We start from the raw sequence: 55449 nt of genomic DNA, 5'->3' as shown, positions 1-55449 counted from the left end.
ATGGTGGCGCCGGGCGATTGTTCGCCGTCGCGCAGCGTGGTGTCAAAGATCACGACGCGGTTGTTGTCGGTCATTGGTTCGTCTTTCTTACGGGATGCGGTGGGGGTTCGGCCCGGGCGCTGACCTGGCTGAGCGGCGGCCCGGAAGACCCGCTCAGCGCAGCGTAAGAAGCAGCAGACCGCGGAGGTTCACGGCCAGGCACGCGCCGCGGGGCGCGGTCGGGGCGGCAGGAATATGATGCATCCGGGTCATGGGGTGGACTATGCCGCCCTTGATCCGACTTGAAAAGCCCCGATTGTCACGCAGCGTCACGAAGCCCCGGCGCGAGATCCCTGCGCGAATTCCCGGCAGGGCGAATGTATCGTCACATTTCCGCTGGTTCCCGTCCCGATCCCTGCCTATCCTTTCCGCACTCAATCAAGAAACGACAACCAACCAACACACAGAGGGAGGGCACGAATGCCACGCAAGATCGTCGTCGGCTTCGACGGCAGCGATGCCTCGATGCGGGCCTTGGACCTGGCCATCGCCAATGCGCGGGGCCAAGGCGATCACCTGCTGATCGCGCATGTCCTGGAATGGTCGCCCTACAGCTTCCTGACCCCGAGCGAGGTCGAGGAACGCCACCGCCGCCGGACCGAGGAACTGCAGCGCGCCGAGGCCGCCATCCTGACCCCCGTGGTCGCCCGGGTCGAGAAGGCCGGCATCGCCGTCTCGACCACGCTGCGCTACGGCCATATCGCCGAAACCCTGTGCCGCATCGCGCGGGACGAAAAGGCCGAGATGATCTTCATCGGCCGGATGGGCGATTCGGGCTTTGCCTCGCGCATCTTCGGATCGGTCGCGGCCACGCTGGCGCAGGTCGCGCCGGTGCCCGTGACCATCGTGCCGTGACCGGAAGGGACAGGACAATGACAATCAGACAGGCAACCCTGCGCGCCCTGCCCCTGGCGGCGCTGATGACGCTGCTGGCCACGCTGCCGGCGCGCGCCCAGGGGCTGGACACCGCGATCGACGGGTTCTTCGCCGCCACGACCGGCTGGTTCGTGTCGATCATCTTCTCGAACTTTCCGGGCACGAGCTTTCCGTGGATCGTCGCCTGGCTGGTGGTGGGGGCCACGGTCTTCACCATCTATTTCGGATTCATCCAGTTCCGCGCCTTCTTTCATTCCATCGCGCTGGTGCGGGGCGATTATTCCGACCCCAACGACGCGGGCGAGGTCAGCCATTTCCAGGCCCTGACCACCGCCCTGTCGGGCACGGTGGGCCTGGGCAACATCGCGGGCGTCGCGGTGGCCATCAGCATCGGCGGGCCGGGCGCGACCTTCTGGATGATCCTGGCGGGCCTGCTGGGCATGGCGTCCAAGTTCACCGAATGCACGCTCGGCGTCAAATACCGCAACGAATATGCGGATGGCACCGTCTCGGGCGGGCCGATGTATTACATGGTCAAGGGCTTCAAGGAACGCGGCCTGCCGGGCGGCAAGCTGCTGGCGGTGCTGTTCGCGATCTTCTGCATCCTGGGCAGCTTCGGCGGCGGCAACATGTTCCAGGCCAACCAGGCCCATGCCCAGATCACCAATGTCGTGGGCGCCTATCCGGGCTGGATCACCGGCGTGATCATGGCGGTCATCGTCTTCCTGGTCATCGTGGGCGGGCTGAAATCCATCGCCAGCGTGACCGAGAAGGTCGTGCCCTTCATGGCCGCGATCTATGTCGGCACGGCGCTGATCATCATCGTCATGAACTACACCATGATCGGCACGGCCTTCACCCAGATCTTCGTCGGCGCCTTCACCAATGACGGCGTGGTCGGCGGCATGATCGGTGCGCTGATCCAGGGCTTCCGCCGGGCCGCCTTCTCGAACGAGGCGGGGGTGGGGTCCGCCGCCATCGCCCACAGCGCGGTCCGCACCAAGGAGCCCACAACCGAAGGCTTCGTGTCCCTGCTGGAGCCCTTCATCGACACGGTCGTGATCTGCACCATGACCGCGCTGGTCATCATCATCACCGGCCAGCTGATCAGCGACCCGACCACCGGCCTCTTCGTGCTGAACGAGGCGGGCACCCATATCCAGACCGTGACCGGCAATACCGGCGTGGCGCTGACCTCGGATGCGTTCAGCAGCGCCTTCGGCTGGTTCGGCTATGTCCTGGTCCTGGCGGTCGTGCTCTTCGCCTTCTCGACCATGATCTCGTGGAGCTATTACGGGCTGAAGGCCTGGACCTTCCTCTTTGGCGAGGGCCAGACGAAGGAGCTGATCTTCAAGATCCTGTTCTGCGTCTTCGTGGTGATCGGGGCGGCATCGGGCTTTGATTCGGTCATCGACTTCTCGGATGCGGCGATCTTCGCGATGGCGGTGGTCAACATCATCGCGCTCTATCTGCTGATGCCGATCGTCAAGACCGAGATGAACGGCTATCTGGCGCGCCTGAAATCGGGCCAGATCCGCAAATACGACTGACGAACCCGGCGGGGGCGGCCGACGCCCCCGCCATTCCCGGTTTCCGCCCGCGCGCGCCTGTGCCAGAAGCCCGCACGACCCGCAGAAGAGGAAACCCATGACCAAGCCCCCCTTCGTCCATCCCGGCATGAGCCTGCCCTTCGCGCTGCTGGTGACCTGCTTTGCGGCCTGGGGGATCGCCGCGAACATGACCGACCCGCTGGTGCAGGTCTTCTCGCGCATCTTTTCGATGTCCACGCTGCAGGCCTCGCTGGTGCAATCGGCCTATTACGGGGCCTATTTCCTGCTGGCCCTGCCGGCGGCCTTCATCAACCGGCGCTGGTCCTACCGGACCGGGATGCTGACGGGGCTGGGCTGCGCGATCCTGGGGGCGTTCCTCTTCTATCCGGCGGCGCAGGCGATGACCTTCGGGTTCTTCCTGCTGGCGCTGTTCCTGCTGGCGGGGGGTCTGTCGATCCTGGAGACCTCGGCCAACCCCTTCGTCATGGCGATGGGGCCCGAGGCGAACGGTACGCGGCGGCTGAACCTGGCCCAGGCCTTCAACCCGGTGGGCACGAATATCGGGGTCTTTCTGGCCGCGACGCTGATCCTGCCGCAGCTGAACGTGGCCGGGGCCGCGGACCGCGCCGCAATGGCCCCCGACGCCCTGCGCGCCGTCCAGGCGGCCGAGCTGCAGGCGGTCATGACCCCCTATGTGGGCTTTGCCTTCGTGCTGGTTGCGATCTGGGTCGCGATCGCGCTGATCCCCATGCCCACCCGCGCCGAGCGCCAGGCCGAGACCGCGCCCATGGACTTCCGCGCCACGCTGCGCCGTCTGGCGGGCAACCGGCATTACGTCTTCGGCGTGACGGCGCAATTCTTCAACGTGGCCGCCCAGACCTGCGTCTGGACCTTCACCATCCCCTATGTCCTGGCCGCCTTGGGCGGGACCGAGGCGCAGGCGGGCTGGTATCTGCAGGCCAGCCTGATCCTGTTTCTGGTGGCGCGTTTCGCGATGGTGGGGGCGATGGTGGTGATCCGCCCGGCGCTGTTGCTGGCGGCGATGGCGGTCGCGGGGGCGGGGCTGGCGCTGTTCGCGGCGGGGGTGCCGGGGCTGGCCGGGGTCTGGGCGGTGGTCGCGCTGTCGGCCTGCCTGTCGCTGATGTTTCCCACCATCTACGGCATCGCGCTGCACGGCCTGGGCCAGGACACCAAGTTCGGCGCGGCGGGGCTGGTCATGGCGATCCTGGGGGGCGCGGTCATGCCGCTGGTCCAGGGCGCGGTGCTGGACGCCCATGGCGCGGCGCTGTCCTATGTCGTCCCGGCGCTGTGCTTTCTGGTGGTGGCGGGCTTCGGGATCTTCGATCTGCGCGCCGCCGCCCGCCGCTAGAGCGGCCGCCGCCGCTTGGGGCGCGGCAGCATCTGCTGCGCCGCCCCCGCGAAAAGCAGCCAGACCGAGGTCGCGACCAGGCCCCAGATCGCCCAGCTTTCGGGATGGAAATCGACCCAGGCCGCCCAGCCCGCGAACAGCACCCAAGCCAGCGCCACCGGCAGCGACACCGCCCGCCAGCGCTCGGTCCGGACCGGGTGGATGAACTTGATGTTGGTGAACTGCGCCGCGCTCAGCGCGATGACGATCAGCAGGATGACGGTCCAATGCGGCTCGACCGCGAACAGGACCAGGATCACCATGTTCCAGCAGCCCGGAAAGCCCGCAAAGGAATTGTCGCGCGTCTTCATGCGGGTATCGGCGAAATAGACGACGCTGGTAAAGACGATGACGATGATCGCGACCCAGCCCGTCCAGCCCGACAGCAGCCCCGACTGGAACAGCGCGAAGGCCGGGATGAAGACATAGGTCAGATAGTCGATGATCAGGTCCATCAGCACGCCGTCATAGGCGGGCCAGTTCTTCTTGACCTCGTAGCGGCGCGCCAAGGGGCCGTCGATGCCGTCCACAACGAAGGCTACCACCAGCCACAGGAACATCAGCGCCCATTCCCCCTCGACCGCGGCCAGCATGGCCAGCATGGACAGGACCGCACCCGATGCGGTCAGAAGATGGACGGCCAAGGCCTTGTGACGCAGGTTCATGGGGAATGTGTCGCAGTTTGACAAAGGCGGCGCAACCGCGCAGGGACCTCAGCGCAGGATGGGGGGGCCTTTGGGGGCGGGTGCGGGGTCGTCCTGCGGCAGCGACAGGTCGAAGAACAGGGCGCCGGGGGGCGGCGGGGTCTCGGCAAAGCTGATATCCACGCCGCCGCGCTGCGGGGGCAGGAAGGCCAGCGCCTCGGCCAAGGCCTTGGCGATGGCGGGCTGGCGATCGGCGGGGGCGCCCGCGATCAGCAGCAGATGCCCCTGATCCGGGCCGGTCCCCACCAGCGCCGCCCCCGCGATCAGCCCGCGCATGTCGGCCAGCCGTTCGGCCAGCGGATCGGACAGCGCCGTGACCACCTCCGGGCGGGGGGCGGACAGGCGCAGGCGGGCCTGCGCCTCCTCCGGGGTGGCGGCCAGGGCGCCGGTCAGCCAATCCAGCATCGCTGCATCCAGCAGCATCTGCGAGGGATGGCCCGGATTGACCAGCAGCCCCGCCCCTTCGCTGCGCAGCATCGCGGCCAGGACCCGGCCCGGCATCGCGGCATAGGGCGTGGGCTGGCCGAAGAACCCGGCCAGCCGATCCTCGGCGTCGCAGGCCAGCGCCGTGGGGGCACCCTCGATCTCGAAGATGCGCAGGGCCACGCGGTCGCCCTGCGGGTCGTCGCGCAGCGCGACCGACAGCTCCGTATCGGCCAGGCGCGACATCATGCGGGCACGCTGCGGGGCGTCGGCCTCGTGAAAGGGGATGGGGGCAAGATCGTCCAGGGCGCTCATGGCGGGGCCTTTCGCGGCGGGGTCGGTTCGCCCTGCCCTAATTGCCACACCGCGCGCACGCAAGCGTGATTGCCCCTGCGCGGCGCGACGCGGCATATTGTCTGCATGAAAAGACGCAGCCTCATCCTGACCGCCGCCGCCCTGCCCCTGCTGGCAGCACCGGCCCTGGCCCGCACCGGCCTGACCCCCCTGTTGAGCCAGGCCCGCGGCATGGAGCCCCTGCGCGCCATCGCCATCTGGCGCGATGACGGCGCCGAGGGGTCCGAGATCGCGGCCCAAGGCTATCATGGCTTTGGCCCCGACAGCCCGACGAACATCAAGTCGGCATCGAAATCGGTCATCTCGGCCTTGGCCGGCATCGCCATCGCGCGCGGCCTGCTGCAGGGCGCCGACCAGCCCATCGCGCCGCTGCTGCGATCCGACCTGCCGCCCGATCCCGATCCGCGGATGAACCGCATCACGCTTGGGCATCTGCTGTCCATGCAGGCGGGGCTGGAGCGTCAGTCGGGCAGCAATTACGGCCGGTGGGTCAGCAGCCGCAACTGGGTGCGCGCCGCCCTGGCCGCGCCCTTCACCCAGGATCCGGGCACGCGGATGCAGTATTCGACCGCATCGACCCATCTGGTCGCGGCGATCCTGACGCGGGTGACGGGGCGGCCCTTGATGCAGGTGGCGCGCGACTGGCTGGGTCCGATCCCGGGTTTCCGCATCACCGGATGGGACCGCGATCCGCAGGGCATCTATCTGGGCGGCAACCAGATGGCGATGAGCACCCGGTCCCTGCTGGCCTTCGGGGCGACCTATGCCCGGGACGGGCGCGCGGGCGGGCGGCAGGTCGTGCCGCAGGGCTGGATCCGCGACAGCTGGCAGCCGCGCACGGCCAGCATCTTCAGCGGCCAGGGATACGGCTATGGCTGGTTCATCGGCCAGCTGGGCGGGCGCCAGGTGCGCTATGGCTGGGGCTATGGCGGGCAGATGATCTATGTCTTTCCCGCCACCGGGCGCCAGCGCGCGACCGCCATCGCGATGACATCGGATCCCGACCTGCCATCGGGCCGGACCGGGCATCGCGACCAGCTGCACCGGCTGGCGGGCGAGCTGATCCGCGCGGTCTGAACCGCGCGGGCCCTATTCGATGAAGTCGCCGGCCTGGAAGTTGCCCAGGTTGCCCAGGATCTGGCGGACCAGGCTGATCTCGGTCACGCTGCCATCGGTGATGCGGCGCGACAGGGTGACCACCCGCCCGCGTTCCAGCCCGAAGCGTTCGACATTGCTGACCACCCCGTTCGGCGCGAAGGAGATCGCCACGACCTGGCGATCGATCTCGCGCGGGGCGGCGGCGCCAAGGCGGCTCCAGCGCGATCCGACGTAATACCAGCCCGACCCCGTCAGAAGCCCCTGCGCCGAGGGGCGGCCGATCAGGCCCGGCAGGTCGTCGACCGTCGTCTGGCCCGGCACCACCTGCGCCAGTTCCAGGTTCGACGGCACATAGCCGTGATTGCGTTCGATGGGCGAACAGGCGGCAAGCCCGAGGACGGCCAGAAACGCCAGTGTCATCAGGCTTCTGATGGCGGACATGGGCGGGTTCCCTCCTGCGGGCGGTTGACGCGGCCCGCCCTGCCTAGCAAACTCGGCCACCCTGCTCAAGTTGATCATCCGCCAGGCGCCGAGGCCCCCTCATGACATCCCCACCCGCCCATCCGCAGCGACTGCGCGTCGCCCATCTGAACCCCAACGCGCCGACGCCCTTTCACCTGCGCCCCGACGCCCCCCTGCGCGAGGCGCTGGCGGCCGAGCTGGGACTGACCGGCCTGCCCAAGCTGGATTTCCGGGGCGAGATCCGCGCCCAGGGCAGCGACGGCTGGCTGCTGACGGCCACGCTGACCGCCCGCGTCACCCAGCCTTGCGTGGTGACGCTGAAACCCGTGCGCAGCGATCTGTCGGAACCGGTGCGCATCCAGTTCTCGCCCCATCTGTCCCAGCCCGAGGGCGAGGAGGTCGAGATGCCGGACGAGACGCTGGAGCCCTTGGGCAACTTCATCGACCTGGACGCGATCATGGTCGAGGCGCTGTCGCTGGCCCTGCCCGAATATCCGCGCGCCGAGGGTGCCGCCCTGCCCGACGCCCCCGCGCCCGATGAGGCCCCGGCCGACACGCGCCGCCCCTTCGCCGATCTGGGCCGGCTGATGGGCCGCAAGGAAGACTGAGCCGCGCCGCCGGGGGGCGATTCCCCCGTCGTTGCAGCCGGGCCACAGGGGGCGGGGAAATCCGCGCCCGCGGGGCCGAAAGGGGGCGCATCCGGGCCCGATCCGGGGCAATCACGGGGGGAACGCGGCGGAATTGCGGTCGCCCTCGGGCCTTCGGGGCTTGCGGGACCGGTCGTCATGGCGTATTGGCGCGGTTCATTTACGAATTCAAATCTGCGGTGCCCGCCCCGGCGGCACCCCGACAACCGAGGTGGTGACATGGCTGTCCCTCAGAATCGCGTAACCCGGTCCAAGCGCAACATGCGCCGTGCGCATGATGCGCTGGTCGCGGGCAACCCGAACGAATGCTCGAACTGCGGCGAGCTGAAGCGCCCGCATCACGTCTGCCCGTCCTGCGGCCATTACGCGGATCGCGAAGTGATCGCGAAAGCGAACGAGATCGACCTGGACGACGACGCGGCCTGACCGCGGATCGCGGCGCCTGCTGATGACTGTCGAACACGCGACCAATCCGGCGCCGCGCGACCCCGATACCGGGGTCGGCGTGGTCATTTCGATCGACGCGATGGGCGGCGATCGCGGCCCTGCGGTCGTGGTTGCCGGCATGGCCGAGAGCGCCGAGAAGAACCCGGAGATCCGGTTCATCGTCCATGGCGACGAATCCGTGCTGTCCGGCCTGATCGCGCGGCGCAGGTCGCTGGCGGGCCGGTGCGACATCCGCCATGCGGCGGGCACGGTGACCATGGACGACAAGCCCAGCCAGGTGCTGCGCAAGGGCGAAGGCACCTCGATGTGGTCGGCGCTGGAATCCGTCAAGCAGGGCGAGGCGCAGGTCGCGGTCTCCTGCGGGAATACCGGCGCGCTGATGGCGCTGTCGATGATGCGGCTGCGCAAGCTGCCGGGCGTGAACCGGCCGGCCATCGCCTGCCTGTGGCCGTCGCGCAATCCCCAGGGGTTCAACATCATGCTGGACGTGGGCGCCGATATCCGCGCCGACGCGCATGACCTGCTGCAATATGCGCTGATGGGGGCATCCTATGCCCGCAACGGTCTAGGGCTGGAACGGCCGCGCGTCGGGCTGCTGAATGTCGGCACCGAGGAACACAAGGGCCGCGCCGAACTGAAGCAGGCCCATGAGATGATCGAGAAGGCCGCCAATGGCAGCTTCGACTATATCGGCTTTGTCGAGGGGGGCGATCTGCCCTCGGCGCGCGTCGATGTGATCGTGACGGACGGCTTTACCGGGAATGTCGCCTTGAAGACCGGCGAAGGCACGGCCAAGCTGGTCGGCGATTTCCTCAAGGACGCCTTCTCGAATTCCATCATGTCGAAATTTGCGGCCATCCTGGCCATGACCTCGTTGAAGCGCCTGCAAAAGCGCATCGATCCGCGCCGCGTGAACGGCGGCATCTTCCTGGGCCTGAACGGCACCGTGGTGAAATCCCACGGCTCGGCCGATGCGACCGGGGTATCGGCGGCGATCAAGCTGGCCTTCACCCTGGCGCAGTCGGGGTTCCAGGACCGGCTGGCCGCCCGCGTGGCCCAAGGCACCGCCGCCGCCACCGCCGAGGGCGGCGCATGACCCGTCGCGCCGTCATCCGGGGCACCGGACATTACCTGCCCGAACGCGTGGTCGAGAACAGCTGGTTCGAGGGCCGTCTGGACACGACCGACGAATGGATCCGCTCGCGCAGCGGGATCGAGCGTCGGCATTTCGCCGCCGAAGGCCAGATGACCAGCGATCTGGGCATCCGCGCCGCCCGCGCCGCGCTGGACCGCGCCGGGCTGACCCCCGCCGATATCGACGGGATCATCCTGGCGACCTCCACCCCCGATTTCACCTTTCCGGCCGTGGCCACGACGGTCCAGGCGGGCCTGGGCATCAAGCGCGGCTTCGCCTTCGACGTGCAGGCGGTCTGCGCGGGCTTCGTCTTTGCCTTGGCCAATGCCGATGCGATGATCCGCGCGGGCCAGGCCGACCGCATCCTGGTCATCGGGGCCGAGACCTTCTCGCGCATCATGGACTGGACCGACCGGTCCACCTGCGTGCTGTTCGGCGACGGCGCCGGCGCCGTGGTGCTGGAGGCGCAGGACGGCGCCGGCACCAGCGACGATCGCGGCATCCTGTCCAGCGACCTCAACAGCGACGGCAGCTATCGCGAACTGCTCTATGTGGACGGGGGCGTGTCCTCGACCGGCACGGCGGGGCAGCTGCGCATGCAGGGCAACCTGGTCTTCCGCCATGCGGTCGAAAAGCTGGCCCGCACCGCCCATACCGCGCTGGACCGGGCGGGGCTGACCCCCGATCAGGTCGATTGGCTGGTCCCGCATCAGGCCAACATGCGCATCATCACCGCCACCGCGCAGAAGATGGGCCTGCCCTTGGACAAGGTCGTGCTGACCGTGGCCGATCACGGCAACACATCCGCCGCGTCCATCCCGCTGGCCCTGTCGGTCGCGGATGGTCAGGGGCGGTTCACCCCCGGTCAGGTCGTCGTGACCGAGGCGATCGGCGGTGGCCTCAGCTGGGGCGCGGTCGTCCTGCGCTGGTAGGTCACTTCAGCAGCGCGTCCTTGCTGGCCCGGCGGTTCATGCCGCCCATGGGCCTGCGGGCGCGGTCCACCCCCGACTGACAGGCCAGGCACAGCTTGACGCCCGGCTGCGCCGCGCGGCGCGCCTCGGGGATCGGCTCGTCGCATTCCGCGCAGGTCAGCGCGCTGTCCCCCGCCCCCGCCCGCCGTGCCGCCGCGGCGCGCGCCCGCGCCACCGCCTCGGCCGTCGAGACCTCAATCTGGTCGTTCACCGCGTCGTCGCGCGCCCATCCGCCCGCCATGTCATGCCCTTTCTGTCGCCTTCCCGACATATGGGAAGGCTGTGTCAATGTTGCAAATCCAGTGGCTTGACAGAGGTTCCCCCCTGCTGAACACTGCCCCCCGATGCAGGTGCAGCATAAGCGCCCGCTGCTCTGGGGAGGGCTTCATATCTTGCCGATCGTCCGTCTGATCGACGGCATCAATGAGATCGTCGGCCGCATCCTGTCGGTCGTCGCGCTGATTTTTGCCGGTATCATCATCTATGACGTGTTCATGCGCTATGTCTTCGGGCAGCCGACGCGATGGGCCTTCGACGTCACCAAGCAGCTCTATGGGTTCTACTTCATCATGCTGGGCGGCTATGCGCTGCGCCATCAGGCGCATGTGCGGGTGGACCTGCTGACGGCGCGGCTGCGGCCCGCCATTCGGCGATGGGTGGACCTGGCGGGCTATGTGATCTTCTTCTTTCCCTTCGCCTGGATATTCGCCAACCGCAGCTGGACCTTCGCCATGACCTCCTGGCGGCAGGGCGAGGTGACCTATGGCGCCGTGGCCCTGCCCGTCTATCCGCTGAAGATGGCGATGTTCGTCGCCGCCTGCCTACTGCTGATCCAAGGGGTCTCCGAGGCGCTGAAGCTGGTCCTGAACCGCGAGGAGCCGCGCCATGTCGGGTGAAATGATCGCCCTGGTGATGTCGGGCCTGCTGCTGCTAGGCCTGTTCATGGGGCATCCGCTGGCCTTCGTGCTGGGCGGCACGGCGGTTCTGGGCGCCTTCATCGCCGACCGGCCCCAGGTCTTGGGCATCGTCATCAACCGCATCTTCGGCGACGTGCTGGACAATTACGTCCTGATCGCGATCCCGCTCTTCGTGCTGATGGCGCGGTTCCTGTCCGACAGCGGCGTGACCGACCGCATGTTCGAGGCGCTGCGCCACCTGATGAGCCGCGTCTCGGGCGGGCTGGGGCTGGCGGTGGTGTTCATCTCGATCCTGCTGGCGGCGACGACGGGGATCATCGGCGCGTCGATCACCGTGATGGGGATGATGGCGCTGCGCCCGATGCTGCAATACGGATATGACAAGCGGCTGGCCACGGGGCTGATCGGGGCCTCGGGGTGCCTGGGCATCCTGATCCCGCCCTCGATCATGCTGATCCTGATGGCCTCCTATGCGCCCGGCCTGTCGGTGGGACAGCTTTTCGCCGGGGCGATGATACCCGGCCTGCTGCTGGGGGTGATGTATGCGATCTATGTCGTCATCATCGCCTGGCTGAAGCCCGAATGGGCCCCGCGCATCGCGGAATCCGAACAGATCAGCCGCGGCGCCATGTGGAAGATGCTGATCGTCGAGGCCGTCCCGCCGCTGATCCTGATCCTGGGAATTCTGGGCTCGCTGCTGGCGGGCATCGCCACCGCGACCGAGGCCAGCGCGATCGGCGCGGCCCTGGCCCTGCTGATCGTGATCGCGCGCGGCCGGTTCCAGTGGCGGACCTTCTATTCCGCCCTGCTGGAGACGGGCCGCACCTCTGCCATGATCCTCTTCATCGTGGTGGGCGCCACGGCCTTCACCGGGGTCTTCAACATCACCGGGGGCCTGCGCGCCAGCCAGGACCTGATCCGCGGGCTGGCCGACGATCCCTATACGCTGATCGCGGTGATGCTGCTGGTGGTGTTCATCCTGGGGATGTTCCTGGACTGGACCGGGATCGTGCTGCTGTCCTTCCCGATCTTCCTGCCCTTGGTGAACGAGATGGGCGTGGACCCGCTGTGGTTCGTGATCCTGATGGCCGTGGTGCTGCAGACCAGCTTTCTGTCGCCGCCCTTCGGATACGCGCTCTTCTACATGCGGGCGATATCGCCGCCGCATGTGACCACGACCGACATCATCATCGGCGTGCTGCCCTTCATCGTCATGGTGCTGATGATGTGCGCGGCGATGATCCTGTTCCCGGCCTTGGTGACCTGGCTTCCCCTGGCACTCTACGGCTGACAATTCCAAACGGAGGAGACCCGATGAAACATCTGCTGACCACCGCCGCCCTTGCGATGGCCGCCGCCGGACCGGCCATGGCCGAGAACTGGACCATGACCTCGACCTGGCCCTCCAGCCTGGAGCTGATCGAGATCGACCGCTACTGGGTCGACATGGTCGGCAAGCTGGTCGATCCCGAGACGCTGTCCATCGAATTCTATGAAGGCGGCAGCCTGGTCCCCGCCGGCGAGGTCTTCGGCGCCGTGGAATCGGGCACGATCCAGGCCGGCGCCGACTGGCCGGGATACTGGGCGGGCCGCAACCCGGCCTTTTCGCCCCTGGCCACCACGGCCAGCCTGTTCAACGCCGTGGATTACGTGAACTGGATCCAGGAATGGGGCGGGGCCGACATCTATAACGAGATCTACGGCCAGTTCGGCATGGTCTATCTGCCCTATGGCGTGACCAACAACGAATCGGGCTTCCGCACCGTCAGCCAGCCGATCCGCACCACCGACGACCTGCAGGGCCTGCGCCTGCGCCTGTCGGGCCTGGAACAGGGCCGGTTGCTGGAGAAACTGGGCGGCAACCAGGTCAGCATGGCCGGGGGCGAGATCTATCAGTCGCTGGAACGCGGCGTGATCGACGGGGCGGAATTCTCGACCCCCAACGTGGATTACTCGGGCGGCTTCCACCAGGTGACGCAATACTGGGCGACGCCGGGCTGGCACCAGTCCTCGTCGGTCTTCGGGGTGATGATCAACAAGAACAGCTGGGACGCGCTGGACGAACAGACCCAGGAACGGCTGAAGATAGCCGCCGACGCCACCATGCTGTGGTCGCTGTCCTTCACCGAACGCCGCGCGAACGAGGCCTATCGCCAGTTCGAGGAAGCCGGGATCGAGATCACCCGCATGGATGACGAGACCTTGGCCCGCATCCAGGAACTGGCCAACGAGACCATCGTCGAGGTCGCCTGCGAAAATGCCGACAGCGCCCGCGTCTATGCCAGCATGATCGGCTATCTGGAGGATTATTCGACCTGGCGCAGCGCCTCGGCGCCCTTCGATCTGGGCCGCACGCCCGACAGTCCCGACCTGGCCGAGATCGAGGCCTGCGCGGGCTGACGCTCAAATCATCACGGACAAGTCACGGGCGGGGAACGATTTCCCCGCCCGATCCGTTGACAGGGCGACGAATCCGAACCATCCTTTTCCCATTCCAAGAGGATCGACCATGGGCGACAAGACCTTGACGCGGATGGACCTGGCCGAGGCGGTGTTCCGCGATGTCGGGCTGTCGCGTCACGAATCCGCGCAGCTCGTGGAAAGCGTGCTGGACCATATCTCGGACGCGCTGGTGCGCGGGGAACAGGTCAAGATCTCGTCCTTCGGGACGTTCTCGGTCCGGGACAAGAACGAACGCATCGGCCGCAACCCCAAGACCGGCGAGGAGGTGCCCATCACCCCGCGCCGCGTGCTGTCCTTCCGCCCCTCGCATCTGATGAAGGATCGCGTGGCCGCGGGAAACCGCAAGTAAGCGATGGCCAAGGGGGCCGAGGCATTCCGTTCCATCGGCGAAACCGCCAGGATGATCGGCGTCGCGCCCCATGTGCTGCGATATTGGGAAACCCAGTTCCTGGCGCTCAGCCCGATGAAGCGGCCCGACGGGCGCCGCTATTACCGCCCCGATGATGTCACGCTGGCCGCGGGCATCTGCGCCCTGCTGCGCGATGACGGCATGACGATCCGGGGCGCGCGCAAGATGATCGCCGCCGATCGCGGTGCCGCGGTGCGCGACCGGGGCGCGCGGCTGCTGTCGGGCGACCGCCCGGACCACGCGCCGCCGCCCGAGGCGCCGCCCTTTCCCGGCCCCGCCCCCGAATCGCTGCCCCAGCCCGCCGCGGCCGAGATATCGGCGCGCGACTGGCTGGGCCGTCTGACCGGTTTCGCGCGGCTGCTGCGCGGCACGCAGGGCGGTCCGGCCGCTCGTCCTGCCCTTCTGCGGCTGGCCCATGCGATGCTGGACCTGCCCTGACACCCCCTGTCGCGGCATCGTGCATTTTGCCAAAGATTTCCGCCTCTCGGCCCTTGTGCTCGGTCGCCGGATCGCACTATACGACGCGTGTCGGGCCGTGGCGCAGCCTGGTTAGCGCGTCCGTCTGGGGGGCGGAAGGCCGCGAGTTCGAATCTCGCCGGCCCGACCATTCCGAAAACGCCCATCCTTTTCCAAGGATGGGCGTTTCCCTTATCCGCCGACACAATCGGGGTTCATCATGACGAATGGCGTTCTGCCCGACAGCCGGATCAGGGACCTGATCGCGCGCGGCGTGATCCGATCCGACATCCCCGTGACCGAGGAACAGATCCAGCCCGCCAGCCTGGACCTGCGCTTGGGCGACACCGCCTATCGCCTGCGCGCCAGCTTTCTGGCCGGGCGGGGGCGGCGGATATCCGACCGGCTGGACGATTTCTGCATGCATCGCATGGCGCTGGATGGGGGCGCGGTCCTGGAACGGGGCTGCGTCTATCTGGTGCCCTTGGCCGAACGCATCGCGCTGCCGCCGGGGATGACGGCGGTGGCCAATGCCAAATCCTCGACCGGGCGCCTGGACCTGCTGACGCGGCTGGTCACCGATGACGGCACCGAATTCGACCGCCTGCCCGAGGGCTATGACGGCCCCCTCTACGCCGAGATCTGCCCGCGCAGCTTTTCCGTGCTGGTCCGCCCGGGCATGCGCCTGAACCAGCTGCGGCTGCGCCAAGGACAGGCAGTGCTGGACGATGCGGCGCTGCGGGCGCTGCATGACAGCCAGCCGCTGGTCGGCGGCGCGCCCGCGCTGATCGACCAAGGCCTGGGCTTTTCCGTCGATCTGCGCCCGCGGGATGGCGATCTGGTCGGCTATCGTGCCCGCCCCCATAGCGGGGTGATCGACCTGGACCGGATCGGCGCCTATGACGCGACCGAGTTCTGGGACGAGCTGCGCACCCGCGACGGCCGGCTGATCCTGGATCCCGGCGCCTTCTACATCCTGGTCAGCCGGGAATCGGTGGCCATCCCCGCCGATTATGCGGCCGAGATGGCCCCCTATCTGGCGATGGTGGGGGAATTCCGGGTCCATTACGCGGGATTCTTCGATCCGGGATTCGGGATCGGCGATCAGGGCCGCGGCGCGCGCGGCGTTCTGGAGGTCCGCTGTCACGAGGCGCCCTTTGTCCTGGAGCACGGCCAGACCGTGGGCCGGCTGGTCTATGAACGGATGGGCGCGCGGCCCGACCGGCTCTATGGCCAGGGGATCCGGTCGAACTATCAGGGTCAGGGCCTGAAGCTGGCCAAGCAGTTCCGCTAGAGCGGCGCGGTCTGCCACAGGCGGATCTTCAGCCCGCCATGCGCGACGATCGGCCCCGCGGGCAGCCATGGCAGGCCCGTCGCCTTGGCCAGCCCCCCGTCCGAGGTCACGATGCCGATCCGCCAGCCCGCGAAGCGGGTGCGGAAGACCTCGCCCATCTGCGCATAGAGGCCGAAAAGCGGCCCCTTGTTGCCGATCCGCGCGCCATAGGGCGGGTTCAGGATGACGATGCCCGGCGGCCCGTCGGGGCGTTCCAGCTGCTCGATCGGGCCAGGTTCAAAATCGGTGACGGCATCCACGCCCGCGCGGGCGGCATTGTCGCGCGACATGCGGATCGCGCCCGGGTCGCGGTCGCGGCCCAGAAAGCGGATGGCGGGCGCGGGCCGGGGCGCGTGGCGGCGCAGCGCCTCCAGCGCGGCGGCATCGTGATTGGCCAGCTGCTGGAAGGCGAAATCGCGGCTGCGGCCCGGCAGCAGGCCCAGGGCGATCTCGGCGGCCTCGATCACGAACGTGCCCGATCCGCACATCGGGTCCAGCACCGGCTGCGTCCCGTCAAAGCCCATCTGGCGCAGGAACATGGCGGCCATGGTCTCGCGCATGGGGGCCTTGGCGACGGCCTGCTTGTGGCCGCGCTTGTGCAGCGATTCCCCGGTCGTATCCAGGCTGAAGGTGACCAGGTCATCCTCGATCCGGGCCTTGACGGTCAGGGGCGCGTCATCGGCCAGGGGGGCGCCCAGCTCCTCGGTGATGGCGCGGGCGATGCGCTGCGTGGCCGCGCCCGCGTGATAGATGCGCGAGGCGCGGCAGACCGTGTCCACCCGCAGGGGCATATCGGGGCGCAGCAGATCGGCCCAGGGAAACTTGCGCGCCCGCTTGTCCAGCTGGGCCAGATGCATGGCGCGGAACCCGCCGATCCGCGCCAGCACCCGCGTGGCGCCGCGCAGCGACAGGTTCGCGCGCCACACGTCCGGCCAACCGCCGCGGATCGTGACGCCGCCCGGCTGGATCACCGGATCCCAGCCCAGCCCGCGCGCCTCGCAGGCCAGGGGCTGTTCGAGGCCGGGCGTGGCCACCAGAAAGATGTCGAATTGGGTCTGTTCCATCGCCACAGCCCCTAACGGGCCGCGGGCGGCAGGACAAGCCTCAGCGCCGGGTCAGGCGGCCCAGGGTGCGCATCTTGCGCGCCAGGTCCTGCCCCTGCTTGTTCTGGCGGTTGCCCCGCTTGGGCTGGCGCGTCGAGGGGGCGTCGGGATCGGCGGGCGGCGCGTTGCGGCGCGACAGCTGGTCCATCCCTTTGTTGATGCCCCAGTTCATCGCGCGCCGCGCGACCAGGCGGGTGAACATCGACATCAGTTGGTTCATGTTCATCGGGGCAGCCTTTCAGTCATCCTCGAACAGGTCCTCGGCGGGGCCCGTGGTTTCAATATCGTCCTCCGCCCCCTCGGCCGCAAGGGGCAGGCCCAGCCCCTGCCCCGCCGGGCGCGATTCCAGCAGGCCCGCCGCCCGCAATTCCGCCAGCCCCGGCAGGTCACGCGCCGATTCCAGGCCGAAATGGTCCAGAAAGGCCTCGGTCACGACATAGGTGGCTGGGCGCCCCGGGGTCATGCGGCGGCGGCCCATGCGGACCCAGCCCATCTCGATCAGCTGGTCCAGCGTCCCGCGGCTGAGCGCGACGCCGCGCACCTCCTCGATCTCGGTCCGGGTGACGGGCTGGTGATAGGCGATGATGGCCAAGGTCTCGATCGCGGCGCGCGACAGGCGGCGGCTTTCCACCACCTCGGCCTGCATCAGGAAGGACAGGTCGGGCGCGGTGCGGAAGGCATGGCCGTCGCCGATCCGTTCCAGCACGATGCCGCGGCCCTGATACTGGCGGCGCAGCAGGGCCAGCGCCTCGGCCGGGTCGCAGCCATGGGGCATGCGCGCCGCCAGATCGCGCAGCGTCACCGGCGCCGTGGCGGCAAAGAGGATCGCCTCGACCATGCGGGCCTGCTGGTCCAGGGGCGGAGGGGGAAAGTCAGTCGCGCTGGTCATCGGGTCGCTGGCGGTAATGGATGGGGGCAAAGCTGTCATCCTGGCGGATCTCCAACCGGCCCTGACGGGCCAGCTCCAGGGCGGCGGCAAAGGTGGCGGCGGTCGCGCTGCGGCGGCGCTGCGGATCGGCGGACCAGCCATCGGGCAGAAAGACCGCCAGATCGGTCCAGTCGCCCGCGAACCCGATCAGCGCGCGCATCCGATCCAGCGCCTGTTCCATTGTCCAGACGCCTTGGCGGTCGAAGGCGAAGGGCCGGAATTCGTCGCGCGTCTTCAGCCGGGCATAGGCGCGCATCAGGTCGATCAGCCCGGCCTGCCATTCGGTGCGGCGGCTGCGGATCACCGCATCGGGCGCGCCGCGAGCAAAGCGGCTCTGGCCCAAGCGGTCGCGGCCCATCAGCTGGGCCGCCGCATGGCGCATCGCGGCCAGACGCTCCAGCTGGAAGGCCAGGTGGTCGGCCATTTCCTCGGCGGACGGGCCTTCGGCCTCGGGGTCGGGGGGCAGCAGCAGGCGCGATTTCAGAAAGGCCAGCCAAGCGGCCATGACAAGGTAATCGGCCGCCAGCTCGATCCTGAGGGCGCGGGCCTTTTCGACGAAGGCCAGATACTGGTCGGCTAGGTCCTGCACGCGGATGCGCAGCAGGTCGACCTTCTGCGCGCGCGCCATGGTCAGCAGCAGGTCCAGCGGGCCCTCATAGCCGTCCACATCCACGATCAGCGCCTCGTCCGCGCGGCGCTGCGCGACGCTGGCCGGATCGGGCACGGGTTGCAGATAGGGCACGTCGGGCCGGGGCACGCGATCTCCTGGGCTGGGGCGAGGGGGCAGGCTTCGCGCCAACGCCCCCGCCTGTCAAGCCGCCAGCGCCGCCCATTCGCGGCGCAGCGCGTCCAGATCGGCGGGTTCCGGCGCCCGGCGCCAGCGCAGCGCGGCATCGGCGCGGCGCAGGGCCTCGCCCTCCAGCCGGCCGGCGGCGGCCACGACCGGGGCCATCTGCGCGATGTCGCCATTGCAGTGCAGCACCAGATCGCAGCCCGCCGCCAGGGCGCTGCGGGTGCGGTCGGCATGGCTGCCCGGCAAGGCGTTCATGGTGATGTCGTCGGTCATCAGCAGTCCGTCAAAGCCGATCCGGTCGCGGATCAGCCCGATCACCGCGGCCGAGGCCGTGGCGGGCGCGTCGTCCAGCGCCGTCATGCGGATATGCGCGGTCATCGCCATGGGCAGGTCGGCCAGCGCGCGGAAGGGGGCGAAATCCACCGCCTCCAGCGCCTGCAGGGGGGCGTCGATCACGGGCAGGTCGTGATGGCTGTCGGCGCGGGCGCGGCCATGGCCGGGCATGTGCTTGATCACCGGCAGCACCCCCGCCGCCAGCAGGCCATCCGCCGCCGCCCGGCCAAGCCGCGCGACCTGACCCGGGTCGGTGCCCAGGCAGCGATCGGCCAGAAAGCCGTGGGTTTCGGGATGGGCCACGTCCAGCGTCGGCGCGCAATCGCTGTCGATGCCCATGTCGCGCAGCTCCTGCCCGATCAGACGATGATGGATCCACATCGCCCGCAGGCCAGCCCGGGCCTGGTCGCGCGGCGCGGGCCAGTCGGTCCAATGCGGGCCGCGCAGACGCTGGACGCGCCCGCCCTCCTGGTCGACGGTGATGACGCAATCGCGCCCCACCGCCGCGCGCAGATCGCCCGTCAGGCGGCGCAGCTGGTCGGGGCTGTCGACATTGCGGCCAAAAAGGATGAAGCCCCAAGGATCGGCCTCGCGGAAGAAGGCCGCCTCGTCGGCGGTCAGCGCATGGCCCGCGATGCCGCCCAGGATGGTCCTGCCGGGGGCCATTCAGCCGCCGAGCGCCAGGCAGTCCGTCCCCGAGGATTGCAGCGCCGAGCAGAACTGGCGCGCCTCCGAGATCGAGCCGAAACCCGCGACGCGCAGCCGCCAGAAGGTCCGCCCGTTGGAATTATGTTCCTGGATCACCGGCGACTTGCCGGAAAAGAGCGACCCGTTGCGGCCCGCCAGACGCTGCCATTCGTTCTGGGCGATGGCGTTGCTGTCAAAGGCGCCGACCTGCACGACCGGCCCGCTGGCGCTGGATGCGGCCACCGGCGTCGGTGCGGGGGTCGGCGCGGGGGCGGGTGCCGCCTCGGCCGGGCGGGCGGCGGGTGCGGCCGCCGCTGCGGGCGCGGGGGCGGCGGCCACGCGGGTCACGCGGGGGCGCGGCGCGGGGCGGGCCGATGCGACCAGCACGCCGGGATTGGCCTCGGCCTGGGCCTGGGCCAGCGCCTCGGCGATGGCATCGGCCTGGGCGGGCAGGCCGTTCTCGTCGGTGACGACCTCGGTCACGGGGCCTTCGCTGGCGGGCGCGTCGATGATCGCGGCCTGGTTCACGGCGGCATCGGCCAGGGCGCGTTCGGCGGCGGCGGCGGCCTCGGCCTCGGCCAGGGCGCGGGCCTCGCTGTCGGACAGCGGCACGATCGGATCGCCCGCGAAGGTCAGCGGCGTCTCGGACGGGTTCGAGGGTTCGCGCGCCGTGGCGCCAAGCCGGCCCATCGCCACGTCGTCATCCGACAGGTCGATCGGCGCGGGCGCGATGGCCACCTGCTGGGCGGGGGATGCGGCCTCGCCGCCCGCGACGGTGTTCACGGCCAGGCCGGTATGGTTGGTCAGCTGGCCGCCGGGATTGTCCGGGGTGGTGCGGGCCTCGCCCTCGATCGCGCGGATGATGGGCACGCCCGACACGTCGCGCGACACCAGCTGCCAGCCCCAGGCCAGCAGCCCCACCATCAGCCCCACCGACGCGACCGCCCCCACGTAATGGGTCAGCCGGGCCAGCCTTGCGGTCAGCCCGTCGCCTTCGGGCAGCGCGCCGTTCCGGGGGTCCGTCTCGGGCTGGCCGTTCCAGCCCGCCTGATCATAGGAGAATTCGCGCTTCACCTTGTGACGCGAGAACACGTAGCCGCCTTCGCGGAAATCCATCACTGCCATATTCGCCTGCCTGCCGGTTGTTCCGGATTGCCTTTGCTCAAGCCTCGTCGGCAGCGATGCGTCTGCTTAGCGCATTTCTTCTGCCGGAGTGACGCCAAGAATACCCAAACCGCTTGAAATAACAACGCCAACGGCCCGGACCAGCGCAATTTTTCCCCGGCTGGTTTCGACATCGTTATCCTGCACGAAGCGCAGCGAGGTGTCGTCATTGCCGCGATTCCACAGCGAATGCAGCTCGGATGCCAGCTCATAGAGGTAGAAGGCCACGCGATGCGGCTCATGCGCGCGGGCGGCATGTTCGACCAGGCGCGGCCATTCGGCCAGCTTGGCGGCCAGCGCCAGTTCCGCAGGATGGGCCAGAACCGACAGATCGGCGCCCGACAGGTCCGAATCGTCCACGGCGATTCCCGCCTCGCGCGCGCGGCGCAGGATCGAATTCACCCGGGCGCTGGCATATTGCACATACCAGACCGGGTTGTCCTTGGACTGTTCCAGCACCTTGGCAAAGTCGAAATCCAGGCTGGCATCGTTCTTGCGCGTCAGCATGATGAAGCGGGTGACGTCGGCCCCCGCCTCCTCGACCACGTCGCGCAGCGTGACGAAGGTGCCCGCGCGCTTGGACATCTTGAACGGCTCGCCGTTCTTGTAGAGCTTGACCAGCTGCACCAGCTTGACGTCCAGCGGCACACGGCCGTTCGACAGCGCGCGCACCGCGGCGTTCATCCGCTTGACATAACCGCCGTGATCGGCGCCGAAGACGTCGATCAGCTGGTCGAAGCCGCGGTCGATCTTGTCCCAGTGATAGGCGATGTCGGGTGCGAAATAGGTCCAGGCCCCGTCCGATTTCTGGATCGGCCGGTCCACGTCGTCGCCATGGGCGGTGGACCGGAACAACAGCTGCTCGCGCGCCTCCCAATCCTCGGGCAGCTTGCCCTTGGGCGGCTCCAGCACACCGCGATAGATCAGGCCCTGCGCCTCCAGCCGCCCGATCGCGGCCTCGATCCGGCCGGTGCCGTAAAGCGCCTTCTCGCTGGAATAGACGTCCATCTGCACGCCCAGCAGGGCCAGATCCTCGCGGATCATCGCCATCATCCGGGTGGTGGCGAAGTCGCGGATGACCTCCAGCCAGTCCTCCTCGGGGCGGTCCAGCAGGCTGTCGCCGAATTCGTCCTTCAGCGCCTGGCCCACCGGGATCAGATAGTCGCCGGGATAGAGCCCCTCGCGGATCTCCGGGTCGCGGCCATGCGCCTCGCGATAGCGTTCATAGGCCGACCGCGCCAGCACGTCGACCTGCGCGCCGCCGTCGTTGATATAGTATTCCCGCGTCACGTCATGGCCCGAATAGGCCAGCAGCCGCGCCAGCGCGTCGCCGAAGACCGCGCCGCGGACATGGCCCACATGCATCGGCCCGGTGGGATTGGCGCTGACGAATTCCACATTGACCTTCTGGCCCGCGCCCATCTCGGAGCGGCCGTAATCGTCGCCCGAGGCCAGGGCCGCGCGGATCACGTCCTGCCAGACGGCGGACGACAGGCGCAGGTTCAGGAAGCCCGGCCCCGCCACCTCGGCCGAGGCGATGCGCGGATCGGTCAGCCGCGCGGCCAGCCGATCGGCGATGTCGCGCGGCTTCAGCCCGGCGGGCTTGGCCAGCACCATCGCGGCATTGGTCGCCATGTCGCCATGGGCCGCGTCGCGCGGCGGCTCCACCGTCACATTGGCAAGGTCGAGGCCGTGGGGCAGTTCGCCCGCCTCGGCCATCTTGGTCAGCGCCTCGATGACGACGGCGCGGATGTCGTTGAACAGGTTCATCGATGCCCCCGGATGCTTTCGACCGTCACCTAAACGACGCGCAGGCCGAAAGGTCAACCTTTGCCGCCCGCCGCGGGGAACCATCGGGGCCGTCGCGCGCTATGGGGCGCGATCCAGAACCCCACCAGACGCGGAGCGGCCATGACCGAAGCGACACCCCTTGCCCGCACTTCGCTCGACCAGTCGGGCGATGCCCGGCCCGAGCCCGATGACGACACCCCCCTGGCCGTGGCGGAACGTCGCCGCGCCGATCACAACCGCCACCGCGTCGCCATCCGCTTCGCCGCGCTGACGACGCCGGGCTATCTGTTCATGAACGCCATGGCGGCGGTGATCGCCAGCTACGGCCTGCTGGCCGACAGCCCGGCGGTGGTCATCGGGGCGATGATCGTGGCGCTGCTGCTGGGGCCGATCATGGGGGTGGCCTTGGCCATCACCGACGGGGACTGGCCGCTGTTCCGCAAATCCTTCCTGGCGCTGCTGGCGGGGGGCGTCGTGGTCTATGCGATCGCGGCGGCGGTGGGCTGGCTGCATCCCCTGGTCCCCATCACGGGCGAGATCCGGTCGCGCACGGCGCCCAACAGCTTTGATCTGTTCATCGCGCTGGCCGGGGGCGCGGCGGGCGCCTATGCGACCGTCTCGCCCCGGATCGCGGCGGGCTTCGTGGGCGTGGCCATCGCCACCGCGCTGGTGCCGCCGCTGGCCTCCTCGGCGATCCTGCTGACGCGGGGGGAATATGACGCATCGCTCGGGGCGGCGCTGCTGGCGCTGACGAATATCGTGGCGATCCAGTTCGCGGCCGCGGTGGTGCTGTGGGTGCGCGGCTATGCCCGCGACAATGACGGCGACGAGGTCAGCGTGCTGCAATTCCTGGGCCGCCATCTGGGCAGCATCGCGGTCCTGGCGCTGCTGGGCCTGTGGCTGGCCGCCAATCTGCGATCCACCGTCAACGACCGGCTCTATGAAAACCGCGTCCGCGCCACGCTGAGCGAGGCCTTGGTCGATCTGGAGGGCAGCCAGGTCGACAGCCTGCAGATCTTCGGGCTGGAGGACCGCATGGTGATTCGCGCCGAGATCCACGGCCCGATCGAGCCGACCGTGCCGCAGGTGGCGCGCATGGCCGACCTGATCCCCGCCCATCCCGACGGCCGCCCGGTCGATCTGCGCGTGCGCCATGTCGAGACCAGGATCATCACGCCGCGCGGCCTGACCGCCGACGGGATCGACCCGCCGCTCTCGGGCCCGCCCTTCGCCGAGCCGTGAGGCCAGCCCAAAGCGGCCTGTGGCGCAGATTTCTTGACCTGCGACCGGCTCTGGTCTAGGGACGGCTGACCCGCATCCGGCGGGCCAAGGCGGGGCGTTCGAACTTGCGTCCCTGACACACGTCGCGACGGTGCCATCCGGGCACCACCGGCAGGGAACGCGGCACCCGGATGGTGCCGAACCAGAGAAAGCCCCGAATGACCAAATTCTCCGACCTGAAGCTTGATCCCAAGGTCCTGCAGGCCATCGCCGAGGCCGGGTACGAAACCCCGACCCCGATCCAGCAGGGCGCCATCCCCCCGGCCCTCGAAGGCCGCGACGTGCTGGGGATCGCGCAGACCGGGACGGGCAAGACGGCCAGCTTCACCCTGCCCATGATCACGCTGCTGGGCCGCGGCAGGGCGCGGGCGCGCATGCCGCGTTCGCTGGTCCTGTGCCCGACGCGGGAACTGGCCGCCCAGGTCGCCGAGAATTTCGACATCTATGCCAAGCATACCCGCCTGACCAAGGCGCTGCTGATCGGCGGCGTCAGCTTCGGCGAACAGGACAAGCTGATCGATCGCGGCGTGGACGTGCTGATCGCCACCCCCGGCCGGCTGCTGGATCATTTCGAACGCGGCAAGCTCTTGCTGACCGGCGTGCAGATCATGGTGGTCGATGAGGCCGACCGCATGCTGGACATGGGCTTCATCCCCGATATCGAGCGCATCTTCCAGCTGACGCCCTTCACCCGCCAGACGCTGTTCTTCAGCGCCACCATGGCCCCCGAGATCGAGCGCATCACCAACACCTTCCTGCATTCGCCCGAACGCATCGAGGTCGCGCGCCAGGCCACGGCCAGCGAAACGATCACGCAGCGCCTGGTCGAACTGACCCCCACGCGCCGCGACATGGCCGCCAAGCAGAAACGCGACCTGCTGCGCGCGCTGATCGATGCCGAGGGCGAGGGGTTGACCAATGCCATCGTCTTCTGCAACCGCAAGACCGACGTGGACATCCTGGCCAAGTCGCTGGCCAAGCACGGCTATGACGCAGCCCCCATCCATGGCGACCTGGACCAGAGCCAGCGGACCCGCACGCTGGAGAGCTTCCGCGACGGCCGGCTGCGCCTGCTGATCGCATCCGACGTGGCGGCGCGGGGCCTCGACATCCCGGCGGTCAGCCATGTCTTCAACTACGACCTGCCCAGCCATGCCGAGGATTACGTCCACCGCATCGGCCGCACGGGCCGCGCCGGCCGTCTCGGCACCGCCGTCAGCATCTCGACCCCCTCGGACGAGAAATACCTGACCGCGATCGAGGACCTGCTGAAGAAATCCCTGCCCCGCGTCGACCAGCCCGCGGGCTTCGGCACGGGCGCGCCCGAGCGGCCCCGCGATGAGGACCGGGGCGCTGCGCGTTCCGACGAGCGTCGGGGCGGCACCCGCGAACGCAGCCGCCGCCGTCGCCGCGACGAAGACCGTCCCGAACCCGAAACCGAGGTCGCCGTGAAGCCCGAACCCCGCCCCGAGACCAAGGCCGAGCCCAAGCCCGAGCCCAAAGCCGAGCAGCGCCCGGAACCGGCCAAGCCCGAACCCCGGCCCGAGCCGCCGAAACCCGAGCCGCGCGAGCGTTCGGATGCGCCGCGGTCCGACCGCCGCCGTGACGGACGCCGCGCCTCGGGCGATGGCCGCGGCCAGCCGATCGTCGGCATGGGCGATCACGTCCCCCAGTTCATGCTGGTGGAACTGCGCACCACGACCACCGCGGACGAGGCCGAACAGCCCGCCGCCGCCGAGGCGCCCGAACCCGCCGAGGCCCCGGCCAAGACCGCGGAAAAGCCCAAGCGCCGCAGCCGCAGCCGCTCGCGCAAGCCCGCGGCGGATGCCGTGACCGAGGCCCCGGTCGAGGCCGCCGATCAGCCCGCCCCCGAGGCGCCCGCCGATCCCGCGCCCGAAGCCGCCCCGGAACCGACCCCGCAACAGACCCCGGAACCGGCGGCCGAAACCGCCGAGAAGCCCAAGCGCCGCAGCCGCAGCCGCACGCGCAAGACCGCGGATGACACGGCCGAGGGCCAGGCGGAGGTCCCTGCCGAGGCCCAGCCCGCAGCCGAGCCTGATGCGGTGGCCGAAAAGCCCAAGCGCACGCGTCGCAAGAAGGCCGAGACCGAGGCCCCCGTCGATGAGGCCGCCGAGGAGGCCGCGCCCGAGAAACCCAAGCGCACGCGCCGCAAGACGGCCGACGCCCCCGAGGCCGAAACCGTCAAGGCCGAGACCGCCGAGGCGTCTGAGAAGCCCAAGCGCACCCGCCGCAAGAAGGCCGATCCCGAGGCCGAGGCGGCCAAGGACGCCGACGCCCAGGCCTGAGATGCGCAGCGGGCTGCGACCGCCGCGCCTGACGCGCCGGGGGCGGCCCCCTCTGCGCAGCCTGGCCGTGGATGCGGGGCTGGGGCTGATCGCGGCCCTGGCCCTCGCGCCCTTCTGGGTCTGGGCGGCGGCGCCCCTGGCCTTTGCGGTCCTGATCTGGCGATGGGCGCGCAGCCCCGCGCGGGCGGTCTTCTGGCGTGCCTTGGCCGCCGGGGCGGGCTGGTTCGGGCTGTCGCTGTTCTGGATTACCGAACCCTTCATGGTGGATGTCGCCCGGCATGGCTGGATGGCGCCCTTCGCGCTGGTCCTGATGGCTGCGGGGGGCGCGCTGTTCTGGGCGGTTCCGGCGGGGCTGGCGGCGCGGCTGGCGCGCGGCTGGCGCGGCCAGGGCGCAGCCATCGCGGCAGCGCTGCTGCTGTCGGACTGGCTGCGCGGCTGGATCTTCACCGGATTTCCCTGGGCCCAGATCGGGCATGGCTGGATCGCCACCCCGGTGGCCCAGCTGGCCGCCCATGCCGGGGCCCTGGGCCTGGGGCTGGTCACGCTGAGCATGGCCTGCCTGCCCACGCTGCTGTGGCGGCCGGGCCGGGCGGGGCTGGCGCCGGGCATCGCGGCGGCGGTGGCGATCCTGGGAGCGGGCTGGGCCGCGGGGCTCGACCAGCTGTCGCGCCCCCTGCCCCAGGATCGCCCGGTCATGCTGCGCATCGTCCAGCCCGACGCGGCCCAGCACCTGAAATGGGACCCGGAATGGGCCTCGGTCTTCTTCGGCCGTCTGCTGGACCTGTCGGCCGAGCCGGGGCCGCGCGACCTGGTCATCTGGCCCGAGACGGCGGTGAACTTTCTGCTGAACGACGCCGACCCCGTCCTGCCCGCCATGGCCGAGGCCGCGGGCGCGCCGCTGATCATGGGCATCCAGCGGCGCGAGGGCAGCCGGTTCTTCAACAGCCTGGCCACGATCGCGCCGGACGGGTCGGTCACCGACATCTATGACAAGTTCCACCTGGTGCCCTTTGGCGAATACATCCCCTGGGGGGATGCCTTGGCGCGGGTGGGCATCACGGCCTTCGCGTCCCAGCAGGGCAACGGCTATTCCCCCGGTCCGGGGCCGCAGCTGATGGCCGCGCCGGGGGCGCCGGATTTCCAGCCGCTGATCTGCTACGAGGCGATCTTTCCCCAGCATCTGCGCGCCCTGCCCGAACGGCCCGGATGGATGCTGCAGGCGACGAACGACGCGTGGTTCGGGCGGTTCTCGGGGCCCTATCAGCATCTGGACCAGGCGCGGCTGCGCGCGATCGAGACGGGGCTGCCGATGGTGCGCGCGGCCAATACCGGGGTCAGCGCGGTGATCGACGCGCGGGGGCGCATCCGCGACAGCCTGGCGCTGAACACCGCGGGGCGGATCGACGCGCCCCTGCCCGGCGCGCTGCCGCCGACACTTTGGCTGGCCTGGGGCAACCTGCCGGTGCTGGCGCTGCTGGCCGTGGTGCTGGGGCTGGCCTGCGGCCTGCCCCGCAGGGCCGGGCGGCGGTTCAGTCGCGGATGAAGCGGCTGTCCTTGATCTGATCCCAGGCCCAGACAACCTCGGACAGGCGGTCCTCGTCGGATCGGTCGCCGCCGTTCATGTCCGGGTGCAGGTCCTTGACCAGCGACTTGTACTGCTTGCGGATCTCGGCGCGGGTCCAGTGGTCCTTGGCCTCCAGGATATCTAGCGCGCGGCGTTCGGTGGGGGGCAGCTTGCGGGCGCTGGACTGGGCGCGGGCCTCGGGGGCGGTGCCGTTCGCGCCCAGGATCTCCAACGGGTCGCTGACGCCGTGGCGGGCCCATTTATCCTCGGCCGTCGACCGGCCGAAGGGCTTGGTGGGGCGTTCCCAGACCGTCGCATTGTCGATGAACTGCTGGAACTCCTCCTCGGACTGGCCTTGGAAGTAGTTCCAGTTCGCGTTGTATTCGCGGACATGCTCCTTGCAGAACCAGAAATAGTCGTCGAGGTTGCGCGGGTTCTTGGGCGCGCGGTACTGGCCCGGCTCGTTGCAGCCCTCGCGTTCGCAGATGCGGGTCGAGGTCTCGAACGCCCCCGACATGCCGCGCCGCCCCTTGGTCTTGCGCTTCTTGTCCTTGGCGGCGGAAATGTCGAAACCGAACGGGTCGTTCTTGCTCATCCTGGGGCACCTTTGCGACTCAAGGCGGGCAGTTTAGGCTATCTGGCGGGACATGAAACCCCTTGACCGAAAGGAATGCCGATGATCGCGGACCAGATGACCCGGCGGCTGGAAACCCTGAACCCCACGGCCCTTCAGGTGATCGACGAAAGCGAAAGCCATCGCGGGCATGCGGGCTTTCGCGAGGGCGGCGAGAGCCATTTCCGCGTGGTCATGGACAGCCCGGCCTTTGCGGGCCTGTCGCGCATCCAGCGCCATCGGCTGGTCCATGCCACCTTGGGCGACATCGTGCCGCGCATCCATGCCTTGGCGCTGGAGCTGTCGGAAAGCCCCGCCCGTTAGCGCCGTCAGGCTTGCCGCCCCCCGGCCCGCCCCCTAGAAAGCCCGCGAACCCGCAGAGATAAAGGGATGAGGGACATGACCGCGCCGAAGGATTTCAACGACCGAATGCTGTCCCTGGGCCTGGCCCGCGTCAGCGAGGCGGCGGCCCATGCCTCGGCCCGGCTGATCGGGCGCGGCGACGAAAAGGCCGCCGACCAGGCCGCCGTCAACGCCATGCGCGACCAGCTGAACATGCTGGACATCAAGGGCGTCGTCGTCATCGGCGAGGGCGAGCGCGACGAGGCGCCCATGCTCTTCATCGGTGAGGAGGTCGGCACCGGCGACGGGCCGGAGGTGGACATCGCGCTGGACCCGCTGGAGGGCACCACCCTGACCGCCAAGGATATGCCCAACGCGCTGACCGTGATCGCCATGGCGCCGCGCGGCACGCTGCTGCACGCGCCCGACGTCTATATGGACAAGCTGGCCGTGGGGCCGGGCTATCCGACCGACGTGGTCAGCCTGGACATGCCCCCGGCCGAGCGTGTGCGCGCCCTGGCCGCCGCGCGGGGTTGCGAGGCCGCCGACATCACCGTCTGCATCCTGGAACGTCCTCGCCACGAGGAGATGATCGCCGAGGTCCGCCAGACCGGCGCCGCAATCCGCCTGATCACCGATGGCGACGTGGCGGGCGTCATCCACTGCGCCGAGGCCGAACTGACCGGCATCGACATGTATATGGGCTCCGGCGGTGCGCCCGAGGGCGTGCTGGCGGCTGCGGCGCTGAAATGCATGGGCGGGCAGATGTGGGGCCGGCTGATGTTTCGCAATGATGACGAACGCGGCCGCGCCCGCAAGGCCGGCATCACCGAACTGGACCGCATCTATGCCCGCGACGAGCTGGTGACCGATGACGTGATCTTTGCCGCGACCGGCGTCACCGACGGCTCGATCGTGGCGGGCGTCAAGCGCGAGCCGGGATACCTGACGACCGAGACGATCCTGATGCGGTCCAAGACCGGATCGGTGCGCCGCATGATCTATCGCAACCCGGTGAAGTGAGCTATGGGGGGCGCTTGGCCCCCGTCCCCGCCGGTCGGGGACCGCAGCCCGGGATGATTGGACAGGGACGAAAATGACGGCGTTTCTGGGCATCGACAGCTCGTTGACCGGGCGGCGTTGGGTCGGCCCGCCCGCCGATCTGGAACGCCGCGCCGAAGGCCTGGCCCAGCAGGCGGGCCTGCCCCTGCCCGTGGCCCGGGTCCTGGCCGAACGGGCCGTAGCCCCGGAGGAGGCGCCGGGTTTCCTGACGCCCCGCCTGCGCGACCTGCTGCCCGACCCCTTGGAGCTGCGCGACATGGAGATCGCCGCCGAGCGCCTGGTCGATGCGGCGCTGAGCGGGCGGCGCATCGCGATCTTTGCCGATTACGACGTGGATGGCGGGTCATCCGCCGCCCTGCTGATCGACTGGCTGGGCCAGCATGGGCGGCACGCCACGCTCTATATCCCCGACCGCATCGACGAGGGCTATGGCCCCAACGTCCCCGCCATGACCGCGCTGGCCGAAGGCCATGACCTGATCATCTGCGTCGATTGCGGCACCCTGTCGCACGAGGCTTTGGCCGCGGCGCGGGGCTGCGACGTGATCGTGCTGGACCACCATCTGGGCGGCGAGACGCTGCCCCCCGCCCTGGCCGTGGTGAACCCCAACCGCATGGACGAGGCATCCGGGCTGGGGCATCTCTGCGCGGCGGGGGTGGTGTTTCTGACGCTGGTGCAGGCGGGGCGCGTGCTGCGCGCCCGGGGCCTGCCGCAGCCGGACCTGATGGCGATGCTGGACCTGGTGGCGCTGGCCACGGTGGCCGATGTCGCGCCCCTGGTCGGCGTGAACCGGGCCTTCGTGCGCCAGGGGCTGGCGGTCATGGCGCGGCGCCAGCGGGCCGGGCTGGTCGCGCTGTCGGATGTCGCACGGCTGGACGGGGCGCCCAGTGCGTTCCATCTGGGATTTCTGCTGGGGCCGCGGATCAATGCCGGGGGTCGCGTGGGCCGCGCCGATCTGGGCGCGCGGCTGCTGGCCTGCCGCGACCCGCGCGAGGCCGAGGCCATGGCCCGCCAGCTGGACGACCTGAACCGCGACCGCCGCGCCATCGAGGCCGCCGTGCGCGAGGAGGCCCTGGCCCAGGTCGAGGCCCGGGCCGATGCGCGCCTGTCCTGGGCCGCGGGCGATGGCTGGCATCCGGGCGTCGTGGGTATCGTCGCGGCCCGCGTGAAGGAGGCCACCGACCTGCCCTCGGTCGTGATCGGGGTCGAGGGCGGCATCGGCAAGGGCAGCGCCCGGTCGGTCCCCGGCGTCGATCTGGGCCGCGCGATCCAGCGCCTGGCCCATGAGGGCCTGCTGCTGAAGGGCGGCGGGCACGAGATGGCCGCCGGCCTGACCGTCGAGGCCGCCCGCATCCCCGAGGCCATGACCCGCCTGGCCGACCTGATCGCGCGCGATCTGGCGGGGCGGACCGGATCGGGCGACCTGCGCCTGTCGGGCCTTCTGGAACCGTCGGGGGCGACCGCGCAGATGTATCGCCTGCTGGAGGATGCCGGCCCCTTCGGCCAGGCCGCCCCGGCGCCGCGTTTCGCCTTTGCCGATCAGCTGATCGACAGCGCCTCGACCATGGGCGACCGGCATCTGCGCCTGTCCTTCCGCAGCCCCGGCAGCCCCGCGATGGAGGCCGTGGCCTGGGGCGCGATGGACGGGCCGCTCGGGCCCGGGCTGATCGGCGCGCGCGGCCGCCGCTTTCACCTGGCCGGCAAGCTGGAGCTGTCGACCTGGGGCGGGCGCGAACGGCTGCGCCTGCGCCTGGACGACGCCGCGGCCGCGACTGGCGGCGCCTGATCGGGCAACCTTCCGGGGGTCCGGGGGGTTCTGGTCAGTCACCGGGGCGGGCGCTACCCTGCCGCGACAACGCTGAGGAGAATCCCATGAAACTGACCTGGCTTGGCCATTCGGGCTTCCGGCTGGAGATCGAGCAGGCCGTGATCCTGATCGACCCCTGGCTGACCGGCAACCCCGCCTTTCCCGACGACCGCCGCGATGAGGCGATCGCGGGCGCGACCCATATCCTGATCACCCACGGCCATGGCGACCATACCGGCGACGCCCTGACGCTGGCGCGCGAGCTGGACGTGCCGCTGGTCGGCATTTTCGACCTGATCAGCCATTGGGAAAAGACCGAAGGCATCACCGGCACCGGCTTCAACAAGGGCGGCACGGTCGATCTGGGCGGCGCCAAGGTGACCATGGTGAATGCCAGCCATTCCAGCTCGATCCAGGGTCCCGACGGGCCGGTCTATGCCGGGCGCGAATCGGGCTACATGATCGCGGGGGATGGGCATGTGATCTATGTGTCCGGCGACACGGACATCATGGCCGACATGGAATGGATGGGCGATCTGCACAAGCCCGATATCGGCATCCTCTGCGCGGGCGGGCATTTCACCATGGACATGGCGCGGGCGGCCTATGCGGCCAAGCGCTATTTCGACTTCAAGACGGTGATCCCCTGCCATTACAGGACCTTCGACGCGCTGGAGCAATCCGCGCAGGTGCTGATCGACGCCCTGCCCGGCACGCGCGTCATCGAACCCGTGGTGATGGAGGCGATCCGGCCGTGAGCTTTCAATCCTTCGACGATCCGGCGGGCGGCGGCGATCACGCCGCCCGCCTGGCCGCCCTGCGCGCCCATATGGCGGCCGAGGACCTGGCCGCCGTCATCGTGCCCCGCGCCGATGCCCATCAGGGCGAATACGTGGCCGATGCCGATGCGCGGCTGGCCTGGCTGACCGGCTTCACCGGCAGCGCGGGCTTTGCGATCATCACCATGGACCGGGCCGGGGTCTTCATCGACGGCCGCTACCGGGTGCAGGTGCGCGACCAGATCGACCTGCGCCACATGCAGCCCGTGCCATGGCCCGAAACCCGCCCCTCGGCCTGGCTGCGCGAGGTCCTGCCCCAAGGCGGCCGCGTGGGCTTCGACCCCTGGCTGCACACCCGGCGCGAGATCGAGGGCATGGAGGAGGCCTTGGCCGACAGCGCCATCGCCCTGCATGGCTTGGACCGCAACCCGGTCGACGCGGTCTGGCCTGACCGCCCCGCCCTGCCCGCGGGCGCCGCGCGTATCCATCCCGACGACCTGGCGGGCGAGACCGCGGCCCAGAAGCGCGCCCGCCTGGCGGCCGAGCTGAAGGCCGCGGGCCAGGCCGCGGCACTGCTGTCGCTGCCCGATTCGATCTCGTGGCTTCTGAACATTCGGGGCAGCGACCTGCCCAAGAACCCGGTGGTGCAATCCTTCGCGGTGCTGTCGGACCGGGGCACGCTGTCGCTTTTCGCGGATGCCTCCAAGTTCGACGCGGATCTGCGCGCGCATCTGGGTGACGATGTCACCATCCTGCCCGCCGACGCGCTTGCTGCCGCGCTGACCGATCTGGAGGGGCCGGTCCGCCTGGACCCCGCCACCGCCCCCGAGGCCGCCTTCCGCATCCTGGAGGCCGCCGGCACCGCCGTGGCCCGCGGGCCCGACCCCGCCATCCTGCCCAAGGCCCGCAAGAACGCGGCCGAGATGGCGGGGATGCGCGCGGCCCATCTGCGCGACGGCGTGGCGATGGTGCGGATGCTGTCCTGGCTGTCGCGCCAGACCCCGGAGGATCTGACCGAGATCGACCTGGTGCGCCGGCTGGAGGATTTCCGCCGCGAGGCCGGGGTCATCGACATCAGCTTCGACACGATCATGGGGGCGGGGCCGAACGGCGCCATCGTCCATTACCGCGTCTCGGAACTGACGAACCGCCGCCTGGCCGCCGGCGACGTGCTGCTGATCGATTCGGGTGGCCAGTATCCCGACGGGACGACCGACATCACCCGCACCCTGGCCATGGGCGATCCGCGCCCCGAGGCCGTCGCCCCCTATACCGCAGTGCTGCGCGGGATGATCGCGCTCAGCCAGGCGCTCTTTCCCCAAGGCGTGACGGGGGCCCATCTGGATGCCTTGGCCCGCCAGTTCCTGTGGCAGCAGGGCTGGGATTACGACCACGGCACCGGCCATGGCGTGGGCGCGGCCCTCTGCGTGCATGAAGGCCCCGCCCGGATCAGCCGCGCCAGCGACGTCGTGCTGGAGGCGGGGATGATCCTGTCGAACGAACCCGGCTATTACCGCGAGGGCAGCTTCGGCATCCGCATCGAGAATCTGGTCGCCGTGACCGAGGTCGATGCCGAACCCGGCCGCCGGATGCTGGGGTTCGAGACGCTGACCCTCTGCCCGATCGACCGGGCCCTCCTGAATGCCGATGCGCTGTCGGCGACCGAAACGGCCTGGCTCGACGCCTATCACCGCCGGGTCGAGGACGCCTTGGCGCCCCATCTGTCGGGCGACGACCGCGACTGGCTGGCCCGGGCCTGCCGTCCCCTGCGCCAAGGCTGACAGGGGCGCGGCGCCCGGGGGGTGCGGGGGGCGGGCAGCCCCCCGCCGTCGCGGGACGCAATCCCTACAGCATCGCCAGGATGCGCTGCGCCTCGTCCTTGCAGGGCGTCAGGGCCGCCCGGTCCTCGCCGGGAAAGAACCGCGCGCGGGTCGCGGTCGGCATGGGCGCGGGGCTGTCGATGACCACGCGCGGGCCGGTGCGCTCGGTCTCGGCCTGCCAGCTGCGGGCCAGGGCGATCTGCGCCGCCTTGGTCGCGCCATAGGCGCCAAAGAACTTCTGCCCCGCCCGCGCGTCGTCCAGAAACAGCGCCGTGCCCCCCGCCTGCCGCAGCAGCGGCTCCAGCAGGGCGATCAGCCCGCGCGTCACCTCGATGTTCAGCAGGACCGATTTGGACCAGTCCCGGCTCTCGATATGGGGGGCGGGTGCCATGGGCGCCGCATGGACGGCGCAATGCGCCCAGAGGTCGATCCCCCCCCACCGGCCCGACACCGCTTGGACCAGCTGCTTCATCGCCTCGGGCTCGGTCACGTCCATCGGCGCCAGCGTCGCCTGCCCGCCCGCCGCGCGGATGCGGTCGTCCAGCTCCTCCAGCGCGCCCACGGTCCGGGCCACTGCCAGCACGTGATATCCCCGCGCCGCCAGCCCCTCGGCCAGCGCCGCACCCAGGCCCCGCGAGGCCCCCGTCACAAGCGCCAGCCTGGGCGCATTCGCATCATGTCCGTTCATGGCCGTCCCCTTGCCACCGCCGCGCGCGGCGCGCAAGCCGCGCATGCAAAAGGGGCCCCGAAGGGCCCCCGACGCCGGGCCGCGCGATCAGCGCGCCCCGATATCCTCATAGTCGCGCTTGTCCGACCCGACATAGAGCTGTCGCGGACGCCCGATCTTGTTCTGCGGATCGCCGATCATCTCTTTCCACTGCGCGATCCAGCCCACCGTGCGCGACAGCGCGAAGATCGGCGTGAACATCGAGGTGGGGAAGCCCATCGCCTCCAGGATGATGCCCGAATAGAAGTCGACATTGGGATAGAGCTTCTTCTCGATGAAGTACTCGTCCTCCAGCGCGATGCGCTCCAATTCCTTGGCGACCTGCAGGACCGGGTTGTCCTTGACGCCCAGCAGATCCAGAACCTCGTCCGCCGATTCCTTCATGACCTTCGCCCGCGGGTCGAAGTTCTTGTAGACCCGGTGGCCGAAGCCCATCAGCTTGAAGGGATCGGACTTGTCCTTGGCCTTGGCGATGTATTCGGGGATCCGGTCCACGGTCCCGATCTCGCGCAGCATCTCCAGGCAGGCCTGGTTGGCGCCGCCATGGGCGGGCCCCCACAGGCAGGCGATGCCCGCCGCGATGCAGGCGAAGGGGTTCGCCCCCGACGACCCCGCCAGACGCACGGTCGAGGTGGATGCGTTCTGTTCGTGATCGGCATGCAGGGTGAAGATGCGGTCCATGGCGCGGGCCAGGGCCGGATCGACATTGTATTTCTCGGCCGGGACCGAGAAGCACATGTTCAGGAAGTTCGACGCGTAATCCAGGTCGTTCTGCGGATAGACGAAGGGCTGGCCGATCGAATACTTGTAGGCCATGGCCGCGATCGTGGGCAGCTTGGCGATCAGGCGGATCGCCGCGACCTCGCGCTGCCATTCGTCGTTCACATCGGTCGAATCGTGATAGAAGGCCGACATGGCCCCCACGACGCCGACCATCGTGGCCATCGGATGCGCATCCCGGCGGAAGCCGCGGAAGAAGTTGTGCATCTGCTCATGCACCATCGTATGGCGCGTGACGCGGTTGCGGAAATCCTCCATCTGGGTCGCGGTCGGCAGCTCACCGTAGAGCAGCAGATAGCAGACCTCCAGATAGCAGGATTTCGAGGCCAGCTGTTCGATCGGATAGCCGCGATACCACAGCTCGCCCTTGTCGCCATCGATGAAGGTGATGGTCGAATCGCAGCTGGCCGTCGAGGTGAAGCCCGGGTCATAGGTGAAGACATCCGCCTGGCCGTAAAGCTTGCGGATGTCCAGCACGTCCGGCCCCTTGGTGGGCGACAGGATCGGCAGGTCGTAATCCTGTCCGTTCAGATGCAGTCTGGCGGTCTTGTCAGCCATAAAAGGCGTCCTTTCCGGCTTGAGGCCGGGCGGTCCGCCGATCAGACGTCAGACAGCCCCGGCAAGTGAGGGCAGGGCTCAGCCTGCCAAATCGGTCTGGTCCTGAAGCCGGGCCAGAGTTTCCTCGCGGCCAAGCGCAGTCATCATGTCGAACACACTGGGGGTCGCACTGGTCCCGGCCAGCGCGGCGCGCAAGGGCCCCGCGATCTTGCCAAGTCCGACGCCGTTTTCCTCGGCGACCGCCTTGGCCGCCGCCTCCAGATCGTCTCGGCTCCAGCTAGCATTCTGCACTGCGGCAGTCAATGATTTCAGCATACCACGGGATACCGTATCCAGCGATTTGGAAGCTTTTTCCTCGACCGCGACCGGGCGTTCGATCAGGGCGAACCGCGCCTGGTCCAGCAATCCCGGCAGGGTGCGGGCCTTTTCCTTCAGCGCGGGCATGGCGGCGGCGATGCGCTGACGATGCGTCGCGGTCAGGGGGTCCGCGCCGGTCTCGGCCAGAAACCCGTCCAGTTCGTCCAGCACGGCCGCATCGGACATGGCGCCCAGGTGATGGCCGCTGACATGTTCCAGCTTCTTGAAATCCAGCCGCGCCGGCGCGCGCCCGATGCCCTCCAGCCCGAACCAGTCGCGGGCCTGGGCGTCGTCGAACAGCTCGTCATCGCCATGGCTCCAGCCGAGCCGCGCCAGATAGTTGCGCATCGCCGCAGCCGGATAGCCGAGCGCCGCGAATTCATGCAGGCCGACCGCGCCATGGCGCTTGGACAGCTTCTTGCCATCCTCGCCATGGATCAGCGGGATATGGGCATAGGTCGGGCGGTCCCAGCCCATCGCGTCATAGATCTGGATCTGGCGGGCGGTGTTGGTCAGGTGGTCGTCGCCGCGGATGACATGGGTCACGCCCATGTCGTGATCGTCCACCACCACGGCCAGCATATAGGTGGGCGTGCCGTCGCTGCGCAGCAGCACCATGTCGTCCAGCTGGTCATTGGCCACGCGCACCTGGCCCTGGACCTGGTCGTCGATCACCGTCTCGCCGTCGCGCGGGGCCTTCAGGCGGATCGCATGGGGCGCGTCGGGCAGGTCGGTCGCGTCGCGCCAAGGGCTGAGGAAGGGCTGGCGCGGGTTCGCCTCGCGCCAGGCGGCGATCTCGTCGGTGGTCGAGAAACACCGATAGGCCGTCCCGTTCTCCAGCATCTGGCGGGCGACCTCGGCATGGCGGTCCCTGCGTTCGAACTGGCTGACGGGTTCGCCATCCCAGTCCAGCCCCAGCCAGCGCAGGCCCTTGAGGATCGCCTCGGTCGCCTCGGGGGTGGACCGGGCGCGGTCGGTATCCTCGATCCGCAGCAGGAACTTGCCGCCCCTGCCCCGCGCGAACAGCCAGTTGAACAGCGCCGTCCGGGCGCCGCCGACATGCAGATAGCCGGTGGGGGACGGGGCAAAGCGGGTAACGGGGGCGGTCGGGGTCATGGGGGCCTGCTTGCGGTTATGCCCCGGGGCGCGGATCGGGCGGGGCCTGTGGTTGCCGGGCGGGCGTTAACGCTTTGGTAAGCAACGCCGTGCCATTCTTGCGCCAAGTGATAGTCAACGCCCCCGGAAAGGACAAGGCGATGGACCAGACGGGCGCGGCCACCGCTCCCCTGCAGGACCGCGCCCGGCCCGCCCTGCGGCCGCGCCCGCCCGCCGCCCTGCGCGCGGGGCTGTTTCCATGGGTGCCGGTCTGCCTGGCGGCGGGGATCGGGCTGTGGCTGGCCGACCCCTTCCTGCCGCGCGCGGCGCATTGGGCGGTGATCGCGACGCTGGCGGCGGCCTGCCTGGCCTTGGCCCGCGCCGCGCCGCGATGGGGGGAACGCGGCGCGATCGGCTGGCCCCTGGCCGACGGGCTGCATCTGGCGGCGCTGGCGGGATGCGTGCTGGTGACGGGCTTCGGGCTGGCGGCCGCGCGGGGCGCGATCACGGCCGCGCCGGTGATGGAATGGCGCTATTACGGCCCGGTCGAGGGGCGGGTCGTCCAGATCGACCGGTCCGGGCGCGACCGGCTGCGGCTGACGCTGGACCGAGTGGTGCTGCGCGACACGGGGCCGGAGCGGACCCCGCGCCGCGTCCGCCTGTCCCTGATGGCCGAGGATGACCTGCCCCCCTTGGGCCAGCGGGTGATGCTGACCGGGCATCTGGGCCCGCCGCCCCCGCCCGCATCGCCGGGCAGCTTCGATTTCCGCCTGCATGCCTGGTTCGACGGGCTGGGGGCGGTGGGCTATACCCGCACGCCGATCATGGCCGTCGCCGCACCCGAGGGCGGGCTGTGGTGGATGCACCGCGCCCGCATGTCGATCAGCGCCGCGATCCGCGACCGCATCGGCGGCCAGGCGGGCGCGGTCGCGGCGGCGCTGATGACCGGCGACCGGTCGGGCATCGCGGAATCCACGAATGAGGCGATGCGGGCCTCGAACCTCTACCACATCATCTCGATCTCGGGGCTGCATATGGGGATGCTGGCGGGCTTCGTCTATGCGGGGGCGCGGCTGGTCCTGGTGGGCGTGCAGGGCAGCGGGCGGGGGCTGGGCCGGCCCATGCACAAATGGGCTGCGGGGATCGCGCTGGCGGCGGCGGCGGCCTATCTGTGGCTGTCGGGCGGCGGGGTCGCGACCGAACGCGCCTTCATCATGGTCGCGGTGATGCTGGGCGCGATCATGGCCGACCGGCGGGCCATATCGCTGCGCACCGTGGCGCTGGCCGCGACGGTGATCCTGATCTACAGCCCCGAGGCCGTGGCCAGCGCCGGCTTCCAGATGAGCTTCGGCGCCACGATCGCGCTGATCCTGGTCTTCGGGCCATGGTCGCGCATGGCGCCGCATCTGCCGTGGTGGGTGCGGCCGGTGGCGATGCTGGTCGTGTCGTCGCTAGTGGCGGCGGCGGCGACCTCGCCCATCGCGGCGGCGCATTTCAACCGCATGGCGCAATACGGGCTGCTGGCCAACCTGCTGGCCGTGCCGGTCATGGGCACGCTGGTCATGCCCGCGGGCGTGATCGGCGCGATCCTGTCGCTGGTCGGGCTGGAGGGTCCGGCCCTCTGGGTCATGGGGATGGGCACGACCTGGATGCTGATGGTGGCCGATTTCGTGGCGGGCCTGGGCGGCGCGGTGATGGCCGTCCCCAAGCCCCCCGGCGCGGTGGTGCCGCTGATGGGGTTCGGCGCGGTCCTGGCGATCCTGTGCTGGCGGGGGCCGGGGCGCGGCGGCAGGCTGACCGGGGCGGGGTTGATGGCGGGCCTGGCGATGCTGGCCGCATCGGGCGCGATCTGGGCGATGACGCCGCGCCCGCTGCTGCTGATCGCGCCCGAGGGCGAGGCGGTGGGCCTGATGACGCCTGCGGGGCGGGCGATCTCCAAGCCCTCGGGCGGGGCATTCATCGTCTCGACCTGGCTGCAGGAGGATGGGGACATGGCCGACCAGGCCCAGGCCGCCGAACGCCCGGCCTTCAGCGGCGACCGGCGCGACCGGGTGGCCGATCTGCCGCAGGGCTGGCAGCTGTGGCACCTGACCGGCAAGGGCGCGGCGGACCGGGCCCTGCCCGCCTGCCGGGCGCGCCGCATCGTCGTCTCGACCGAGACGGTGACGACGGACGGCCCCCCCGCCTGCCTGCTGCTGGATCCGCGCCGGATGCGCGACACGGGCGCGCTGGCGATCGGTTTCGGCGCGGACGGGCCGCGGCTGCGCGCGACGGCGCCGCTGCGCCTCGGGGGGCGGGCGCCGCGCTAGGGGCGGGTCAGCCGCGCCACCAGCCGCCGCGCCAAGGGCGCCACGACCAGCACCGCCGGAAAGGCCACCGCCCAGCTGGACAGCCACGTCCCTAGCCACAGCCCGGCCACCCCGTCGGCCAGCCCCACCGCCCGCAGCGTCGCGATCATCGAGACCAGCGCCGACATCAGCCCGGACAGAAAGAACCCGAACAGCACCGGCGCGAAGCGGGCGGGGATCATCGCGGGATCCCCGTCACGCCAGTTCCGCGAAGACCTTGCCCAAGGCCTTGTCCAGCTTCTCGAACATCTCGTCCATCTGGGCGGGCGTCAGGATGAAGGGCGGGCACAGCACGATGGACTGGCCCAGGGGCCGGCAGATCAGCCCCATGTCGGTGCAGGTATTGGCGATGCGTTCGCTGACCGACAGATGCCCCTCGAAGGGGGTCTTGCTGGCCTTGTCGCGCACGGCCTCCAAGGCCCACATGAAGCCCACGCCGCGATATTCGCCGATATTGGGGTTCTGCGCCAATTGCCGCAGCCCGTCCTCGAAACGGGGGGCCAGGTCGATGACGTTCTGGGCCAGCCCCTCGTTCATCACCACGTCGATGGCCTTCAGCGCCACAGCGCAGCCGACCGGATGGCCCGATGCGGTGAAGCCGTGGGGGAATTCCTCGATCCTGTCGATAGCGGCCTGCAGGCGGTCGGTCAGCTCCGGCCCCAGGATCACCGCGCCCATCGGGAACAGCCCCGCCGTCAGGTTCTTGGAGCTGATGATCGCGTCGGGGGTGAAATCATAGGTCTGGCTGCCCCAGGTATTGCCGGTGCGCCCGAAGCCGGTGATCACCTCATCCGCGATCATCGGGATGCCGTGCTTTTTCAGGACCGGCATGATCGCCTGGAAATAGCCCGCCGAGGGCGGGATCACGCCCCCCGCGCCCTGCACGGGTTCGGCGAAGAACCCCGCGATGGTGTCGGCGCCCTCGGCCTGGATGGTCTCGTCCAGCTCGCGCGCGAGGCGGGCCGTGAACTGCTCCTCGGTCTCGCCCTCGGCGCCATAGCGCCAGAAATGCGGGCAGGTCAGGTGGATGAAGCCCGGCAGCGGCAGGCCGAAGACCTCGTTATAGGGCTTGCCGGTCATGCTGGCCGAGACGGCCGTCACCCCGTGATAGGCGTTCCAGCGCGTCAGGATCTTGCGCTTTTGCGGATTGCCCTCACTGGCGTGCATGAACCACAGCATCTTGACCATGGTGTCGTTCGCCTCGGAGCCCGAGTTCGTATAGAACACCTTGCCGCGCGAAAAGGGCGACACCTCGACCAGCTTTTCCGACAGCATCACCGTCTGGTCCGACATCCGCCCGAAGAAGGCGTGATAGCCGGGGAATTTGTCGTATTGCGCCTTGGCGGCATCGGCCAGGCCCTTGTGGTCGAAGCCTGCGACCATGTTCCACAGGCCGGAATTGGCATCCAGATAGCGGTTGCCGTTCACGTCCACGACATAGGGCCCCTCGCCATGGGTCAGCACGACCGCGCCGCGTTTCTGGACGCTCGGCAGATCGGTGAAGCCATAGAGCGAATAGGCATCGGCGCGGGCTTCCCAGCTTTGCGGCTGTGTCATGGTCAGAACTCCTTGCGATCCGGACGGTCCGGGGACGTTTTGCCAGCAGGCTAGCGCCGCCCGCGGCGGCGTTCAATGCCCCCTGCCGCCGGACGCTTGTGCAGATGCTGCAACCGGGGCAATCTGCCGCCAGACCCGTCGGAGGAGACACCGTGAGACATCTGCTGATCGCCGCGACCCTGCTGGCGGCGACGCCCGCCCTGGCCCAGAACCGCATCGACCTGATCCGCCCGGACGCGCCCGAACTGGCCCGCCCCGGCCCCCATGCGGTGGGCGTGCGCGCCGCCCAGTTCACCGACCCGGACCGCATCGACGTGATCGCGGCGATGGGCGGGGCCGAGCCCAGCCCCGCCCTTCGCCGCATCACCGCCGAGATCTGGTATCCCGCGGCCGAGGGCACGGAGGCCGGCACCACCTATGACACGGTGCTGCGCGACGGCACCACCGCCGTGGCGCTGGAGGGGCGCGCCGCCCGCGACGCCGATCCCGCGGACGGCCGCTTTCCCTTGGTCATCCTGTCGCATGGCTATCCCGGCAACCGATACCTGATGAGCCACCTGGCCGAGAACCTGGCCTCCAAAGGCTATGTCGTGGTGGCCGGCGATCATCCCGAAAGCACCTATGACGACCAGCAGGCCTTCGCCTCGACCTTGGTGAACCGGGCCGTGGACCAGCGGCTGCTGCTGGACGGCATGGCCGATCTGAACGATGCGGTGGGCGCGATCACCGATGCCGACCGCGCGGCGGTGATCGGCTATTCCATGGGCGGCTATGGCGCGCTGATCTTCGGCGGCGCGGGGCTGTCGCGCACCGCGATCGACCGGACCGAGCCCGCGGGCTTCGTCCCGCCCGACGGGCTGCTGGACCGCCATGCCGCGGGCAGCGACACGCTGGCCCAGCTGGTCGATCCGCGCATCCGGGCGGTGGTGGCCATCGCCCCCTGGGGCCGCCAATACGAATTCTGGGACGCGGCGGGCCTGGGCGATCTGGAAAAGCCGCTGCTGCTGGTGGCGGGATCGGTGGATGACGTGTCGCCCTATGAGTCGATCCGCCAGATCTTCGACCAGGCGACGGGGACGCGGCGGCATCTGCTGACCTTCGACCATGCCAACCACAATGCCGCGGCCCCCATCCCCGCGCCCGCGGAATCCTGGCAGGTCTCGGACTCCCTGGGCCGGGCGACCTTCGACCATTACGCCGATCCGGTCTGGGACACGGTGCGGATGAACAACATCCTGCAGCATTTCAGCACCGCCTTTCTGGATCTGCACCTGAAGGACGATGCCGGGCGGGCCGATTACCTGGACCTGGTCGCGCAATCCGATGACGGGGTCTGGTCGATGGATGCCGATGGCCGCACGGACGAGACGCACAGCTACTGGACCGGCTTTGCCGATCGCAGCGCCAAGGGCCTGTCCTTCGAGACCCGTGAGGCGGGCGAGTAACCCTCGTTCAGCCGTGGCTTTCCAAGGGGCGGTCTTTCATGTATCGCTGCGCGACCCCATCAGGATCGCATGACATGACCGCCAGCACCCCGGCCGCGAAGAAACTGTTCATCAAGACCTATGGCTGCCAGATGAACGTCTATGACAGCCAGCGCATGGCCGAGGCCATGGGCGCGGAAGGCTATGTCCTGACCGAGGATCAGTCGGACGCCGACATGGTCCTGCTGAACACCTGCCATATCCGCGAGAAGGCGGCCGAGAAGCTCTATTCCGATCTGGGCCGGCTGAAGCCCCTGAAGGCCGCGCGCCCCGATCTGAAGATCGGGGTCGCAGGCTGCGTGGCCCAGGCCGAGGGCGAGGAGATCGTCCGCCGCATGCCGCTGGTCGATCTGGTCGTCGGGCCGCAGACCTATCACCGCCTGCCCGCCATGCTGCGCGGTGAGGCGCCCGCGATCCTGACCGAGTTCCCGCCCGAGGACAAGTTCGACCACCTGCCCGAACGCCGCGCCACCCGCCGCGCGCCCGCGGCCTTCCTGACCGTGCAGGAGGGCTGCGACAAGTTCTGCGCCTTCTGCGTCGTCCCCTATACCCGCGGGGCCGAGGTCAGCCGCCCCGTCGACCGCATCCTGACCGAGGCGCGCGATCTGGTCGCCCGCGGCGTGCGCGAGATCACGCTGCTGGGTCAGAACGTCAATGGCTGGCACGGCGCGGGCGCGGGCGGCGAATGGGGCTTTGGCCGCCTGATCCGCGCGCTGGCCGAAATCGACGGTCTGGACCGCATCCGCTACACCACCAGCCATCCCAACGACATGGCGGACGACCTGATCGAGGCGCATCGCGACATCCCCCAGCTGATGCCCTATCTGCATCTGCCGGTGCAATCGGGCAGCGACCGCATCCTGAAGGCGATGAACCGCAAGCATACGGCCGACCAGTATCTGCGCCTGATCGACCGCATCCGCGCGGCGCGGCCCGATATCCTGCTGACCAGCGACTTCATCGTGGGTTTCCCGGGCGAGACGGATCAGGACCATGCCGAGACACTGCGCCTGGTGGAACAGGTGGGCTTCGGCACAGCCTTCAGCTTCAAGTATTCGCCCCGCCCCGGCACCCCCGCCTATGACCGCCCCGAGGTGGACGGCGCCGTCGCCGATGCCCGGTTGCAGGAATTGCAGGCCCTGCTGACGCGCCAGCAGCGCGCCGTCCAGCAGGACATGGTGGGCCGCACCGTGGGCGTGCTGTTCGAAAAACCGGGCCGCGAGCCGGGCCAGATCATCGGCAAGTCCGATTACCTGCATTCGGTCTTTGTCGATGCGCCCGATGCGCAGGTGGGCGATCTGGTTCAGGTGCGCATCGTCGAAAGCGCGCCCAATTCCCTGCGCGGCGCGCTGGCGGCCTGACCCCCCGGAAAAGGACGCCGACCCCCGGCAGAACGCGCGACGATGGCCGGGGGTCGGCCTTCCACGCGGACTGGCCTGCGCGGAAGCGGTGTCGCAGGGGGCGTCGCGCGCCGCAGCCTGCGGATGGAATGCCGGTCCCCCGAGGAACGCGCGAACAGGACGGGGGACCGGATCTTTCCGCAGCCCCGTGGCAGGGCCTTGGAAACCGGATGGGTCGGGGGGCTTACTCGCCGCCCCCCAGCCCGTGGACATAGACGGTCAGGGCACGGATCTCGGCCTCGGTCAGACGGTCGGACCAGGCGGGCATGACGCCATAGGGGCCGTCATGGATGATCCGCGCGACGGTCTGGGGCTCGCTGCCATAGAGCCAGACCTGGTCGTTCAGCGCGGGTGCGCCCTGGCTGCGGTCGCCCTCGCCCGCGGGGCCGTGGCAGGCCACGCAGTTCTCGGCATAGACCTGCGCCCCCGGCGCGGCCAGGGCAGGGTCATGGGGGGCGCCCGACAGCGACAGGCTGAAATGCGCGACCTCCTCGATCCGGTCGGCATCCAGCAGCCCGTCCACCCCGAAGCGCGGCATCTGGGAATAGCGGGTATCGGGATCGGCCGGGTCGCGGATGCCGTGCAGCAGGGTCAGGTGGATGTCCTCCATCGTGCCGCCCCACAGCCAGACATCGTCCAGCAGGTTGGGATAGCCCCGCGCCCCCGCAGCCCCTGCCCCGTGGCATTGCGCGCACCACGTCCGATAAAGCGCCGCCCCCGCATTGGTGGCATAGCCCATCAGGTCGGGATCGGCCGGGATGCGGTCCAGCGGGGTCCGGACCAGCGCCTCGCGCACGGGGGCATTGGCGGCGGCGAAGCTGTCGATTTGGGCCGCGACCTGGGACCGGGCATTGCCGCCGATCACCCCTTGGGTCGCCTGCGTCACCAGCGGGATCGCCGGATAGGCGATCATGTAGCCCACCGCCCAGACAATCGTCGCATAGAAGGTCCACAGCCACCAGCGCGGCATCGGGTTGTCATATTCGGTGATCCCGTCCCATTCATGCCCGGTCGAGGGCACCGGTGCCTTGGGCTGGGCCCGGCCGCGGCGCTTGGGGGTCACGGGCATGTCGGGCGCGGGGCGGGGGGGCAGGTCGCCCGCGATCTTGGCCGCATGATCGGGATCGGCCGCTTGGCGGCGCAGGTCGATGCGGTCGTCCGGGTCGGCCGGCTTGCTGGGATCGTCGGACATCACAGGTCATCCTTTCTGTCGTCGCGGGCGGGCCGGGTCTCGTTGCGGAAGATGCTGTCGGCGGCATCCTTCTGGGCGCGCCGCCCGCCGGGGCGGAACACGAAGACGATCACGCCCACAAAGATCAGCACCAGGATCAGAAGCGCCCAGCTGTCGGCCATGGCGCGCAGGAAGCTGTAGGTTTCCATGGCGGCCTCAGCGGTTCGGATCGGGCTGGAAGGTCGAGAAATCGACCATCGTGCCCAGGACCTGCAGATAGGCGACCAGGGCGTCCATCTCGGTCAGTTGCGGCTGGCGGTCGAAATTGCGGACCTGCGCGCCGGGATAGCGCGACTGCAGCGCGGCCGCGTCCCCCCATTCATCCGCCTGCAGCCGGAAATCGGCGGCGGCGTTGCGGATCATCTCGTCGTCATAGGGCACGCCCACGCGACGGTCGGCGATCAGCCGGGCGCGGATGTCGTCGGGGCGGATCACCCGGTCCAGCAGGAAGCCGTATTTCGGCATGATCGATTCCGGCACCACCGATTGCGGGTCGCGCAGGTGATCCACATGCCATTCGTCCGAATAGCGCCCCCCCACCCGGGCCAGGTCCGGCCCGGTGCGTTTCGACCCCCACTGGAACGGGTGGTCATACATGGATTCCGCCGCCAGGCTGTAATGGCCATAGCGTTCGACCTCGTCGCGCATCGGCCGGATCATCTGGCTGTGGCAGACATAGCAGCCCTCGCGGATGTAGATGTCGCGGCCGGTCAGCTCCAAGGGCGTGTAGGGGCGCACGCCCTCGACCGGCTCGATGGTGTTTTCCAGATAGAACAGCGGCGTGATCTGGACGATGCCGCCGATCGAGACGACCAGGAAGGACAGGACCAGCAGCAGCGTCGCGTTGCGTTCCAGGATCTTGTGTCTGTCGAGAATGCCCATGGTGATTGCCCCTTATTCTGCGGGAACCGCGGCGCCTGCGCCGATGCGGCGCGGCTGCCGGGCGACGGTCGCCCACAGGTTCCATGTCATGATGATCGCGCCCGCCAGGTACAGCACGCCGCCCAGGCCGCGCAGGACATACATCGGGAACTTGGCGCTGACCGTGTCGGCGAAGGCGTTGACCAGGTAGCCGTGCTGGTCGACCTCGCGCCACATCAGGCCCTCCATGATGCCGGTGACCCACATCGAGGCCGCGTAGAGGACGATCCCGATCGTCGCCAGCCAGAAGTGCCAGCTGACCAGCCGCAGGCTGTAGAGGCCCGGACGATCCCACAGCCGCGGCACCAGGAAATAGAGCGCGCCGAAGGTGATCATCCCGTTCCAGCCCAAGGCCCCGGAATGGACATGGCCGATGGTCCAGTCGGTGTAATGGCTCAGCGCGTTGACGGATTTGATCGACATCATCGGCCCCTCGAAGGTGGCCATGCCATAGAACCCCACCGCGACGACCATCATGCGGATGATCGGATCCGTGCGCAGCTTGTCCCAGGCCCCCGACAGGGTCATCAGCCCGTTGATCATGCCGCCCCAGCTGGGCATCCACAGCATGATCGAGAACACCATCCCCAAGGTCGCGGCCCATTCCGGCAGCGCCGTGTAATGCAGGTGATGCGGCCCCGCCCAGATGTACAGGAAGATGATCGCCCAGAAGTGGATGATCGACAGCCGATAGGAATAGACCGGCCGCTCGGCCTGCTTGGGGATGAAGTAGTACATCATCCCCAGGAACCCCGCCGTCAGGAAGAACCCGACCGCGTTATGGCCGTACCACCACTGCACCATCGCGTCCTGCACGCCGGAAAACAGCGGCACGGATTTCGACCCCCAGATGCTGACCGGCACCGACAGGTTGTTGACGATATGCAGCATCGCGATGGTCACGATGAAGGCCAGGTAGAACCAGTTGGCCACATAGATATGCGGCTCGCGGCGCTTGATGATCGTGCCGAGGAACACCGCCAGATAGACGACCCAGACCACCGTCAGCCACCAGTCGGCATACCATTCCGGTTCGGCATATTCCTTGGACTGGGTGGCGCCCAGAATGTATCCCGATGCCGCCAGCACGATGAAGAGGTTGTATCCCCAGAACACGAACCAGGCCGCGTTCCCGCCCCAGAGCCGCGCCGCCGAGGTGCGCTGGACCACATAGAAGGACGTGGCGATCAGCGCATTGCCCCCGAAGGCGAAGATGACCGCGCTGGTATGCAGCGGCCGCAGCTTGCCGAAGTTCAGGTATCCTTGGGTCGCGTCGCTGAAGTTCAGCGCCGGGAAGGCCAGCTGGAACGCGATGAAGGTCCCCGCCAGGAACCCCACCACCCCCCACAGGACCGTGGCGATCACGCCCGCGCGGATCACCCCGTCCTGATAGGCGCCGGGATCGACGGCGGGCACCGGCTCGTCGATGCGGCGCAGGGTCCACAGGAACAGCCCGCCCGCGACCAGCATGACGGTCAGCGCGTTGACCTGATAGGCCAGGTCCCGCGCCAGGTTGCTGCCGATGGCGGCGAACAGCGTGATCGCCCCCAGCAGGATCAGTTTCACGATGCCCGACATGCGCTCTCCGTGCCCATTGGCCTTGTCCCCTTCGTCCCTGCGGCCCCGGTCCTCCGGGCGAATCATGCGCCGGGCGGGGTCCTGTCGGGGACGGGAATAGGGCGCGGGCGGGCCCGCCGGCCTTGATCTGGGTCAAGTCGGGCGATTGATCGGGATCAAGGCCGGCCGCGCCGCCCTGCGTCATCCTGTCCCCTGCAACCGGAACGCAAAGGTGATCCCATGAGCTACAAGACGATCCTGACGGTTCTCTGCGATCCGTCGCAACTGCCCCAGCTGGACGGCGCCGCCGCCTTGGCCACCGCGCAGGACGCCCATCTGGAGGTGCTGTGCCTGGGCATCGATCACAGCCAGGCGGGCTATTTCTTTCCCGGCGGCACACCCTATGGCCTGCGCGAGGCGATCGACAACGCGCTGCAGGACGTCACCCGGCTGGAGACGATGGTCCGTGATCGCCTGGCCGCCGCGATCGACCTGCGCTGGTCCTGCGAATCGGCGGTGACGCAATCGGGGGGCATGGCCTCGCTGATCGGGATGCGGGCGCGCTTCGCCGATCTGGCGGTCCAGTCGGCCCCCTATGCGCAGGGCCAGCCCCAGGACGCCGTGACCGCGACCGAGGCCGCGCTCTTCGAGGGGGGCTGCCCGGTCCTGATCCTGCCGCGCGACGCGGCCCCCGTCATGCCGCCCCGCGGCGTGCTGGTGGCCTGGAACCAGTCGCCCGAAGCCTTGGCCGCGATCCGCCGCGCCCTGCCGCTGCTGCGCCAGGCGCGGATGGTCGAACTGACCTGCATCGATCCGGGCCGCAGCGGGCCGGAACGCTCGGATCCCGGCGGGGCCTTGGCGCAGATGCTGACGCGGCACGGGGTGCGGACCCAGGTCGCGGTGCTGGCCCGCAGCGGCCCGCGCATCAGCGACCAGCTGAACCGCCGCGCGACCGAGATCGGCGCCGATCTGGTGGTGATGGGCGCCTATGGCCATTCGCGGTTGCGCCAGGCGATCCTGGGGGGCGCCACGCGCAACATGCTGGAACAGGCGGCGCTGCCGGTCTTCCTGGCCCGCTGATCCAACCGGCGACACCGGGCGCGGCACAGGGGGGTCCGGGGGGACAGCGTCCCCCCGGCCGTCGCGGGACGCAAATTGCGGCGTCAGACCCCGCGCTGGTTGCCCCACAGCAGCACATGCAGCTGCGGCAGGACCCGCACACCGAACCAGCCATCAGCGGTGACCATCTCGACCAGCCATAGCAGCCGGTCGGCCACGTCCTGGGCGGCCACCGGCCGGTCGGGGTCGGTCTCGGGATTGCCCGGCTGCAGATAGACCGGCAGGCCCGGATGATCCGCCGCGATCCGCCGGGCAAAGGCGTAATCCTCGGCATCGAAGATCACCATCTTCAGCACCATCGCCCCCGCCCCCTGCCCCGCCGCGATGCAGGCCGCCAGGGCCTCGGGGTCCGGCACCTCGCCGCTGGAGGGCGGCTTGGGGCTCAGGACCAGCATGTCCAGCCCCGCGAACCAGTCCCGCGCGACCGAGCCCTGGGTCTCCAGCGCGGTGCGGTATCCTTCGGCCCGGGCACGGGCGACCAGCTGGCCGAAATCCTGGATCGCCGGGTTCCCGCCCGAGATCGACAGCGTCAGCGCCCGCCCGCCCGACAGGCGCGCGACTTCGGCCCAGATGGCCTCGGTTGTCATGGGCGCCCAAGCGTCGCGATAGGCACTGTCCACCGCATGCATCGAATCGCACCACGAACAGCGATAATCGCAGCCGCCCGCGCGCACGAAGACCGTAGGCTCGCCGATCAGCGCACCCTCGCCCTGGATGGTGGGGCCGAAGATCTCGGCGATACGAAGAGGCTTCATGGCCGGTATTCCGCCCAGGTCTTGGGCGTCTCGCTGACCCGGACGGCCGCGGTTTCTGGCCAGCGCGCCCTGCACCAGTCATGCAGATGCCGGGCCAGGGCCTCGGCCGTGGTCGGGCCTTCGATCACATCGTTCAGGTGGCGGTGATCGAAATGCTCGTCCAGATAGGCCTTCAGCGCCGCCAGTTCATGGAAATCGCGCACGAAGCCGTCGCCGTTCAGCGCGGGCGCCGCCAGTTCGACCACCACGACGTAGTTATGGCCATGCAGCCGCGCGCATTGGTGATCGGCGGGCAGGTGATCCAGCACATGCGAGGCGCTGAAATGGAATTCCTTGGTGATCCTGAACATCAGGCCCCTCCGGCATGGGCGGCCAGGGCGGCGCGCCAGTAATCGGGATCGGCGTAATCGGTGGGGTCCGCGACCCCGGCCAGGTGAAAGGCCTCGCGCCGTTCGACGCAGGTGCCGCAGCGCCCGCAATGACGGTCCCCGCCCTTGTAGCAGGACCACGTCCGCGCAAAGGGCGTGCCAGCCGCCGCACCGGCGGTCACGATGTCGGCCTTGGTGGCATGCACGAAGGGCACCTCCAGCGCGATCTCGGCATAGCCCTCCAGCGCGGCGCGCTGCATGGCGGCGAAGGCGTCGGTGAAGCCTGGCCGGCAATCGGGATAGATGAAGTGATCGCCGCCATGGACCGCCGCCGCCACCGCATCGTCGCCCTGCGCGGCGGCGATGCCGAAGGCCACGCTCAGCATGATCGCGTTGCGGTTGGGCACGACCGTGACGCGCATCGTCTCCTCGGCGTAATGGCCGTCGGGGACCGCGACATCATCGGTCAGCGCCGATCCGGACAAGGCCGCGCCCAGGCCCGACAGATCGACCAGGTGGAAGGGCACCGCCAGCCGCGCCGCGCAGTCGCGCGCGAAATCCAGCTCCTTGCGGTGGCGCTGGCCGTAATCGAAGCTGACGATGCGGGCCAGCCGGCCTTGGGCGGCCAGGACATGGGCCAATGATACGGAATCAAGCCCGCCCGAACAGACGAGAGCAGTCTTCATGATGTGAACCCTTGTTTTTGTGACCCGGGTAGGCTGCGACCGGGAAGGCGCCGCCTAGCATGGGCGGGCGCCGGGGAAAAGGCCCTCAGTCGGGCAGGCCGCCATCGCTGTCATCGCCCGATTCCTCGACCAGGCGGGCATAGTCGGGCAGGACCAGGCCGCGCTTGCCGCGCACCTCGATCACGCCGTCCTGGCGCAGGGCGGTGATCTGGCGGCTGACCGTCTCGATGGTCAGGCCCAGGTAATCGGCCATCGCCTCGCGCGTCAGGGGCAGCTCCATCTCGATGCGACCCTGGGCGGGCTGCTTGTGGAGCGCTGCCTGCCTGCGGGCGATGATCGCGATGAACGAGGCGATCTTTTCCCGCGCCGTCTTGCGCCCCAGCAGCAGCATCCATTCCCGCGCGGCGTCCAGGTCGTCCAAGGTCATGTCCAGCAGGCGATGGGCCAGCTGCGGCGTCTGGCGCATCATCTGGTCGAACGGCCCGCGCCGGAAACAGCACAGCACCACATCGGTCGCCGCCGTCGCGTCATAGGCGGCGCGGTCGCGCCCCGGCCGACCCAGGAAATCGCTTGGCAGCAGCAGGCCGACCATCTGGCGGCGCCCATCCTCCAGCGTATGGGTCAGGGTGGCGACGCCGGTGACGACGGATGCCACGAACTCGGTGCGGTCACCCTCCCACAGGATGGGCTGGCCCGCCTGATAGCTGCGGTAGAACTTCATCTGTTCCAGCCGCTCCAGCTCCGGGCCCTCGCATTGGGCGCAGACGGCGCGATAGCGGATGGGACAATCGCCGCAGCGCGCATCGCCCGACGGGGCATCGTCGGTCCGGCGGGGTTTGATCTGGGTCAAGGCGGGTTTGCACATCCTGATCCAATGATAGGCCCATGGAACAGCTTTCGCAACGTGAACTGAACGGTCTGCTGGAGGCGCGGGCGCCGCGCTATACCAGCTATCCCCCCGCCACCCAGTTCCGGCCCCTGATCGGGCCGGATGTGGTGGCGGGCTGGCTGGGGGCGGTGGCGCCGGGGACGCGGATCTCGCTTTACCTGCATGTGCCCTTCTGCCGGCGCCTGTGCTGGTTCTGCGCCTGCCGCACGCAGGGGACGCGGACCATGGCCCCGGTGCGCGCCTATGTCGACAGCCTGATCGCCGAGATCGCGATGCTGCGCCGCGCCCTGCCGCGCGGGGTCGCCCTGTCGCGGCTGCATTGGGGCGGGGGGACGCCCACGCTGCTGACGCCCGATCTGATGACCCGGCTGGCCGATGCGATCGACGACGCCTTTCCCCGCGCGCCGGGGGCCGAATTCTCGGTCGAGATCGACCCGGCCGAGATCGACGCCCCGCGCATGGCCGCGCTGGCCCGGGCGGGGATGAACCGCGCCTCGATCGGGGTGCAGGATTTCGACCCGGTGATCCAAGAGGCCATCGGCCGCCCGCAGGACCTGGCCATGACCGACCGCGCGGTGCGGCTGATCCGCGATCACGGGGTGCGGGGCCTGAATGCCGACATCCTCTATGGCCTGCCGCATCAGACCGGGCCGCGCATGGCCGACACGGTGCAGAAGCTGCTGGCGATGCGGCCCGACCGGGTGGCGCTTTACGGCTATGCCCATGTACCGTGGATGTCGCGCCGCCAGGTGATGATCCCCGAGGACAGCCTGCCCGACGGCGCGGCGCGGCTGGCGCTGTTCGCGACGGCGCAGTCGCTGTTTCGGCATGACGGCTATGTCCCCATCGGCATCGACCATTTCGCGCGGCCCGATGACGGGCTGGCGGTGGCCGCGGCGCAAGGGCGGCTGCGGCGGAACTTTCAGGGCTATGTCGATGACGGGGCCGGGCTGCTGCTGGGGCTGGGGGCGTCGGCGATCTCGCGCTTTCCGCAGGGTTTTGCGCAGAACGCCCCGGCCACCGGCGCATGGCAGGCGGCGATCCGCGAGGGCCGGCTGGCCACCGCGCGGGGCCATGCCTTCACCCCCGACGATGGCTGGCGCGGCCGGGTGATCGAGGCGCTGATGTGCGATTTCCGCGCCGATCTGGCCCGGATCGCCGCCGATCATCAGGTCGATCCGGCGGTCGTGATCCAGGCCGCAGCCCCGGTCGTGCAGCGCTTCGCCCCCCGCGTCACGCTGGAGGATGGGGTCCTTCGTATCCTGCCCGAGGGCCGCCCCCTGACGCGGCTGGTCGCGCAGGGGTTCGACGCCTATGCCGCGCCCGCGGGCGCCCATTCGACGGCGGTCTGAGGCGCGTCAATGCGCCTCGGCCCAGGTCGCCCCCTGCCCCGCATCGACGACCAGCGGCACGGACAGGCGGACCGAGGGTTCGGCCGCCCCCTCCATCACGTCGCGGGCGCGGTCGATCAGGGCGTCGGCGGCGCCCTCCTCGACCTCGAAGACCAGTTCGTCATGGACCTGCAGCAGCATCCGCGCAGGCAGATCGGCGATGGCATCCGGCATGCGGATCATCGCGCGGCGAATGATGTCGGCCGCAGCCCCCTGGATTGGCGCGTTGATGGCCGCGCGCCGCGCGCCGCCCGCCGCGGGGCCGGATTGGTTGATGCCCGGCGTATTGATGCGCCGCCCGAACAGGGTCGTCACATACCCGTCCTGCTTCGCATCCGCGACCGTCTTGTCCATATAGGCGCGGATCTCGGGGAAACGCTCGAAATAGGTGTCGATGAAGCTCTGCGCCTCGGCCCGCGGGATGCGCAGGTTCCGGGACAGGCCGAACCCCGAGATGCCGTAGATCACCCCGAAATTGATCGCCTTGGCCTGACGCCGGATCATGGGGTCCATCCCCTCGACGGGGACGCCGAACATCTGGCTGGCGGTCATGGCATGAATGTCGATCCCCTCGCGGAAGGCCTGCTTCAGCGCCGGGATGTCGGCCACATGCGCGAGGATCCGCAGCTCGATCTGGCTGTAGTCCAGCGCGACCAGCCGGTAGCCCTCCGGCGCGATGAAGGCCTGGCGGATGCGGCGCCCCTCCTCGGTCCGGATGGGGATGTTCTGCAGGTTCGGCTCGGTGGATGACAGCCGCCCCGTTTGCGCCCCGGTGATCGAATAGCTGGTATGGACGCGCCCCGTCTCGGCATTCACATAGGTGGGCAGCGCGTCGGTATAGGTCGATTTCAGCTTGCTGATCTGGCGCCAGTCCAGCACCCGCGCGGGCAGGTCGTGGCCCTCGGCGGCCAGATCCTCCAGCACGTCGGCGCTGGTGGAAAACGCCCCGGTCTTGCCCTGCTTGCCGCCGCTCAGTCCCATCTTGTCGAACAGGATCTCGCCCAGCTGCTTGGGGCTGCCTATGTTGAAGCTCTGCCCCGCCAGCCCGTGGATCTCATCCTCCAGCCCGGCCATCTTCTGGGCGAAGGCGTTCGACATGCGTTTCAGCACGTCCGTGTCGATGCGGATGCCCGCCATCTCCATCTGCGCCAGCACCGGGATCATCGGGCGTTCCAGCGTGTGATAGACGGTCGAGACCCCCTCCACCGGCAGCATCGGCGCGAAATGCTGATAGAGGCGCAGCGTGATATCCGCATCCTCGGCCGCATAGGGGGCGGCCTTGTCGATGGCGACCTGGGCGAAGTTGATCTGGCTCTTGCCGGACCCGATCAGATCCTTGATGGGAATGCATTTATGGCCCAGATAGCGTTCGGCCAGCTCGTCCATGCCGTGATTGTGGGTGCCCGCGTTCAGCGCATAGGACATCAGCATCGTATCGGCGACCGGGGTCACCCGGATGCCGTGGCGGGCCAGCATCTTCCAGTCGTATTTCAGGTTCTGGCCGATCTTCAGGATCGACATGTCCTCCAGCACCGGCTTCAGCGCGGCCAGCACGGTCGCGGGGTCCAACTGGCCGTCAACCCGCGCGGATTGCCCGAACAGATCGTCGCCCCCCGCCACATGGCCCAGGGGGATATAGCACGCCCGCCCCGGCGCTGTGGCCAGGCTGATGCCCACCAGATCGGCCTGCATCTCGTCCAGGCCCGTGGTCTCGGTGTCGATGGCGACCTGCCCCGCGTCGCGGATTGCCGCGATCCAGGTGTCCAGCGCATCAGGGGTGGTCACCGTCTCATAGCCCGCCACGTCGATGGCGGGCTGGTCCGGCGCGGCGGGGGCCTCGCTGGCGGGCGCGGCCTGCACGGCCGGGGCCTCGGCGCCCAGGCTCTCCGCGACCCGATTGGTCAGCGTGCGGAACTCCATCTCGGACAGGAATGCCAGCAGGCGGTCGGCATCAGGCGCCTTCACCTCAAGCGACTCCAGCGTCACGTCCAGCGGCGTGTCGCAATCCAGCTGCACCAAGCGCTTGCTGATGCGGATCTGCTCGGCATGCTCGATCAGGGTCTGGCGCCGTTTGGGCTGCTTGATCTCCTCGGCGCGCTCCAGCAGCGTCTCCAGATCACCGTATTCCTGGATCAGCAGGGCCGCGGTCTTGATGCCGATG

At 69.3% G+C, this 55449-nt stretch carries 53 protein-coding genes, 1 tRNA gene and 1 pseudogene (2 of these 55 only partly in view); 28 read left to right on the top strand and 27 right to left on the bottom strand.

Annotated features, from left to right (window positions below; translation table 11 throughout):
- A protein-coding gene (locus tag JHW48_RS02805) for a 2-isopropylmalate synthase (protein ID WP_119886756.1) crosses the window boundary here: on the bottom strand, positions 1–74 show its beginning. It extends 1483 nt beyond the left edge of the window; only the first 74 of its 1557 coding nucleotides appear in the window; it begins with the start codon at positions 72–74; its stop codon lies off the left edge, out of view.
- A 385-nt stretch (positions 75–459) separates the two neighbouring features.
- On the opposite strand from JHW48_RS02805, the gene JHW48_RS02800 reads away from it, so the two are divergent.
- The 3 genes from JHW48_RS02800 (at position 460) to fucP (ending at position 3834) form a co-directional block, all read left to right on the top strand.
- Entirely contained in the window at positions 460–894 is a 435-nt protein-coding gene (locus tag JHW48_RS02800) for a universal stress protein (protein ID WP_119886757.1), read from the top strand.
- 65 nt (positions 895–959) lie between these two features.
- Positions 960–2465: an alanine/glycine:cation symporter family protein gene (locus JHW48_RS02795; RefSeq protein WP_119886759.1), complete on the top strand. Its 1506-nt coding sequence runs from the start codon at positions 960–962 to the stop codon at positions 2463–2465.
- Between the two features lie 97 nt (positions 2466–2562).
- Positions 2563–3834 (top strand): L-fucose:H+ symporter permease, encoded by a 1272-nt coding sequence (fucP, locus tag JHW48_RS02790; protein WP_272835733.1) that lies wholly within the window; start codon positions 2563–2565, stop codon positions 3832–3834.
- On the opposite strand, the gene JHW48_RS02785 is transcribed toward fucP, so the two are convergent.
- Complete coding sequence (locus JHW48_RS02785) at positions 3831–4538, bottom strand: CDP-alcohol phosphatidyltransferase family protein (RefSeq protein WP_119887965.1); 708 nt, start codon at positions 4536–4538, stop codon at positions 3831–3833. The genes fucP and JHW48_RS02785 overlap by 4 nt on opposite strands.
- 48 nt (positions 4539–4586) lie before the next feature.
- Entirely contained in the window at positions 4587–5315 is a 729-nt protein-coding gene (locus JHW48_RS02780; protein WP_272835732.1) for an SseB family protein, read from the bottom strand.
- Between the two features lie 105 nt (positions 5316–5420).
- Here JHW48_RS02780 and JHW48_RS02775 point away from each other — a divergent pair, with 105 nt between their 5' ends.
- Positions 5421–6431, top strand: a complete 1011-nt coding sequence (locus JHW48_RS02775) for a serine hydrolase domain-containing protein (protein WP_119887070.1) — start codon at positions 5421–5423, stop codon at positions 6429–6431.
- Positions 6432–6443: 12 nt separating this feature from the next.
- Here JHW48_RS02775 and JHW48_RS02770 read toward each other — a convergent pair whose 3' ends face one another.
- Complete coding sequence (locus JHW48_RS02770) at positions 6444–6893, bottom strand: outer membrane protein assembly factor BamE (RefSeq protein WP_119887055.1); 450 nt, start codon at positions 6891–6893, stop codon at positions 6444–6446.
- A gap of 101 nt (positions 6894–6994) precedes the next feature.
- Here JHW48_RS02770 and JHW48_RS02765 point away from each other — a divergent pair, with 101 nt between their 5' ends.
- From JHW48_RS02765 to JHW48_RS02750, 4 genes are all read left to right on the top strand, one after another.
- Entirely contained in the window at positions 6995–7522 is a 528-nt protein-coding gene (locus JHW48_RS02765) for a YceD family protein (protein ID WP_119887056.1), read from the top strand.
- A gap of 258 nt (positions 7523–7780) precedes the next feature.
- Positions 7781–7987, top strand: a complete 207-nt coding sequence (gene rpmF, locus JHW48_RS02760; RefSeq protein ID WP_042251337.1) for a 50S ribosomal protein L32 — start codon at positions 7781–7783, stop codon at positions 7985–7987.
- Between the two features lie 22 nt (positions 7988–8009).
- Positions 8010–9104 carry a phosphate acyltransferase PlsX gene (gene plsX, locus JHW48_RS02755; RefSeq protein WP_119887057.1) on the top strand — a complete coding sequence of 365 codons (1095 nt, stop codon included), beginning with the start codon at positions 8010–8012 and terminating at the stop codon, positions 9102–9104.
- Entirely contained in the window at positions 9101–10075 is a 975-nt protein-coding gene (locus tag JHW48_RS02750) for a beta-ketoacyl-ACP synthase III (protein WP_119887058.1), read from the top strand. The genes plsX and JHW48_RS02750 overlap by 4 nt, the downstream gene beginning before the upstream one ends.
- A 1-nt stretch (position 10076) precedes the next feature.
- Here JHW48_RS02750 and JHW48_RS02745 read toward each other — a convergent pair whose 3' ends face one another.
- A complete protein-coding gene (locus JHW48_RS02745; protein WP_119887059.1) occupies positions 10077–10355 on the bottom strand; it encodes a DksA/TraR family C4-type zinc finger protein in 279 nt (92 codons plus the stop codon).
- A gap of 151 nt (positions 10356–10506) precedes the next feature.
- On the opposite strand from JHW48_RS02745, the gene JHW48_RS02740 reads away from it, so the two are divergent.
- The 7 genes from JHW48_RS02740 (at position 10507) to JHW48_RS02710 (ending at position 15653) form a co-directional block, all read left to right on the top strand.
- Positions 10507–11010: a TRAP transporter small permease subunit gene (locus JHW48_RS02740; RefSeq protein ID WP_240637914.1), complete on the top strand. Its 504-nt coding sequence runs from the start codon at positions 10507–10509 to the stop codon at positions 11008–11010.
- On the top strand, positions 11000–12322 hold the full coding sequence (locus JHW48_RS02735; RefSeq protein ID WP_205961955.1) for a TRAP transporter large permease: 1323 nt from the start codon (positions 11000–11002) through the stop codon (positions 12320–12322). The genes JHW48_RS02740 and JHW48_RS02735 overlap by 11 nt, the downstream gene beginning before the upstream one ends.
- 23 nt (positions 12323–12345) lie before the next feature.
- On the top strand, positions 12346–13431 hold the full coding sequence (gene dctP / locus JHW48_RS02730; protein WP_119887061.1) for a TRAP transporter substrate-binding protein DctP: 1086 nt from the start codon (positions 12346–12348) through the stop codon (positions 13429–13431).
- Positions 13432–13540: 109 nt separating this feature from the next.
- Positions 13541–13843, top strand: coding sequence for an integration host factor subunit alpha (gene ihfA, locus JHW48_RS02725; RefSeq protein WP_119887062.1), 303 nt, complete (start codon positions 13541–13543; stop codon positions 13841–13843).
- Between the two features lie 3 nt (positions 13844–13846).
- Complete coding sequence (locus tag JHW48_RS02720; protein WP_119887063.1) at positions 13847–14341, top strand: MerR family transcriptional regulator; 495 nt, start codon at positions 13847–13849, stop codon at positions 14339–14341.
- Positions 14342–14432: 91 nt separating this feature from the next.
- Positions 14433–14510: transfer RNA gene (locus tag JHW48_RS02715), tRNA-Pro, on the top strand.
- Positions 14511–14579: 69 nt separating this feature from the next.
- Positions 14580–15653 carry a 2'-deoxycytidine 5'-triphosphate deaminase gene (locus JHW48_RS02710; RefSeq protein ID WP_119887064.1) on the top strand — a complete coding sequence of 358 codons (1074 nt, stop codon included), beginning with the start codon at positions 14580–14582 and terminating at the stop codon, positions 15651–15653.
- On the opposite strand, the gene JHW48_RS02705 is transcribed toward JHW48_RS02710, so the two are convergent.
- From JHW48_RS02705 to argS, 7 genes are all read right to left on the bottom strand, one after another.
- Positions 15650–16756, bottom strand: a complete 1107-nt coding sequence (locus JHW48_RS02705) for a THUMP domain-containing class I SAM-dependent RNA methyltransferase (protein ID WP_119887065.1) — start codon at positions 16754–16756, stop codon at positions 15650–15652. The two genes, JHW48_RS02710 and JHW48_RS02705, sit on opposite strands and share 4 nt — an antisense overlap.
- 40 nt (positions 16757–16796) lie before the next feature.
- Positions 16797–17021 (bottom strand): hypothetical protein, encoded by a 225-nt coding sequence (locus tag JHW48_RS02700; protein WP_119887066.1) that lies wholly within the window; start codon positions 17019–17021, stop codon positions 16797–16799.
- Positions 17022–17033: 12 nt separating this feature from the next.
- Positions 17034–17684 carry an SMC-Scp complex subunit ScpB gene (scpB, locus tag JHW48_RS02695; RefSeq protein ID WP_119887067.1) on the bottom strand — a complete coding sequence of 217 codons (651 nt, stop codon included), beginning with the start codon at positions 17682–17684 and terminating at the stop codon, positions 17034–17036.
- Positions 17668–18480: a segregation and condensation protein A gene (locus tag JHW48_RS02690; protein ID WP_119887068.1), complete on the bottom strand. Its 813-nt coding sequence runs from the start codon at positions 18478–18480 to the stop codon at positions 17668–17670. Before JHW48_RS02690 ends, scpB begins: the two co-directional genes overlap by 17 nt.
- Positions 18481–18534: 54 nt before the next feature.
- Positions 18535–19515: a glycoside hydrolase family 3 N-terminal domain-containing protein gene (locus JHW48_RS02685; RefSeq protein WP_119887069.1), complete on the bottom strand. Its 981-nt coding sequence runs from the start codon at positions 19513–19515 to the stop codon at positions 18535–18537.
- Positions 19516–20661, bottom strand: coding sequence for an SPOR domain-containing protein (locus JHW48_RS02680; protein WP_272835730.1), 1146 nt, complete (start codon positions 20659–20661; stop codon positions 19516–19518).
- A gap of 66 nt (positions 20662–20727) precedes the next feature.
- Complete coding sequence (gene argS / locus JHW48_RS02675) at positions 20728–22470, bottom strand: arginine--tRNA ligase (RefSeq protein WP_119887310.1); 1743 nt, start codon at positions 22468–22470, stop codon at positions 20728–20730.
- A gap of 141 nt (positions 22471–22611) precedes the next feature.
- Here argS and JHW48_RS02670 point away from each other — a divergent pair, with 141 nt between their 5' ends.
- From JHW48_RS02670 to lnt, 3 genes and pseudogenes are all read left to right on the top strand, one after another.
- On the top strand, positions 22612–23733 hold the full coding sequence (locus tag JHW48_RS02670) for a TIGR00341 family protein (RefSeq protein WP_119887309.1): 1122 nt from the start codon (positions 22612–22614) through the stop codon (positions 23731–23733).
- A 197-nt stretch (positions 23734–23930) separates the two neighbouring features.
- Positions 23931–25499: pseudogene (locus JHW48_RS02665) on the top strand (DEAD/DEAH box helicase); the annotation flags it as partial.
- Between the two features lie 580 nt (positions 25500–26079).
- Positions 26080–27621 carry an apolipoprotein N-acyltransferase gene (gene lnt, locus JHW48_RS02660; RefSeq protein WP_119887307.1) on the top strand — a complete coding sequence of 514 codons (1542 nt, stop codon included), beginning with the start codon at positions 26080–26082 and terminating at the stop codon, positions 27619–27621.
- Here lnt and JHW48_RS02655 read toward each other — a convergent pair.
- Positions 27608–28237, bottom strand: a complete 630-nt coding sequence (locus tag JHW48_RS02655) for a J domain-containing protein (RefSeq protein ID WP_119887306.1) — start codon at positions 28235–28237, stop codon at positions 27608–27610. The two genes, lnt and JHW48_RS02655, sit on opposite strands and share 14 nt — an antisense overlap.
- 81 nt (positions 28238–28318) lie before the next feature.
- Here JHW48_RS02655 and JHW48_RS02650 point away from each other — a divergent pair, with 81 nt between their 5' ends.
- The 5 genes from JHW48_RS02650 to JHW48_RS02630 all read left to right on the top strand — a co-directional run bounded on the left by JHW48_RS02650 (position 28319) and on the right by JHW48_RS02630 (position 34026).
- Positions 28319–28579, top strand: a complete 261-nt coding sequence (locus JHW48_RS02650; RefSeq protein ID WP_119887305.1) for a BolA family protein — start codon at positions 28319–28321, stop codon at positions 28577–28579.
- Between the two features lie 75 nt (positions 28580–28654).
- Positions 28655–29620 carry a class II fructose-bisphosphatase gene (gene glpX, locus JHW48_RS02645; protein ID WP_119887304.1) on the top strand — a complete coding sequence of 322 codons (966 nt, stop codon included), beginning with the start codon at positions 28655–28657 and terminating at the stop codon, positions 29618–29620.
- A gap of 73 nt (positions 29621–29693) precedes the next feature.
- Complete coding sequence (recJ, locus tag JHW48_RS02640) at positions 29694–31445, top strand: single-stranded-DNA-specific exonuclease RecJ (RefSeq protein WP_119887303.1); 1752 nt, start codon at positions 29694–29696, stop codon at positions 31443–31445.
- 86 nt (positions 31446–31531) lie between these two features.
- Complete coding sequence (locus tag JHW48_RS02635; RefSeq protein WP_119887302.1) at positions 31532–32224, top strand: metal-dependent hydrolase; 693 nt, start codon at positions 31532–31534, stop codon at positions 32222–32224.
- The gene (locus tag JHW48_RS02630; protein WP_272835729.1) at positions 32221–34026 is read left to right on the top strand and encodes an aminopeptidase P family protein; all 1806 of its coding nucleotides are present in this window, start codon (positions 32221–32223) and stop codon (positions 34024–34026) included. Before JHW48_RS02635 ends, JHW48_RS02630 begins: the two co-directional genes overlap by 4 nt.
- A gap of 64 nt (positions 34027–34090) precedes the next feature.
- On the opposite strand, the gene JHW48_RS02625 is transcribed toward JHW48_RS02630, so the two are convergent.
- The 3 genes from JHW48_RS02625 to gltX all read right to left on the bottom strand — a co-directional run bounded on the left by JHW48_RS02625 (position 34091) and on the right by gltX (position 37603).
- Positions 34091–34753 carry an SDR family NAD(P)-dependent oxidoreductase gene (locus JHW48_RS02625; RefSeq protein ID WP_119887884.1) on the bottom strand — a complete coding sequence of 221 codons (663 nt, stop codon included), beginning with the start codon at positions 34751–34753 and terminating at the stop codon, positions 34091–34093.
- An 87-nt stretch (positions 34754–34840) separates the two neighbouring features.
- Positions 34841–36130 (bottom strand): citrate synthase, encoded by a 1290-nt coding sequence (locus JHW48_RS02620; RefSeq protein ID WP_119887883.1) that lies wholly within the window; start codon positions 36128–36130, stop codon positions 34841–34843.
- Positions 36131–36208: 78 nt separating this feature from the next.
- Positions 36209–37603, bottom strand: a complete 1395-nt coding sequence (gene gltX, locus JHW48_RS02615; protein ID WP_119887885.1) for a glutamate--tRNA ligase — start codon at positions 37601–37603, stop codon at positions 36209–36211.
- A gap of 140 nt (positions 37604–37743) precedes the next feature.
- Here gltX and JHW48_RS02610 point away from each other — a divergent pair, with 140 nt between their 5' ends.
- Positions 37744–39891, top strand: a complete 2148-nt coding sequence (locus JHW48_RS02610; RefSeq protein WP_119887634.1) for a ComEC/Rec2 family competence protein — start codon at positions 37744–37746, stop codon at positions 39889–39891.
- Here the strand turns inward: JHW48_RS02610 and JHW48_RS02605 are convergent.
- Entirely contained in the window at positions 39888–40112 is a 225-nt protein-coding gene (locus JHW48_RS02605) for a DUF2798 domain-containing protein (protein ID WP_119887635.1), read from the bottom strand. The genes JHW48_RS02610 and JHW48_RS02605 overlap by 4 nt on opposite strands.
- Positions 40113–40125: 13 nt before the next feature.
- Positions 40126–41487 carry an aminotransferase gene (locus JHW48_RS02600; RefSeq protein ID WP_119887636.1) on the bottom strand — a complete coding sequence of 454 codons (1362 nt, stop codon included), beginning with the start codon at positions 41485–41487 and terminating at the stop codon, positions 40126–40128.
- A 152-nt stretch (positions 41488–41639) separates the two neighbouring features.
- Here JHW48_RS02600 and JHW48_RS02595 point away from each other — a divergent pair, with 152 nt between their 5' ends.
- Positions 41640–42932 (top strand): alpha/beta hydrolase family protein, encoded by a 1293-nt coding sequence (locus tag JHW48_RS02595; RefSeq protein WP_240637966.1) that lies wholly within the window; start codon positions 41640–41642, stop codon positions 42930–42932.
- A 74-nt stretch (positions 42933–43006) separates the two neighbouring features.
- Positions 43007–44332, top strand: coding sequence for a tRNA (N6-isopentenyl adenosine(37)-C2)-methylthiotransferase MiaB (gene miaB, locus JHW48_RS02590; RefSeq protein WP_119887638.1), 1326 nt, complete (start codon positions 43007–43009; stop codon positions 44330–44332).
- 223 nt (positions 44333–44555) lie between these two features.
- On the opposite strand, the gene ccoP is transcribed toward miaB, so the two are convergent.
- From ccoP to ccoN, 4 genes are all read right to left on the bottom strand, one after another.
- Positions 44556–45440: a cytochrome-c oxidase, cbb3-type subunit III gene (ccoP, locus tag JHW48_RS02585; protein ID WP_272835843.1), complete on the bottom strand. Its 885-nt coding sequence runs from the start codon at positions 45438–45440 to the stop codon at positions 44556–44558.
- A gap of 122 nt (positions 45441–45562) precedes the next feature.
- On the bottom strand, positions 45563–45751 hold the full coding sequence (locus JHW48_RS02580; protein ID WP_119887860.1) for a cbb3-type cytochrome c oxidase subunit 3: 189 nt from the start codon (positions 45749–45751) through the stop codon (positions 45563–45565).
- 7 nt (positions 45752–45758) lie between these two features.
- Entirely contained in the window at positions 45759–46484 is a 726-nt protein-coding gene (gene ccoO, locus JHW48_RS02575; protein WP_119887861.1) for a cytochrome-c oxidase, cbb3-type subunit II, read from the bottom strand.
- Positions 46485–46496: 12 nt separating this feature from the next.
- Positions 46497–48101 carry a cytochrome-c oxidase, cbb3-type subunit I gene (gene ccoN / locus JHW48_RS02570; protein WP_119887862.1) on the bottom strand — a complete coding sequence of 535 codons (1605 nt, stop codon included), beginning with the start codon at positions 48099–48101 and terminating at the stop codon, positions 46497–46499.
- 219 nt (positions 48102–48320) lie between these two features.
- Here ccoN and JHW48_RS02565 point away from each other — a divergent pair, with 219 nt between their 5' ends.
- Positions 48321–49160 (top strand): universal stress protein, encoded by an 840-nt coding sequence (locus JHW48_RS02565; protein ID WP_119887863.1) that lies wholly within the window; start codon positions 48321–48323, stop codon positions 49158–49160.
- A gap of 83 nt (positions 49161–49243) precedes the next feature.
- Here JHW48_RS02565 and queE read toward each other — a convergent pair whose 3' ends face one another.
- The 4 genes from queE to fnrL form a co-directional block, all read right to left on the bottom strand.
- Complete coding sequence (gene queE / locus JHW48_RS02560) at positions 49244–49954, bottom strand: 7-carboxy-7-deazaguanine synthase QueE (RefSeq protein ID WP_119887129.1); 711 nt, start codon at positions 49952–49954, stop codon at positions 49244–49246.
- Positions 49951–50304 carry a 6-pyruvoyl trahydropterin synthase family protein gene (locus JHW48_RS02555; protein ID WP_119887128.1) on the bottom strand — a complete coding sequence of 118 codons (354 nt, stop codon included), beginning with the start codon at positions 50302–50304 and terminating at the stop codon, positions 49951–49953. Before JHW48_RS02555 ends, queE begins: the two co-directional genes overlap by 4 nt.
- Positions 50304–51008: a 7-cyano-7-deazaguanine synthase QueC gene (gene queC, locus JHW48_RS02550; protein ID WP_119887127.1), complete on the bottom strand. Its 705-nt coding sequence runs from the start codon at positions 51006–51008 to the stop codon at positions 50304–50306. Before queC ends, JHW48_RS02555 begins: the two co-directional genes overlap by 1 nt.
- 85 nt (positions 51009–51093) lie before the next feature.
- Positions 51094–51849, bottom strand: coding sequence for a transcriptional regulator FnrL (fnrL, locus tag JHW48_RS02545; protein ID WP_240637918.1), 756 nt, complete (start codon positions 51847–51849; stop codon positions 51094–51096).
- 44 nt (positions 51850–51893) lie between these two features.
- On the opposite strand from fnrL, the gene hemN reads away from it, so the two are divergent.
- Complete coding sequence (gene hemN, locus JHW48_RS02540; protein WP_119887125.1) at positions 51894–53249, top strand: oxygen-independent coproporphyrinogen III oxidase; 1356 nt, start codon at positions 51894–51896, stop codon at positions 53247–53249.
- Between the two features lie 6 nt (positions 53250–53255).
- Here the strand turns inward: hemN and polA are convergent, their stop codons facing one another.
- On the bottom strand, positions 53256–55449 hold the 3' portion of the coding sequence (gene polA / locus JHW48_RS02535) for a DNA polymerase I (RefSeq protein WP_240637917.1). It continues 620 nt past the right edge of the window; 2194 of the gene's 2814 nt are visible here — the last part of the coding sequence; its start codon lies off the right edge, out of view — the gene reads right to left on this strand; the stop codon is at positions 53256–53258.

It is taken from the genome of Paracoccus aestuarii (assembly GCF_028553885.1).
GTDB lineage: Bacteria > Pseudomonadota > Alphaproteobacteria > Rhodobacterales > Rhodobacteraceae > Paracoccus > Paracoccus aestuarii.
The sequence above is the reverse complement of the archived record's forward strand: the minus strand, read 5'-3'. Positions and strand labels throughout refer to the sequence as shown.

What these genes read in the sequence shown, in the direction of transcription:
- JHW48_RS02800 (WP_119886757.1), top strand. Translation starts at nt 460, where the DNA reads ATGCCACGCAAGATCGTCGTCGGCTTCGACGGCAGCGATGCCTCGATG.
- JHW48_RS02795 (WP_119886759.1), top strand. Translation starts at nt 960, where the DNA reads ATGACGCTGCTGGCCACGCTGCCGGCGCGCGCCCAGGGGCTGGACACC.
- fucP (WP_272835733.1), top strand. Translation starts at nt 2,563, where the DNA reads ATGACCAAGCCCCCCTTCGTCCATCCCGGCATGAGCCTGCCCTTCGCG.
- JHW48_RS02785 (WP_119887965.1), bottom strand. Translation starts at nt 4,538, where the DNA reads ATGAACCTGCGTCACAAGGCCTTGGCCGTCCATCTTCTGACCGCATCG.
- JHW48_RS02780 (WP_272835732.1), bottom strand. Translation starts at nt 5,315, where the DNA reads ATGAGCGCCCTGGACGATCTTGCCCCCATCCCCTTTCACGAGGCCGAC.
- JHW48_RS02775 (WP_119887070.1), top strand. Translation starts at nt 5,421, where the DNA reads ATGAAAAGACGCAGCCTCATCCTGACCGCCGCCGCCCTGCCCCTGCTG.
- JHW48_RS02770 (WP_119887055.1), bottom strand. Translation starts at nt 6,893, where the DNA reads ATGTCCGCCATCAGAAGCCTGATGACACTGGCGTTTCTGGCCGTCCTC.
- JHW48_RS02765 (WP_119887056.1), top strand. Translation starts at nt 6,995, where the DNA reads ATGACATCCCCACCCGCCCATCCGCAGCGACTGCGCGTCGCCCATCTG.
- rpmF (WP_042251337.1), top strand. Translation starts at nt 7,781, where the DNA reads ATGGCTGTCCCTCAGAATCGCGTAACCCGGTCCAAGCGCAACATGCGC.
- plsX (WP_119887057.1), top strand. Translation starts at nt 8,010, where the DNA reads ATGACTGTCGAACACGCGACCAATCCGGCGCCGCGCGACCCCGATACC.
- JHW48_RS02750 (WP_119887058.1), top strand. Translation starts at nt 9,101, where the DNA reads ATGACCCGTCGCGCCGTCATCCGGGGCACCGGACATTACCTGCCCGAA.
- JHW48_RS02745 (WP_119887059.1), bottom strand. Translation starts at nt 10,355, where the DNA reads ATGGCGGGCGGATGGGCGCGCGACGACGCGGTGAACGACCAGATTGAG.
- JHW48_RS02735 (WP_205961955.1), top strand. Translation starts at nt 11,000, where the DNA reads ATGTCGGGTGAAATGATCGCCCTGGTGATGTCGGGCCTGCTGCTGCTA.
- dctP (WP_119887061.1), top strand. Translation starts at nt 12,346, where the DNA reads ATGAAACATCTGCTGACCACCGCCGCCCTTGCGATGGCCGCCGCCGGA.
- ihfA (WP_119887062.1), top strand. Translation starts at nt 13,541, where the DNA reads ATGGGCGACAAGACCTTGACGCGGATGGACCTGGCCGAGGCGGTGTTC.
- JHW48_RS02720 (WP_119887063.1), top strand. Translation starts at nt 13,847, where the DNA reads ATGGCCAAGGGGGCCGAGGCATTCCGTTCCATCGGCGAAACCGCCAGG.
- JHW48_RS02710 (WP_119887064.1), top strand. Translation starts at nt 14,580, where the DNA reads ATGACGAATGGCGTTCTGCCCGACAGCCGGATCAGGGACCTGATCGCG.
- JHW48_RS02705 (WP_119887065.1), bottom strand. Translation starts at nt 16,756, where the DNA reads ATGGAACAGACCCAATTCGACATCTTTCTGGTGGCCACGCCCGGCCTC.
- JHW48_RS02700 (WP_119887066.1), bottom strand. Translation starts at nt 17,021, where the DNA reads ATGAACATGAACCAACTGATGTCGATGTTCACCCGCCTGGTCGCGCGG.
- scpB (WP_119887067.1), bottom strand. Translation starts at nt 17,684, where the DNA reads ATGACCAGCGCGACTGACTTTCCCCCTCCGCCCCTGGACCAGCAGGCC.
- JHW48_RS02685 (WP_119887069.1), bottom strand. Translation starts at nt 19,515, where the DNA reads ATGGCCCCCGGCAGGACCATCCTGGGCGGCATCGCGGGCCATGCGCTG.
- JHW48_RS02680 (WP_272835730.1), bottom strand. Translation starts at nt 20,661, where the DNA reads ATGGCAGTGATGGATTTCCGCGAAGGCGGCTACGTGTTCTCGCGTCAC.
- argS (WP_119887310.1), bottom strand. Translation starts at nt 22,470, where the DNA reads ATGAACCTGTTCAACGACATCCGCGCCGTCGTCATCGAGGCGCTGACC.
- JHW48_RS02670 (WP_119887309.1), top strand. Translation starts at nt 22,612, where the DNA reads ATGACCGAAGCGACACCCCTTGCCCGCACTTCGCTCGACCAGTCGGGC.
- lnt (WP_119887307.1), top strand. Translation starts at nt 26,080, where the DNA reads ATGCGCAGCGGGCTGCGACCGCCGCGCCTGACGCGCCGGGGGCGGCCC.
- JHW48_RS02655 (WP_119887306.1), bottom strand. Translation starts at nt 28,237, where the DNA reads ATGAGCAAGAACGACCCGTTCGGTTTCGACATTTCCGCCGCCAAGGAC.
- JHW48_RS02650 (WP_119887305.1), top strand. Translation starts at nt 28,319, where the DNA reads ATGATCGCGGACCAGATGACCCGGCGGCTGGAAACCCTGAACCCCACG.
- glpX (WP_119887304.1), top strand. Translation starts at nt 28,655, where the DNA reads ATGACCGCGCCGAAGGATTTCAACGACCGAATGCTGTCCCTGGGCCTG.
- recJ (WP_119887303.1), top strand. Translation starts at nt 29,694, where the DNA reads ATGACGGCGTTTCTGGGCATCGACAGCTCGTTGACCGGGCGGCGTTGG.
- JHW48_RS02635 (WP_119887302.1), top strand. Translation starts at nt 31,532, where the DNA reads ATGAAACTGACCTGGCTTGGCCATTCGGGCTTCCGGCTGGAGATCGAG.
- JHW48_RS02625 (WP_119887884.1), bottom strand. Translation starts at nt 34,753, where the DNA reads ATGAACGGACATGATGCGAATGCGCCCAGGCTGGCGCTTGTGACGGGG.
- JHW48_RS02620 (WP_119887883.1), bottom strand. Translation starts at nt 36,130, where the DNA reads ATGGCTGACAAGACCGCCAGACTGCATCTGAACGGACAGGATTACGAC.
- gltX (WP_119887885.1), bottom strand. Translation starts at nt 37,603, where the DNA reads ATGACCCCGACCGCCCCCGTTACCCGCTTTGCCCCGTCCCCCACCGGC.
- JHW48_RS02610 (WP_119887634.1), top strand. Translation starts at nt 37,744, where the DNA reads ATGGACCAGACGGGCGCGGCCACCGCTCCCCTGCAGGACCGCGCCCGG.
- JHW48_RS02605 (WP_119887635.1), bottom strand. Translation starts at nt 40,112, where the DNA reads ATGATCCCCGCCCGCTTCGCGCCGGTGCTGTTCGGGTTCTTTCTGTCC.
- JHW48_RS02600 (WP_119887636.1), bottom strand. Translation starts at nt 41,487, where the DNA reads ATGACACAGCCGCAAAGCTGGGAAGCCCGCGCCGATGCCTATTCGCTC.
- miaB (WP_119887638.1), top strand. Translation starts at nt 43,007, where the DNA reads ATGACCGCCAGCACCCCGGCCGCGAAGAAACTGTTCATCAAGACCTAT.
- ccoP (WP_272835843.1), bottom strand. Translation starts at nt 45,440, where the DNA reads ATGCCCGTGACCCCCAAGCGCCGCGGCCGGGCCCAGCCCAAGGCACCG.
- JHW48_RS02580 (WP_119887860.1), bottom strand. Translation starts at nt 45,751, where the DNA reads ATGGAAACCTACAGCTTCCTGCGCGCCATGGCCGACAGCTGGGCGCTT.
- ccoO (WP_119887861.1), bottom strand. Translation starts at nt 46,484, where the DNA reads ATGGGCATTCTCGACAGACACAAGATCCTGGAACGCAACGCGACGCTG.
- ccoN (WP_119887862.1), bottom strand. Translation starts at nt 48,101, where the DNA reads ATGTCGGGCATCGTGAAACTGATCCTGCTGGGGGCGATCACGCTGTTC.
- JHW48_RS02565 (WP_119887863.1), top strand. Translation starts at nt 48,321, where the DNA reads ATGAGCTACAAGACGATCCTGACGGTTCTCTGCGATCCGTCGCAACTG.
- queE (WP_119887129.1), bottom strand. Translation starts at nt 49,954, where the DNA reads ATGAAGCCTCTTCGTATCGCCGAGATCTTCGGCCCCACCATCCAGGGC.
- JHW48_RS02555 (WP_119887128.1), bottom strand. Translation starts at nt 50,304, where the DNA reads ATGTTCAGGATCACCAAGGAATTCCATTTCAGCGCCTCGCATGTGCTG.
- queC (WP_119887127.1), bottom strand. Translation starts at nt 51,008, where the DNA reads ATGAAGACTGCTCTCGTCTGTTCGGGCGGGCTTGATTCCGTATCATTG.
- hemN (WP_119887125.1), top strand. Translation starts at nt 51,894, where the DNA reads ATGGAACAGCTTTCGCAACGTGAACTGAACGGTCTGCTGGAGGCGCGG.